Source organism: Lunatimonas sp., assembly GCF_020832325.1.
Classification (GTDB): Bacteria; Bacteroidota; Bacteroidia; order Cytophagales; family Cyclobacteriaceae; genus Lunatimonas.
This window is the reverse complement of the sequence record NZ_JAFIEU010000037.1, coordinates 57,672-101,184: the sequence shown is the minus strand read 5'-3', so window position 1 is coordinate 101,184 and position 43,513 is coordinate 57,672. Positions and strand designations below refer to the sequence as shown.

Sequence of the window (43,513 nt, the reverse complement as noted above, 5' to 3'; positions counted from 1 at the left end):
CATGCCCTCCGGTCTCGGGGGTGGGGAGCTAAGGACAAAGCAAACATGGAGCTCGTGTTTTGCCTAACTGCCCCGTGGAGGTTCGAATCCTTCTCCTACAGCAGGTTATTTTGGGTTTATTGTTAATTGACTAAAGCTATGAGACATTGTTTCATAGCTTTTTTTCGTTTTATCCCGATCGGTTTACCTTTCAAAAAGCTATAGATCCGCTTGGGTGGGTGATTTAGGCAAGGTGAAAAAAAAGGTACTTCCTTTCCCCGGCGCAGAGGTCACGCCAATGGTTCCTTTGTGGATTTCAACAATGCGCTTGCAGGTTGACAATCCTATGCCGGTTCCCGGGATACTGTCATGGCTGTGTAGCCGCTTCATAAATCCAAATACCTGTTCAGCATATTCCGGATCGAAGCCTGTCCCATTATCCCGGACAAATACTTTGATATCATTTTGTCGGTCTTCAAAATCAACTTGGATACAGGGATTTGATTCAGACCGATATTTGATAGCATTGCCAAAAAGGTTCTGAAAGAGACGGACTAGTTGGAGTTTATCGCCATTAACCATTGGTAATTCGGGTATCGCGAACGTCGCTTCGTTGTCTACAACTTGATCGTTGATAAGCTCTAGCGAAATCTCGCAAACTTCATTTAGCGAACATTTGGTAAACTCCACATCTTTTCCATCTATCTTGGCGTATTCAAGCAGATCATTGATCATTAATTTCATGCGCGAGGAATTTCTTTTGATCAAGGAAAAATAGCTATCCAGCTCACTTCCTTGTTGGATATGGCCTTTTGTTCCTATCAAGTTAATCAAACCAGAAATTGTATTCAAAGGTGCCTGAAGATCATGGGACGCGATGTACGCAAATTGCTCTAGGGCTTGGTTAACTTGCTTTAGCCGCTTGACAGTCTCCTCTGCTTCTTTTCTAGCCTTCATCAATTCTAATTCGTACTGTTTTCGCTGGGAAATATTCAGTAGTGAAAAACGGTATATCGGTTCAGATGCTGATTGCCCCATAACACGTCTGCCATTGATCAACACGGGAAGCTTTTTTCCATGTTTATCTACCAACTCCAGGTTGATTTCGGTAATCTCTCCCTGCATCTGCAGCAAAGGGAAAACATGAGTTTCTAGGTAGATTTTGCCGCCTATGGTCAATAAATCCTGAATAGATTTTTGGTGTATGATTTCAGCCCGGTCATAATCCAACCATTTCAACAAAGTGGTATTGCTATTCACGACAACCCCGCCTGTGCGGATTGATAGGTAACCAAAAGGTGCGTTTTGGTACAGGTCCTCGGCGTCTTCTTCAAATGTTATACCTGTTTTCACTGGGTTGATTTCAAGTAGGGTTGTAGGCAACGGATTACTTTGTCTGGTGCTGTGAGGTGCGGACAGTGCCCAGGAGAATCCAGCAACACATACTGACTGTTGGGGATTTGTTTATGCACATACTCACCCACCTGAACGGGAGCGATGATATCCGGGTGACATTGAATGACCAGCGTCGGAGCGGTAACACGAGGCAGATCTTTCCGGTTATCTCCCAAAAAAGTTACCTTGGCAAAATGCTTTGCAATTTCAGGGTTCATACTGCAAAAGCTGTTTTTGAGTTCTTCGGAAAACTCAGGCATTTCCGGGTTGCCTATAATTACGGGCGTAATAAAACTCGACCAGCCCAAATAGTTACTTTCAAGGGTATCAACCAATTCATCAATATCCTGCCGATTAAATCCTCCCACGTATCCCTCTTCATTGATGTAGCACGGTGAGGGGCCTACCAAAACCAATCGATCAAAAAGATCCGGCCTGGAAATTTGGGAGAGTACTCCTATCATGCTACTCACCGAATGTCCCACAAAAATCACGTTTTTAAGGCTCAAGTTATCGCAAATTTCAATAAGGTCATCCGCATATCCCTGGAGGGTGTTATACTTTTCAAAGTTGTAGGCACGTTGGTCGGAATTTCCCGATCCTACATGGTCGAATAAAATCACTTGGTACTCCTTCTCAAATTCCGGTGCCACAAAACGCCACATATTCTGATCGCATCCATACCCATGGGCAAACACCATGGGCTGTTTTCTATTGTTTGAGATTTTCACATTGTTCCTTACCGCAACTTCCATGCTTATAAAATTTAGACTTCAAAAACTACCTCGAGGTTTTTTTATTGCGAGCGCTTGGGGGTATAAACCGCTTAAATACTGCTCATTGGTTAAGTAATTGATATCCGATTTTGATTTTTATTGTGTCGATTGCCTACATCTTTTCATTTCTTATTGAATAGGTTTAGTGGTAAACATACTTAAAAAAGTTCACTTATCCGACTTCCAGCCCATTACAATGGTCTAATTCAATCCGTCTATGAATAAAAAATAGTACAACAATACGCACACCAAATGTCCAGCTACAGCTTGATGTTGGATGTCACCGCACTGAGTAGATTTTTTCTGCCTTTGAACGGATAAATTGGGAGCGTTGGCTATATGCCTTTCTGTAATATTTTTAATGCAACAATGTTGCGTTTAAGTATTATTAGGTATATTTGCATTTCATAAGGCGTTTGGGAATACGTCTGTTTTTAGCTTAAATGAAAGGATGATGTACGAAAGAAAACTACCCGTTACCGTGTTAAGTGGATTTTTGGGTGCAGGTAAAACCAGCCTCTTGAATCACGTGTTACACAATAAGGAGGGGCTGAAAGTTGCCGTAATCGTCAACGACATGAGTGAAGTAAACGTCGATGCCCGCTTGGTGGATAGTGATCTTCCGGGTGGTCTGCGGGAAAATGCGCTTTCCAGAACGGAAGAACGTTTGGTAGAGATGAGTAATGGCTGTATTTGCTGTACCCTAAGGGAAGACCTGATGGTAGAAGTGGAGAAGCTGGCAAAGGAAAGGCGTTTTGACTACCTTTTGATAGAGAGTACAGGTATCAGCGAACCGGTTCCTGTGGCCCAGACCTTTTCGTTCGTAGATGAGGAAAATGGGATAGATCTGTCTAGATTTAGCTACATCGATACGATGGTGACCGTAGTGGATTGTTTCAATTTTTTGCAGGACTTTGGCACAAATGAGCGGCTACAAGACCGAAATCTTACGGATATGGAGGGTGATGATCGGACAATCGTCAATCTGTTGACAGATCAGATTGAATTCGCCAATGTGATTATTCTCAATAAGACCGACCTGGTAGATAAGAAGACGCTGGGCATGCTGAAAGCAGCGATTCAAAAGCTAAACCCCGGAGCAAAGATTTTGCAAGCTGAATTTGGTAGGGTTGCTCCTTCGGAAATTTTACATACCGGACTCTTTGATTTTGATGAGGCGCAGAACTCGGCTGGCTGGCAAAGGGAGCTTCAAGCGGAGTTCCATACCCCCGAAACGGAGGAATATGGAATTGGGTCAATGGTGTTTCGTAACCCAAAGCCCTTTCATCCAGAGCGTTTTTGGAGGTATCTGAATCACGGTTATCCAAGCGGTATAATTCGTGCCAAGGGTCTTTTTTGGCTCGCTTCCCGACCCGATGATGCCCTTAGTTTTTCCCAGGCCGGAGGCTCCTCCCGCATGGAGCGGGCAGGAGTATGGTGGTGCAGCATGCCCTTTTCTCAACGGATGAAATATGCTTCTTTTCTAGAAAATCAGCAGGCAATTGAGAGCCGCTGGAGTAAGCAATGGGGAGACCGGATGAACGAGCTGGTATTTATCGGTCAGGATCTGGACAAAGAGCGCTTACTGTTAGAGTTGGAGGCCTGTCTGCTGCGGGATGAGGAGCAGTTGTTTTTTGACAAGAAAATTAGATTCAAGGATCCGTTCCCAAGAGAGATTTAGCGTTAAAAAATCAATAATCCGATTACCCGTAAGGTTCGGTACTTGGATAAAGTGGTCGATGAATTGGCTAAGGGTAAGAAGGTATACAAATTCATGCGTACCGGCTGATGGTGGAAAAAAATAGGCTCCAAATCGGCAACGAAGTGGAGCCGGTATGCTCAAAGCACCCCTTTGGTGCTGGGTAGTTGATTCAGGCGATGGATATCCCTAGCTACCGCCATTCGGATGGATTTAGCCAACGCCTTGAAGATTGCCTCGATTTTATGGTGTTCGTTGTCTCCTTCTACCTTGATGTTTAGGTTACATTTAGCGGTGTCGCTGAAGGATTTGAAGAAGTGGAAAAACATCTCCGTAGGTAGATCGCCTATCTTTTCCCTTTTGAACTCCGCGTCCCAAACAATCCAGGGACGCCCACCAAAGTCGATGGCCACTTGGGCCAGACTGTCGTCCATGGGGAGTAAAAAGCCATAGCGGGTGATGCCTTTTTTATCCCCAAGCGCTTTTAAGTAGGCCTCGCCTAGTGCCAGTGCCGTATCCTCGATCGTGTGATGTTCATCGATGTGCAGGTCTCCCTTTACGTTGATTTTAAGATCGGAGGAGCCGTGACGGGCTAATTGATCCAGCATGTGATCAAAAAAGGCCAAGCCGGTGGAAATCTCACTTTTTCCTGTTCCATCGAGGTTGAGTTCGATGTGGATTTGAGTTTCAGACGTATTTCGCGTTACGGTAGCCACCCGGGGAGGCATGCGCAGAAACCGGTAGATTTCATCCCAATCGGTCGTGGTCAGGGATGCACCCCCCACGGATTCCTCTCCGATGAAAATGGCTTTGGCTCCCAGGTTCTTCGCGAGTTGCACGTCAGTCTTCCGGTCTCCGATCACATAGGACTCGGCCAGGTTGTACTCCCCATTGAGGTATTCGCTAAGCATCCCTATCCCAGGCTTTCGGGTAGGAGCATTCTCATGTTCGAACGTTTTGTCTATGTGGATGGCTCGAAAGAATACATTCTCCTGCTCCAAGGTCTTCAGCATTTTATACTGTGCTGGCCAAAAATCCGATTCTGGAAAGGAGTCGGTACCCAGTCCATCTTGGTTGGTCACCATGACCAGTTCAAATTCAGTTTCCTCGGCGATTTTCCTCAGGTTGGAAATGGCCTTTGGCAAAAACTCCAATTTTTCCAGGCTATCCACCTGAAAGTCGGTGGGTGGTTCCTTGATGATGGTTCCGTCCCGGTCTATAAACAATATTTTCTTTCGCATTCGAACGTAGGTTTAGGAGGTGATCTGGGATAGGACTTCCAAGAGTTGCTTATTCTCGGTGGGGGTACCGACCGTTATCCGTAGGCACCCCTCACAAAGGGTGACCTTAGAGCGGTCCCGCACGATGATTTTATGCCGTACCAGTTCGTTGTAGATTTCTTTGGGTCGATTGATCTGTACTAGCAGAAAGTTGGCATGGGAAGGATGGATTTTATGAACTGCAGGCAGTTTTAGCAAGCCTGACTGCAATTGTTCCCTGGCATCCAGTATGTCGGCAGTCATGCGGTGCATGCTGCTTAAATCTTGCAATGCTGCCAATACTTTTGCTTGGGTAAGTCCGCTGATGTTATAGGGTGGTTTGATTTTGTTCAGAATGGAGATAATCTCTGCCGACGCGTAGGCCATTCCCAACCGTAAGGAGGCCAACCCCCAAGCTTTGGAGAATGTTTGCATAACCAACAGGTTGGGATGGTGGTCCAGGTCGCCGATAAAACTTGGCTCGTCACTGAAATCGATGTAGGCCTCGTCCACCACTACCAAACCTTCAAAGCTGCTGATCAGTGTCCGAATATCGGTGCGGTTCAGTTTGTTGCCTGAAGGATTGTTTGGCGAGCAGATAAACAATATTTTGGACTGTGGATTGAAGGCAGCCAGAATGGCTGGGACATCCAACTGGAAATCGGCAGTCAGCGGGACTTTAATGGTCGCCACGTCGTTGATGCCGGCACTTACCTCGTACATGCCATAGGTAGGAGGCAATAGAATAACATTGTCCACGCCGGGCCTGCAAAATGCCCGGAACAACAGGTCAATCGCCTCATCGCTGCCGTTTCCCAGAAAAAGGCGACTGGGGTCAATGCCTTTGATCTGTCCGATGCGTGCCTTTAGATCCTTCTGATAGGGGTCCGGGTAGCGGTTGAAGACCTCTTCGGTGATGGAACCAAATGGATTTTCGTTGGCGTCCAGAAAGATCCCTTCCTTGCCACTATACTCGTCTCTGGCCGAAGAATAGGGCTTGAGGGTGGCTATGTGGGGCCTTAACAGTCTATTCAGGTCAAATTCCATATTAATCCTTGCCGTTGATGTGGTTTATACGGATGGTCACTGCGTTTTTATGGGCATCTAGAGATTCGCTCGCAGCCATCACCTCCACAGTAGGTCCTAGGTTAAGCAGTCCTTTTTCGGTGATCTTTTGGTAGGTGATTTTCTTGACAAAACTGTCCAGGGACACGCCGCTGTGGTTTCTTGCGTAGCCGTTGGTGGGCAGGGTATGATTGGTACCGGAAGCATAGTCTCCCGCTGATTCCGGGGTATAATTACCCAAAAACACCGATCCGGCATTGACAATCCGAGCGGCAACTTCGTCTTCGTCGGCGACGGATAGAATAAGGTGTTCGGGGGCGTATTCGTTGATCAGCGCGATGGCTTTGTCCTGGTTTGACATCACGATAGCCACGCTATTGTCCAGGGCTTTTTGGGCGATTTTTTGACGGGGCAGCTTGGCTAGCTGGGCATCCACTTCTTTGAGGATTTTTTTGGTGATTTTTTCGGAGGAACACACCAACACCACCTGGGAGTCAATCCCATGCTCGGCCTGCGAGAGCAAATCAGCAGCTACAAAGGCCGGAATGGCGGTTTCGTCGGCATACACAAGTACCTCCGAAGGGCCGGCAGGCATGTCTATGGCCACGCCTTTTTTAATGGCCAGTTGTTTGGCTGCAGTCACGTACTGGTTACCCGGGCCAAAAATCTTATCTACCTTGGGCACGGACTGGGTACCGTACGTAAAAGCGGCAATGGCTTGTGCACCCCCTGCTTTCACGATGGTCGGAATGCCTACCAAGTCTGCTGTGTATAGGATAGCAGGGTGAATTTTACCTTCGGCGTTGGGGGGGGAGCAAAGCACTACTTCCTCGCATCCGGCCAGCTTGGCGGGTACTCCCAGCATGAGGACGGTAGAAAAAAGTGGCGCGGTACCACCTGGGATGTACAAGCCAACTTTTTGCACAGGAACGCTGCGGCGCATGCAGGTCACGCCCTCCATGACTTCCATCTCCAGATCGGGCGTTTTTTGGGCTTGGTGAAACTTCGTGATGTTTTCCAGGGCCTGTTGGATGGATTGTTTTAACTCTGCGGGCACCAGACCTTTTGCCTCTTCGATTTCCTCCTTCGTAACCAGCATCCGGTCGATTTCCACGTGATCGTACTCCAAAGCAAATTTGCGCAGGGCTTTGTCTCCCTGGCGTTTCACCTTTTGCATGATGGGCTTCACGATTTTTTCGATATCCTTTAGCTTGATGGCTGGCCTGGCCAGTTCTTTTTTCCAGCTATTTCGTGGGGGATTTACAAGGACTTTCATAGGATTAGTAGTGTCTTTTCAGCGTTGATACCTGCCATGTGATTGGAAAAACGTCGGATGGAAGGCGGATCCTCGTTTAAGAGGCTTGTTTATGTCATTACCGGTTTACTAGAGGACCATCTTTTCAATGGGAACCACTAGGATGCCCTCTGCACCTGCGGCCCGCAGTTCTTCGATGTTTTCCCAAAATTGGTCTTCGGCGATGACGGAATGTACCGAGGACCAACCCTCTTGGGCCAGCGGCAGGATGGTTGGGCTTCGCATTCCCGGAATCAGGGAGACGATACGGTCCAAGGAAGCATTTGGAGCGTTCAGTAATACATATTTGTTGCTCTTTCCCTTTTGCACGGCATTCATTCGGAAGAGCAGTTTATCCACAATGTCTTGCTTGGCAGGGGAGATTTTTGGATCCGCTATCAATACCGCCTCCGATCGGAATATCTCTTCTACTTCTTTCAGTCCGTTCATCATCAGGGTGGATCCGGAGCTTACAATATCACAGATCCCTTCTGCAAGGCCGATGCTGGGGGCAATCTCCACGGAGCCGCTGATTTCATGGATCTCAGCTTTTACGCGGTGTTTCTCCAGGTAGTCTCCCAGTATTTTGGGGTAGGACGTCGCAATGCTTTTGCCTTCAAAATGGCCGATACCGGCATATTCTTCCCCCTTTGGAATGGCTAGGGAAAGACGGCATTTGGAAAACCCCAGCTTCTTGACTACGGTAACTTCCTTGTTTTTTTCCACCAGCTCGTTTTCACCTACTATTCCCAAGTCTGCCACGCCATCGGAGACGTAACCCGGAATATCGTCATCCCGCAAGAACAAAAATTCAATCGGAAAATTGGTGGAGGTGGATTTGAGCTTGCCGGTACCGTTGTAAAACTTGATGCCACATTCCTTGATCAGGCTTAGGGAATCTTCGCTTAATCTACCACTTTTTTGTACGGCAATTCGTATGATGTTTTCCATGAAAGTATTTAGAGATTAAATGATAAGGGAATTTGGGTTAGTGGATTCAACGTATGATCCAAAATGAGTGCATGGGGATACGGGACGGCCGCTTAGTTGCCATGGTGGCAAAGCCGGTGGTGCCCATGCAAGGTAGGATGGGAAAAAATCGAATGAGAGACACTATGTTTGCGCACTGGCTTCATAACTTCCCGACAAATTTAGCGAGCGATTTCTAACATCCCAAATATCCCTACCATTTTGTGGGTTGGGTGCAAACAAAAAATCCTCCGGAATATGCTTCCGGAGGAATTAAGCCTTTAGCTGCGACTTTCTTTAAAAAATTGCCAGTTAAAAAAATAACCCAACTAACCACCTTCACATGCTACACAACCAACTACACCAGCCAACTGCACACCAACTTCACAAACTAACCACACAAACCAACTTCCATCAGCGGTGGATGATCTATTGATATCCGGCTGATTACGAAAATAAAGTTACCACTTGATGATTGGAATTTGAAAATTAATCGACTAACACGGGTATCCAGCAGGTGAACGGGTTGATTTGGTCGGTTAAAAAGACGTACGTGTTCATTGCGGTGATTTGTTTTTCCGTAATATACCGCAGCAATTGACGTGTACTATAGTAATGTTTGAACTTACTTTATAGAAACGTCTATGGAGACTAAATTGACACTAAGGTTTCATGATCAGTTTATCAAAAGAGCTAAGATTTATCATCATAAAAAAAAGACCAGTCTTTCAAAGATGATTCAATCTCACTTTGGCGCCATCACCCAACAAAGAAAAGATGCCGAAGAGACTGCGATTAGCCTTCTAGTGGAGAGTTTGATCGGTGTAATTGATTTGCCAGCTGCCTAACAAATAATTTTTTGCTAATGTTGGAGGCATCCCGGTCATGAAGTTATTTTTTTCAGGTGTCAGCTCGGATCGATTTCGCGGAATATGTTGGTTGTTTTGTGGATTTTTCATGCTTTTTCGTACCGGTATAGTAAGTAGAACGCTTGTATGTATAGGCTATATTTTGTTTAAATTAAATATACCGTTTGTAAAATTTTGCCAACTGCATTTTTTTTAAAATAATAATGGGGTCATTTTCGGTGGTTTGTTCCTCTTTAGGTTAGGAAGGCGAAATAACCCGCGCTCATGAGTATAAACCCGAAAAATAGAACCACCCTACCCGATATCCCTCTGCCGTACCGGCATGCGGCTACCATGGAGATTTTCAAAGACAAAGCAGATCTGGAAATTTGGAGAGCATTCGATGAAGGCGACGAAATGGCATTTAATTATATCTACCGGGTCCACGCACCGAACTTATTTCGCTTTGGCAGCCAAATCACTCAGGATCAGGCCATGGTCCAGGACTGCATACAGAACATCTTTATCGGGCTGAGAAAAAAGCGTGGGGGTTTGAGTGCCGTAGCGAGCATCAAGTCCTACCTGTACAAGTGCCTGCAACGGGATTTGATTCGGGAGCTCTCAAAGCAAAAAGGCAACAAAGTCAGTACGGAGACGCTGGGCGAAGGTTTTTTTGACATTGAAGTGTCCTTTGAGACAAAGCTCATACAGCAAGAGCGGGAAAGCGAGCAAAAAATCAAGATTCAGCAGGCATTGAGTCAGCTAACGAGCAGGCAACGGCAGGCGGTTTTATTGCTATATGAGGAAGGGATGAGCTACAAGGAAATAGCGGAGGTGATGGAATTAAACGAGGTAAAGTCGGCGCGGAAAATCATCTACAGGGCATTGGACAGCCTCAAGGCGCTGTTAAAAAGGAGCGAATCATAGAAGCGAGCAAACTTATGGAATATCCGACCGATATGAGGTATAAAGAGTACGAACTAGAGCATTTCCTGGTGGATGAGTTTTTCATTCAGTGGGTCAAGTTCCCCGATGAAAACAATCGCCATTTTTGGGAAAAGTGGTTGCAGGAGCATCCGGAGAAGCGGACTATCGTTCAGGAGGCTGCCCAGCTAATACGTGCGGTGCGGTACCGAAGTACTATTCCTGTCACCGATACGGTGTATGTAGAGACCTTTGAAAATATCGTGCGGTTTACAGGACCCATGGAGTATATGAAACCCCATGGACGAGGGGTTGGGCACCTATTAGGTTTTCTGACATTGCGAAAGGTAGTCGCAGTATTGGTACTTGGCTTCTGCGGATGGATGAGTGTTGCCCTGATGTTTCAGACAGCCGAAGAGGTAGCCGACGTGGCGGAGGAGATCCCTCTGGTGACCAAGGAAAATCCGGCCGGAGTAAAGTCACTCATTACCTTGACGGATGGAAGCAAAGTGTACCTGAATGCAGGCAGCTCCATTCAATACCCAAAGGAATTTGACTCCAATCTCCGGGAAGTTTCCCTAACCGGGGAGGCGTTCTTTGATATTCAGCCGGAATCCGATAGACCCTTTGTGGTCCGGACAGGCAATGCACGGGTAGAGGTATTGGGCACGAGCTTTAATGTGAATCAGCAGGAGGGAGGCAAACTGGCGGTAGCCTTGGTGACCGGTAAAGTTCGGGTCAAGGATGATAAGGGGAGTCAGGTGCAATTAGTGCCGAGTGAGATGTTGGTGATGAAAGAAGGAGGGGAGTTTTACAAAACTGCCTTTGATCCCTTGGAGGTGCTGGGTTGGAAAGAAAAGCAATTGGTGTTCAAGAAAGATACCTTCGAGTCCGTAAAGCAAAAAATTGAAAATTGGTATGGTGTAGAGGTGCAGGTTAATGGCAGAGTACCCCGGGGATGGGCCTATACCGGTGTGTACCAAGACGAGATGCTGGATAATGTGCTGGCAGGGATTTTTTATACTTCTGGTACTACCTATAAAATAGAAGGTAAAAAAGTAACGATCAACAATCCAAAGTAAACCCTATGGACTATTTCGAAGACAGCAGTTAATCATCAAAGGCAGCATCCGTTCTGGGGGGAACGGGACGCTGCCTTCTACCGCCTTGTGTCCGTGGAAAGAAGACAAGGCATGGTTCAAGCACAATTCTTAAACAATTCAATATTATGAAAAAAAATATACTTAGGCAATTGCTTATGCTGTCTAAACGATTATTGTATGGCTTTCTGATTCAAGTGTTCTTCTGCACCATACTCTTGGCTAATACAGGAAATGCACAGCGGAAGACCCTGGAGGAAGTGAAAATTTCGGTAAACCTATCCGAGAAGTCATTGAGCCAGTTTTTCAAGCTGGTGGAGTCGAAGACGGATTTTAGGTTTACGTATTCCAATAGTTTGGTAGATCTGAAAAAGACAGTTTCGGTGGAGTCGAACAACGGCTCACTTTACGATATTTTGGTTGATGTCTCCAAACAAACGGACCTGAATTTTGTGCAAGTGAATAGTAATATTCATGTTAGGGTGGATGGTGATAAAAATCACAGAATTGAGGTCGTAGAACAGGAATATGCTCTAATAAAAGGGCGAGTGACAGATGAACGAGGGGAGCCTATTCCGGGGGCTACAATTGTTGTTGAGGGAACTAATATTGGGGCCGTAACAAATATAAATGGGGAGTTTAGTCTTGAAGCATCTGAGGGATCGGTTTTAGTTATTTCATTTATCGGTTATAGATCGCAAAGAATAACTGTTGGAAATCAATCCATCATTAATATTACATTGGCGGAGGATCAGTCTTCGCTGGAAGAAGTGGTAGTTGTAGGGTATGGGACCCAAAGAAAGGCTGATATTACCGGCTCAGTCTCAACATTATCTGAAGATTTGATTCAGTCAAGACCCCTTGCCAATTTTGAAGATGCTCTCCAAGGAAGAGCAAGTGGTGTACAAGTAAGACAAACCGGTGGTGATTTGGAGGGAAGGTTTTCGATAAATATACGAGGAGTTGGTTCAGTAACAGGTAGTAATGATCCATTAATAGTGGTTGATGGTGTTCCTCTTTTCAGTTCTGATTTTTCGACCATTAATCCGAAAGATATCGTTTCAATGGATATTTTGAAGGATGCTTCTGCTACAGCTATATATGGTGCAAGGGCAGCAAATGGCGTTGTAATAATTACTACTAAGAAAGGGAAAGCAGGAAAAACCCAATTTACGCTTAGTACCGATATAGGGTTTGAGGAAATTTTTAATCGGTTCGATGTAATGAGTACTGAGGAACAAAGGTTATTATTCGTAGAGGCTTTCCGGAATTCAAACAGAAGTATTGCTACCTACGATGACCCATCTCATCCTGCATGGCAAGTCGATACAGACTGGCAAGATCTTGGTACAAGAACTGCTTTAAGACAAAACTACAATTTAGGATTTAGCGGAGGTACTGATAATACGCAGTTTTCTGGTTCTCTATCTTATTTAGATAGGCAGGGAACAATTGTAAATAGTGATCTTAAAAACTGGTTTTTGAGATTGAATCTCAATACCAAGATCAACGAGAAGTTTTCTGTTTCCACTAACTTGACGGGTAGTCACCAGATGCAAAATACTGTACCTGCCGACGACTGGAATTCATCCGGATACAGAAGTTTTATTTTTGAGCACTCGTACACAGAGCCGTTTGATGAGGCCGGTAATTTAACTGCCATAAATACCGTAGCAGCACCTTATTTTGGAGCGAATGCAAATCCGTTAATCGACATAATGCTCCCAACTAGAGAGAGAAATGTCACTAGACTATTGGGTAATGTGAAATTTGACTTCAAACCTACTAATGATTTAACAGTTTCTGCGAATTTAGGTGGAGATATTGTCAATGGAAAGGGATACACCTTTTTACCAGTCTATCAGATCGGACTTTTCGGAAGACCAGAGGGACAGGTTACCGTTCCAAATAGACAAGAGCTAAATTGGGTCACTGATTTAACGGCAAATTATGTGAAAAGATTTAACGAACATGATGTTAAGTTGCTCGGTGGATTTTCAGCTCAGCAATTTATTTTCGAAAACAGTTCAGTGACAGGTGCGGGTACAATTAATAACTCTTTGAACCAATTAGCTAATCAAATCAACTTCAATGCGAGTGGTTCTAGGGTTAGCTCTGGATTGGTCTCCACTTTTTTGAGAGCAAATTATTCTTATAGTGATAAATATTTATTTACGGCCACAGTTAGAAGAGACGGATCCTCAAAGTTTGGTCCGGAGAGTAGGTATGGTGTATTTCCTTCTGGATCGGTTGCTTGGAGAATTTCAGAAGAAGAATTTATTAAAAATTCGAAAGTTATTGATGATTTTAAATTGCGTACTAGTTATGGGCTTACGGGTAACCAGGAGATTGGCAATTTTGCCTTCCTAACCCGAGCTACTGGAACTCCTTATGTTTTCGGGAATAATTTAGTGGTAGGTAATTCGCCCCAAAATTTAGGTGATCCTAATCTCAAATGGGAATCCACTAAGCAATTTGATATCGGAACAGATATTTCTTTATTTGAGGGAAGGGTTTATTTAACTGCAGATTATTACAATAGGACCTCTCAAGACTTGCTTATTCAAACCCCAGTGGCATTGACGGCTGGTGTAACTGAGGATCCTACTGTAAATTTGGGATCCGTATTGAATAAGGGCTTTGAATTTTCTATTAACTCACGGAACACCGTAGGGAAGTTAGGTTGGAGTACCAACTTCAACATTTCATTTAATAGAAATGAGATTTTGGATATTGGAACCAACTCAATAGGTGAATCATTGGAAATTCCCGGGCAGTTGATCCCTCTTTCAAATCAACCGGCTAATCTATCTAGGGCGGGCCATCCAGTTGGGTCTTTCTATATGTGGCAATTTGATGGTGTTTGGCAACTTGGTGAAGAGGATGCTGCTAGAGCTTGGGCAGGGGCTGTACCAGGTGATCCAAAATATAAGGACTTGAATGGTAATGGGGTATTTGACGCTGGTGATAAAACCATAGTAGGCAATCCCCACCCCAGGTTTTTTGGAGGAATTGACAATTCATTTGATTACAAAAACTTCAGTTTGTCCGTGTTTTTTGACTTTTCCGGAGGTTTTCAGGTATATAATACCGCAAGAAACCTATTTGCGAGAGGAGTTCCATTTGTCCAGAACCTTGCGGAGGTTAATGATTTCTGGACTCCTGAAAACCCCAGTAATGCTGTCCCCAGACCTTCACAGGGAGGAAACACCACGACTTTGGTGACCATGGTTTCTGATAGGTTTTTGGAAAATGGAGATTTCATAAGACTAAAAAATTTAAGCTTAAGCTATAACTTTCCCTCCTACCTTTTTAATGATAAATCTGTTGAAGCCTTAAAATTGTCCCTTACAGGGACCAATTTGATCATGTTTACCAATTATACAGGACTTGATCCTGAAGCTTCAAGTAGGGCAAGCCTATTATCTGCAGGCATAGATTATACCCCATACCCACAAACTAGACTAGTTTCACTTTCAGCCCAAATTATTTTCTGATAGTTAAATCTCTTTAATCATGAAATCGTATAAATATATAACAAATTTTGCCCTCGCAATAAGTATATTTCTCAATTCGAATTGCACTTCAATTTTAGAGCCTATTCCAGAAGGGATTGTCCCAATGGCAGAACTGTACACAAGTGAAAGTAATATTATCACAGCTGTAAATGGGATATATAATCCATTACTAGGGCTATACCAACAAAACATGTTAAGGTTGACAGAACTTGCAGGTGATGACGGATGGACCTGGCGATTTGAAACCCAACCTGACCTATTTGAAGTGGACCCGACTTCTGGGCCTGTTCAGCAAGTTTGGACCTCCCATTACTTTGGGATTACCAGGGCCAATGGGGTATTGGACAATCTGTCCCAAGTACAGGATTTTTCAAGTGAAGAAATGAGAAGATCCATTGAAGGCCAGGCAAAATTCATGCGTGCCTTTTATTATTTTAACCTTGTGCGGTTTTTCGGAGCTGTCCCATTAATTGTTGAGGAAATTGTTGATAGAAATGATGCTGAAAAGCCGAGGAGCGGAATAATAGAGGTGTATGCCCAAATTAAAGTGGACATAAATGATGCTATACAATTGTTACCTCCGTCCTATAGTGGTGGGGTGGGCAGAGAAGTGGGCAGGCCTACTTCTAATGCTGCTAAGGCCTTATTGTCAATAGTGCATTTGGAATTGGAAGAATGGTCAGAAGCTGTCACTCTTTCCCAAGATTTACATGGGGCAGGGGTTCTATTGGCGAATTATAGTAACAATTTTAATGGCTCCCAGGAAAATAGTTCTGCATCTTTTTTTGAGGTGCAATATGGTGGGGTAATAGCCCAAACTACAACAAATAAAAGCATTGCCTTTGCTCCTGCTGATTTTGAAAACGGGTCCGCCTTCATTTTACCTACCGATGATGGACTGGAAGGTGAAGGGGGTGGTTTGTCATCTGGAAACGGTTTGATACAGGCCTTTGAGGATGGAGATCTCCGGAAGAACGTCATAGTGGATACTTATGGACTTTCAAATTTTATTGATCCTTCCAAACCTGATGGGAGCCTTTATTATGTCAATAAGTATTTCAATACTAGTGACCCCAGAGGATTGAGCACATGGAACTTCCCATTAATTAGGTATGTGGAGATACTATTGAATTTTGCCGAAGCATTAAATGAACTTGGATTTCAGGCAGATGGAGAAGCATTCGGCTTGTTAAATGAAGTAAGGGAAAATGCTGGTTTGATGCCTTTGACTTCTAGAGATCTTTCTAATCAAGATGAGTTCAGGGAAGCGGTGAGGAGGGAAAGGAGGATTGAGCTTGCCTTCGAAGCGAAGCGGTATTTTGATTTGAACAGATGGGGTATATTAGCCGATGTTATTCAAGTTCAAATGGATTATACTAATTTGAATTTCCCAAGGCAAAGACTAATATCCCATCCGATTACAGGGAAAGATTATCATTTGTATCCACTACCGGCTATTGAATTTGTCAATAATGTGCAGTTAGGAGAGCAAAACCCGGGATATTGAGAAGCTGTTGTATGAAAAAATTCATTTATGCGTTGGGGTTATGGGCTTTAATGGTTTGGGGATGTAATTCCCAACCCAACAAAGTGGCAAATTCAAATTCCGAAAGTACCGCACCCAATGTAGTGCTTATTATGGCCGATGATTTGGGATTCAATGACTTGGGCTGTTATGGCAGTATTTCGATAAAAACGCCAACTATTGACCGGCTTGCAGCGTCAGGTTTCAGGTTTACCGACTACCATTCCAATGGTGCGGTTTGCAGTCCAACCCGTGCTTCTCTGCTAACAGGGCTTTACCCTCAGGAAGCAGGAGTGGAAGGGGTTATTACTGCTAAAAGTCATAGAGACAAGGGAATGTCTTTAGACAAATTTACACTGGCAAAATTTTTAAAGGAGTCAGGTTATGCAACAGCCATATTTGGAAAGTGGCATCTGGGGTATAAACCGGAATTTGGCCCTAATGTGCAAGGATTTGACCAATTTGTGGGATTTGTAAGCGGAAATGTTGATTATTTCAGCCATATCGATCAGGAAGGATATGAGGACTGGTGGAATAATCAAGATCTTGAAAATGAAGTCGGCTATTTGACTGATTTGATCACGGATAAGGCACTTGATTACTTGGAAGATAGAAATATGGACAAACCATTTTTCCTGTATTTGGCCCATGGTGCCCCCCATTCCCCCTATCAGGGACCCAGTGATAATGCGGATAGGACAGTCGGCGGTGATTTTCCGATACAGGGAAGTCGTGAAGATAAGGAAACTGCCTACAAGGAAATGATAGAATCTCTGGATGGTAATGTTGGCAGGGTAATGGACTACCTCGAAAAAAACCAGCTTTCAGAAAACACGCTGGTTATTTTCTGTTCAGACAATGGAGGCACCAAAAACGTTGGATCAAATGCACCGTTCAGTGGATTCAAAGGACAACTTTACGAAGGAGGGCATAGGGTCCCGGCTATTTTCTACTGGAAAAACAGGATTCCCCAGAAAGTGTCTGAAGAGTTGGTATTATCCATGGATTTGTTCCCAACTATTGCCGGCTTTTTGGGTTTAGAGGTGCCAAAGGGTTTGTCGGGGAAGAATCTTTCAGAATTATTTTTTGAGGACAGCCCTACTAACTTGGAAGAGGAAAGGATCGTATTCTGGAGATTTGGAAATCAAATTGCTGCCCGGAAAGGTAATTGGAAATTGTTGAAAATTGGTGAATCATCAAGTTTATATGATCTGTCCACTGATATTCAGGAATCAACTGATATCAAGGAAGCCTATCCGGATGTTTTCCAAGAATTAAATAAAGCCTATAAGGAATGGGAGTCTGGTTTAACTGAAGAAATAATCGCCTCCTGATCGCTATCATAGGACCAAGCACTTGCGCAAATGATTAAAGCCTAAAAGTACATTACCAATAAATAAAGATTAGCTATGTCTAAAATAATAGAAATTCGAACTTTATTTTTTATAGTCCTAATTGGCATCTCTATTCAATCAAAGGGACAGTCGACCAGTTCACCTAAGAATCCGAATATTGTATACATCTTAGCAGATGATTTGGGGATTGGAGATGTTTCTGGGTATAATCCCGATTCCAAAATCAATACCAAAAATTTAGATCGATTGATTAATCATGGGTTGAAATTTTCCGACGCGCATACCAGTTCGGCGGTATGTACTCCAACCCGATACGGCATCATCACCGGGAGGTATAACTGGCGGTCTACCTTAAAAAGCGGTGTATTGGGAGGTTATTCCAAACCCCTAATAGACAGTGGTAGGTTGACCGTAGGTGATCTTCTCCAACAAAAGGGGTATCATACCGCTTTTGTTGGAAAATGGCATCTCGGCTGGGACTGGGCATTTAAGGAAAATACCTCTGATATCGATAACCTCGCCAATAATTTCGATATTGATTTTTCTAAGCCCATTACAAATGGCCCCAAAGATCTGGGGTTTTCTTATTCCTATGGATTCAGCGGTTCATTGGATATGCCCCCTTATGTATATGTGGAAGATAATAAGGTCACGGCTTCACCTGACAGGGTTACTGTCAATGTAGACGATAAGGGATTTTGGAGGGAGGGTCCCACCGGAAGTGATTTTGACCATGTTCAGGTATTGCCTCACCTTACCGATAAAGCGGTGGAATACATCCATCGGCAATCCGATACAGGGAAACCGTTTTTTCTTTATTTTGCCTTGCCAGCACCCCATACCCCGATTTTGCCGACTACAGAGTATATGGGAAAAAGCAATACCAATATGTATGGGGATTTTATGTTACAGGTAGATGATGTGGTTGGGCAAATAATCCAAGCATTGGAAGACAAGGAACAACTTGAAAACACGATTTTAATTTTTGTCAGTGACAATGGCTGCTCTCCTAAGGCAAGTTTTCCTGAACTTGAAAGGGTAAATCATAATCCCAGTTTTATTTATAGAGGCCATAAGGCTGATATTTATGAAGGTGGGCATAGGGTGCCTTTTATTGTTCATTGGCCGGAAAAAATACAGCAAGCCAGAACTGTCTCTTCAACAATATGCACCACAGATTTAATAGCCACCCTGGCAGATTTGGTAAGTTTTGAATTGCCAGCACAGGCGGGAGAAGATAGTTTTAGCTTCTTACCTCTAGTGTTGCAAGGAAATGAAACCACATTTTTGAGGGAGGCAACGGTACATCATTCGATTGATGGGAGTTTTGCCATAAGAAAAGAGGAATGGAAACTTATTTTGTGTCCGGGGTCTGGAGGTTGGAGTTTTCCCAGGACACCGGAAGAGTTAAAAGGGTTGCCGCCAATGCAGCTTTTCAATCTCGATAAGGATCCGGCTGAAACGCAAAATATAATCGAAAGCCATCCTGACAAAGTTCATGAATTGAAATCTCTCCTGACAGAATACATACAAAATGGCCGAAGTACGCCTGGAATACCGCAGAAAAATGATGGACCGGAAAATTGGAAACAACTTTACTGGATGTACGAGTGAGCAGCTAGCATGTTGAAAAATAGGATGAAATCGAGCATGACGCGAGCGACACACACTGGGATGCCTATCAACCATGCGAGATTCCATGTGACCATTGAAAAATCAATTATAGACACATGAAATCAGTAGGATGATGATACCGGTTAAAAATTCTAAAATGCATGTAAACATGATAGTTATTTTATTTTTATCGATTTTATTCTCATGTACCCCTGAAAGTAAGAAAAAGGCGCGTCCAAATATTGTGATTATTTATGCCGATGACCTAGGGTATGGGGACGTTCAATCCTATAATCCGAAGAGGGGTAAAATTTTAACTCCTCATATTGACCGGTTGGCAGCGGAAGGTATGTCGTTTACAGATGCGCATTCCTCATCGGGAGTTTGTTCTCCTTCGCGGTATACCCTGCTTACCGGCCGGTATCACTGGCGCAGTAGGCTCCAAAAGGGAATTGTTGAATTATATGGAAAACCGCTAATCACCCAGGAAAGGCTAACCCTAGCTGGTCTGGTAAAACAGCATGGTTACCAGACCAGTTGTATTGGTAAATGGCATTTGGGGTGGGATTGGCCGATTCCTGATGATCAAATGAATTTATTCCGATCAGAAGAAAAAGATGTTGTTGCCACTATGGAACATAAAAAAGTATGGAGAGAGGTGTTTTCTCTTCCGATTCCGGGCGGTCCGACATCTGTTGGTTTTGATGAATACTTTGGTACGGATGTGCCTAACCATCCCCCTTTTTGTTTTATAGAGAACGACAGGACGGTGGGCATTCCCACGGAATTCGGAGCACCCCGTCTATTTGGGCGGAATCAGGCCAGCCTCCAAGGGCCGGCGAGGGAGTTTTGGGCATTGGAAGATATTTTACCTACTTTAGCCGCCCGTTCGACGGCATTCATTGAACGGGAGGCGGCGGCTTCTCGGCCTTTTTTTCTTTACCTATCCCTGACGTCGCCACATACACCTCTTTCCGTAAATGACGAGTGGTTTGGTGAAAGCAAACTATCACTCTACGCAGATTTGGTCATGGAGACTGATGCGGTCGTGGGAAGGGTGCTCGAGGCAATAGAAAGAAGCGGGGTAATGGAGAACACCTTGGTAATATTCACTAGTGATAATGGGTGTGCACCCTATGTGGGCAATACAACTACCGATGAAGCTCACGACCTTAATATGAAGGTGTGGAGCTGGGATAGAAATGCCCCCCCTGTTGCGTCCATGGAAGAGAAAGGCCATTATCCAAGTGGACCTTTTCGGGGATATAAATCGGACGTTTGGGAAGGGGGGCACCGTGTTCCGTTTATTGTACGGTGGCCCGGCAAAGTAAAATCCGGGAGTTCATGTGACCAGTTGGTTCATCAGGCAGACCTTATAGCCACCATTGCTGATATCCTAAAGACACCTTTGCCGGCCAATGCTGGTGAAGACAGTTATAGCCTGACTCCTTTGCTACGGGGAAGCAATAAGCCTGTCCGGGAACATGCAGTAAGCACGTCAATAAATGGCTTACCCGGTTTGCGCCAAGGGAATTGGAAATACATAGCAGGTCCCGGGTCAGGTGGTTGGACACCCGGGGAAAGCGACCTTCCGGTACAACTCTACAACCTGGCAGCTGACCCCGGTGAAACCCAAAATCTGGCCAGCCAGGAACCCGATCGGGTAAAACAGATGGAGGAACTTCTGGAAAAGCTTATCTCAGAAGGCAGAAGCACTCCCGGCCCAATCCAGCAAAATGATGTTGAAGTGATCCGATATCCTAGCAAATAATAACCGATGTTCGAGAAGACCGGTGAGATCAGATATGAGCTGCTTACGGGATTCATCCATGCATACGACGCACATTTTTCATCATATTGCCTTTTGTACACGTCAAGTACTTCCTCCATGCTTGCGACAAATGAGCTGCTCTGACCGAGAGGGTTCACCCAACCTTTTACTTTTTAAGGTTTAAGTTAATTTTTTTTAACGTGTTATACCTACTTCTACATAGGGTCTGCTTAACAAGCAAGAAATAACATCAGTAATCGGAATTGAGCGGATGTTTTCTTATTTTTTGGACTACTAAGTGCAAGGTTTTATGAGAAAGAACGTCAAATTGCGCGCGCCCAGGATCGAATTTTCCAGTCCGAGATAGCTTAGTCTAGCGGGTTCCGACACTCCTTTATTCAACCAGCTTGACCCATCCAACCGTCGGGTTGTTCTAAGGTCCTTGGTACCCTTGTATGAGCGGGTCGGGCTGTTCACCAGTCATATAGCCGACTGGCTCAGAGTTTTTTCCCTGAGGCCGAAAAAAGTGGCAAACCTTCTTTCTGGGCGACTTGACAACCACAATTTTTCAAAAAAGGGTTATCTTAATGGGGATTTTGCGTTAGATTGAATTTTTCACCCCAAATACCACAAGCATTATGATCGAACTAAAATACAAGAGCAGCTCCATCTGGTACGCCTTCTTCATTACTACTTGTTTGTTTTCCATCAATCTTCCTGCCCAACAAAAGCCTATCAAAAAACCAAATGTCATCCTGATCATCACAGACGACCAAGGCATTGGGGACTTAGGCGCTATAGGGAACCCCATCATAAAAACGCCAAATCTGGATGCATTTTATGGTGATGCGGTTAGGTTCACTAACTATCACGTTTCTACGACCTGTGCCCCGACAAGGGGCGCACTGATGACCGGAAGGCATACCAATCGGCTAAATGTTTTCCATACCATCACCGGGCGATCGTTGCTTTTCGAAGAAGAAGTTATATTACCGCAGATTTTTGCCCAAAATGGCTATACCAATGGGATGTTTGGCAAATGGCATCTGGGTGATAATTTTCCGCTTCGCCCGGAAGACAGGGGATTTCATGAAGTGGTTCGGCATGGGGGAGGGGGCATTGGCCAAGGTCCGGACTATTGGGATAATGATTACTTCGATGATACCTATTGGCATAATGGCGAGCTTGAAAAATACGAAGGCTATTGTACGGATGTGTTCTTTTCAGAAGCGATGGCATTTATAGAAGCGAACAAGCATAGCCCATTTTTCGCATACATTTCCACAAATGCACCACATGGTCCGCTAAACGTGCCAGAAGAATATATTGACCTCTATAAAGAGTACAGCGATGAGGAGCTTCCTGAGCGATTCAAAAGATTTTATGGGATGATTACCAACATCGATGACAACTTTAAGCGACTGGAGCAGAAACTGGATGAGTTGGGTTTGACGGATAATACCATCCTGGTCTTTACTACGGACAATGGCACTGCGGGTGGAAATACTATCTACGACGGTGGCTTAAGGGGTGCCAAAGGATCCGTATACGAAGGTGGCCACCGGGTGCCCCTGTTTATCCGTTGGCCAGACGGACAGCTGACAGGTGGTAAAGACATTGATAATTTGGTGGCACACTACGATTTGCTTCCCACCTTTGTGGATCTTCTTGGGTTAGATTTTAATCCCGTGAAGCCGCTTGATGGTATCAGTCTTAATCCCCTGCTTACAGAAAGCACCACGTCTTGGCCAAATAGAGTCCTGTATGTAGATACCCAGCGACTACAGAATTTGGTGAAGTACAAAGATTATTCCATCATGGATGATCGATGGAGACTAGTCAACGGGACGGAACTCTATGACATGACGAATGATAAAATCCAGTCTAATAATGTCATTGACCAGCATCCGTTGGTGGTGGAAAAATTAGCATTGGGGTATGAAAAATGGTGGCAGTCTATCATGGATGAAGGGCCTAACGAGCGCTATGCCTATATAAAGGTAGGTGCTGGGAAGGAGAACCCCAGCCGAATTAATGCCCACGATATGTTGACTGGGAAGCATGGGTCAGCATGGCATCAGAATGGTGCCACTGCTGCGGCACAGGCTACCGGGCGATGGAAAATCGAATTTGTTGCCGATGGAGAGTATGCTGTTTCCTTACGCCGGTTTCCAAGGGAAAGTGGTCTGCCAATTAATGCGGTTTTCCCTGCCCAGGAGAAAATTGTGCGGCTTGAAAGGGCGAAGATGGGCAGTGAAAAAGAAGATTTTGAACAAGCCTATGTGTATGTAGCCAACTTGGAAGGAACCAAAAATATCGAAGCGGGGCAGGAAGAAGTCACGTTTACGGGGTATGTTTCCGCAGGCAAGTACGATATGGAAGCCCAACTCATTGACTCCGCAAAACGGGTGTTTCCTGCCTATTACGTGTATATCGAAAAATTGCCCTGATAAAATAAATAGGTGATCATTTATGAACTATAGGAATATAAAATACTACCTGGTACGGCCGTTGTTAATGGGGTTGATATTCCTTTTGACTAATTGCAAAGAGTATGAGCGGCAGGTCAAAAAACCAAACATCGTTTTTGTGTTAGCAGACGATATGAGGTGGGATTACCTGGGGGCGATAGGCGCTAACAAAATTGTTCAAACTCCCAACTTAGATAAGCTCGCTGCTAAGGGGACACTTTTCAGCAATGCATTTGTCACGTCCGCCATTTGTACGCCAAGCAGAACGTCTATTTTAACAGGAATGTACGAAAGAAAGCATGGCGTCACCTTTGGCTCCAATTCTGTCATGACTGAAGAAGCTTTTGCCCAAACCTACCCCATGCTCCTTCGTGAAAACGGTTACTACACGGGTTGGGTGGGCAAGAATCACACGCCTGTCGGGAAAAGCGAAAAGGGACTGGGGTATAAAAGTGGCGTGATGGAGGAATCGTTTGACTACTGGAGGGCGGGTCATGGGCATCTTTCCTTTTATCCCAAAAATGTGCACGATATTTTCAAAGATGCCAAAGCAGACAATCAGATAGATATCATTCAAGAGGCGGTAGATGAATTTTTAAGTATTGATGAGGCACTGGAGACCTATCAAAGCTTCCTACGTACCCGTCCAACAGACCAGCCATTTTGCCTGATGATCAACTTTAATGTTCCTCACAGCAACGGTACCAACTCGATGAAACAGTTGCCGGATGACCCGGAGCTGTATCGATCAGCCTACCGGGATCAGATCGATCAAATTCCCTTGCCTGCTGATTATGTTGCCTATGATTCCATCCAAACGCCCAAGCTGCCTCCGCATGTGTATAACGGGCAATACCTGCCAAGTTATAACTGGACGAAAACGGCAAAATCACTCAAGGAGAATCAGATTAGAACGATCCAAACCGTGACAGGCATAGATCAGGTCGTGGGGAAAATCGTGGAGGAACTTTCAAGACAGGGAATCCTTGACAATACCATCATTGTTTTTACCTCGGATCATGGTCTCTTTCATGGGGAATATGGCCTGGCCGGCAAGACCTTCCTCTACGACATAGATTTGAAAATCCCCATGATTATATATGCTCCTGGGTTGTCTAATGGTAGGGTTGTGGACGAAATAGCGCTCAACATCGATATTGCCCCTACACTTCTTGATTTTGCGGGCATCGAAATGCACTCAGATATGCAAGGGAAAAGCCTAAAACCTATCCTTGAAAATGCCAACAAAGATTGGAGAAAGGATTTTTGTAGCGAAAACCTGTTTATGGAGCAAAACTATCCAAGAATGGAGGCCGTCCGATCTAAGGACTGGAAGTATATTCGGTATTATAGCAAGGAAAAAGATCAGCGGCATGTTCTATCCTTAATTGCACCTTTTATGGGCGAGGAACCTATTTATGAAGAGCTTTTTGATTTGCAGCAGGACCCCTATGAACGCATTAATCTTGCGGATCATGAAGATAAGCAAGTGGTACTGGAAAAGCTTAGAAGAAGATGTGCAGAATTGCTGATCGAGGCCAAAGGGGATAACCAATTACCCAAAACGTATATATCGGATTTTGAGGACAGGGGATTCAAAGATAGTGTGGAATTGATTTATGCTAGATTGGATTTTGATTGAGGTAAGGATAGCGGATAAAGTAGAAATAGTGTGTATATGAATGAGCATGAATTGCTGAGGTCATAGAGGCTTAATTCAATTTGGAAGAAGCGAATATAAAGACCTGATAGACAAAAATTTTGGCAAATTAGTTTTCTTATACGTAATTAAAATTTATCTTTGTCGTATAAATAAAAATAGAACTACTATGGACGCCAAAATCACACTTTCCTTCGATAGGCAGGTCATCGAAAAGGCCAAAGAGTTCGCTGCATCCCAGCAAATAAGTTTATCCAGACTTACAGAATTTTTATACGCTCAGATAACGTCTGGGGACTATAAATCTCTGGAAGAGTTGCCAATTTCTGATTGGGTGCATATGGTGGCGGAGGGCCCTGCCGAATATAAAAAGTCAACTTCCAGAAAATCATTGAAAAATGACTATTTTGAATCCAAGAAATGAAGCTGTTTCTGGATGCAAATATCTTGATTTCTGTGCTCAATCAGGAATATCCCGTTTTCAACTATACTTCTAGGATCTTAAGTTTGTCTGATCGAACTCCCTATCAGATGTTTACGTCCCCTATATGTTTGGCGATCTCATTTTATTTTTCTGAGAAAAAAAGTGGATCGAAGGTGGCGAAGAAGAAAATACAGGTTTTGACTTCAAAAATAGGAAGCACCTGTGTGGATCACGGAGTGGTGATCCAAGCCATCAATGACAAGCGTGTAATTGATTTTGAGGATGGCCTGGAGTATTATTCAGCGATTAAGGAAGGTTGTCAACTGATTATTACAGAGAATGTATCCGATTTTTTCTACGCTGAGATTCCTGTAATGGACAGCCGACAGTTTATAAGGGAGTTTTTCTGATTTGCCTCCGCTGATCTAAAGACAGGTTCTAGGCGAGGCCTCTAGAAGGGTGATTTCTGACGCTATTTCCAATTCAACTATTGGATCAGGATGTATTCAGGTAGATGCTCCTCAGTGGCTAGCACTAAATAGCTTTGACCGAGCGCATGTATCCGGTCTTTCGTACCGTCACAGTGAATAAATGCATCCTTCAGATAATCTGCTTCAACAACAGATGAAGAAGGTAAAGATTCCGGATAACATTCTTTTTGGATAAATCGAAATCCACTTTTTTTAATAAATGGGATTACTTAATGAGAGTATTAAGTTAAATTGAAAACTCCACCCAAAATACTAATACTCCTAAGCAGTATGATTGAACTAAAATACAAGAGCAGGCCTATTTGGTGTGCTATACTCAATAGCACCTTTTTGGTTTCCGTACTTTTTGTACCGGTTTACGGTCAAAGCAGACCCGATAAGCCCAACATCATCCTAATCATGGCGGACGACCTTGGTTGGGGGGATGTCGGGTTTAATGGGAATCATTATATCAAGACCCCCACATTGGACGAAATGGCTCAAAATGGAATCCAATTTAATCGTTTTTATGCTGCCTCCGCGGTTTGCTCGCCAACCCGGGGGAGTGCCATGACCGGGAGGCATCCTGAACGGTATGGAATTACCCATGCCAATGTTGGGCACATGAGAAAAGAAGAGATCACTCTCGCTGAAGCATTGAAGGGGCAAGGCTATCGTACCGGACATTTTGGGAAGTGGCATTTGGGAACTTTGACCCTCAAAGAAAAAGACGCCAACAGAGGTGGACCGGAAGGGGCAAAGGATTATTCCCCACCATGGGAAAATGGGTTCGATGTCTGCTTTTCCACGGAGTCCAAAGTGCCTACCTGGAATCCGATGATAACTCCAGACAAAAGTGCAGGGGATATCGGCAACCGGACACCCGGGGAGCATTTTGGCACCTACTATTGGACAGGAGAAGACCTCAAGGTGGCAGACAATCTTGATGGGGATGATTCCCGGGTTATCATGGACAGGGTTATTCCCTTTATCAAAGACGCGGCAGCAAATGAAACTCCCTTTTTCACGGTGGTCTGGTTTCATACCCCACACCTTCCCGTGCTGGCCGGGCCTGAATACATGGCGCTTTATCCAGAATTATCCGAAGACAAGCAACATTATTTCGGAAGTATATCTGCCATGGACGAACAGATAGGAAGATTGAGGGAAACCCTCCGGGAATTGGGTGTGGCAGATGACACGATGATATGGTTTTGCAGTGACAATGGTCCGGAAGGTAACGAGCAGGCCAACCGGACCCAAGGTTCCGCAGGTCCTTATAAAGGCCGAAAACGAAGTCTCTATGAAGGGGGGATACGGGTTCCCGCCGTGTTGGAGTGGCCGGCAAACATACCGGAAGGAAGGAAAACGAACCTCCCTGTGTCAACCAACGATTACTTTCCCAGCATTTTGGGAATCTTGGGCTTTGAAAATGAAGGTCAAGTCCACCCGCTGGACGGTGCGAATATCTTTCCCTATCTAGCGGATCGTTTAGAGAAAAGATCCAACCCGATTTTCTTTAAGTTTCAAAAGCAGGAAGCTATTATGGATAATCAGTTTAAGCTTTATTCTCCGGATGGGGGCCAAACCTATGAATTGTATGATTTAATGAACGATCCTGGAGAGAAGAACAATATTTCAGCCAATCATCCTGATAAAGTCAATGACCTTTCCGAGCAATTAAAAAAATGGTTGTTATCCTGTCAGGAAAGCGATGGTGGTCGTGACTACCTTAAATAAATGAGATTTGATGATTGGGAGTGAGTGGGTGGTTTCTCACCGAAGAACTGACCTCGTCAGCTTTACATTGGCAGTTGATCAGGCAAAATCACATTGTGGGAAGGACGTAGAGAAAAGCATGGCGGACACCTGATTTACTATCAATTTGCCCACTGTATACAGTCGACCTTTCTTCCATCAGGGCTACAATTGGGAACACGGGATCTCTGTTTAAAGGATTTGACCAAAAGCGGGATGCGGCAGTCGGATCAAGTGATAGTCATGAACGTCCGTAAAAGCGTGAAGTCAATGAATCCAAAAGTAGCATCGTATGTTTCGAAAAAAATTTCGATATTTACCTGTACCACAACATGTTATCAATGCCTCCCCAGAATTTTCTCAAAACCCAGGTTATTGAAACATTAAGAGTTTAGTTCGTAACCGTTAAAATAATCCCAATGAAAAAAACATTGATTATTGCCATATTATTGCTGAGTACAATAACGCTGTCAGTTACTGGTCAAAACAGGGCATCCTGGATGAGAGATGCAAAATGGGGCGTGATGTTACATTACAGTGCCGCAATCTTAGCATCGGAAAATAAACTGGATAAGGACTCAATCAACATTGACAAATGGAATGAACTTATTGATAATTTTGATTGTGAGGGACTTGCAAAGCAATTGTCGGATGTAGGTGCCGGATATCTGATCATTACCATTCGACATGTAGGAGGGTTTTTTATGGCGCCCAATGCAATGTATGCCCATTATATGGGGCAAGCGCCCGGTATTAGCAGCAACCGCGATCTAATAGTTGATTTACATCATGCATTAGATCAATACGGAATTAAGCTAATTACCTACGTATCTTCTAAGTTTCGCTTCAATCCGGCGGAAATAAAAGCATTTGCATACGATAGTGATGATCCAAGAAAGGCAGAAATGTATTTGCGCTGGCAGGAAGTTATCAGGGAATTTTCTATCCGATGGGGAGACAAGGTCTCTGGATGGTGGGTAGATGGCTGTTATACACCCAACATGCATTTCAGACACCCGGATATTCCAAATTTTGCTTCTATGGCTGCTGCCACTCGCGCGGGTAATCCAAATGGCATTGTAGCATTTAACCCGGGTGTTTTTCCCAGAGTCATGTCTTTGACACCTTATGAGGACTATACCGCAGGCGAAATTAATGATCCGGCAGGCATTCGTTGGAAGTTTAATGAAGATGGGATGATTGATGGAAGCCAAATTCAAATTTTAAGCTATTTAGGCAAAACATGGGGAGAAGGAGACCCTAGGTTTACCGAAGAACAAATTATAACGTATAGCCTGAATGTTAATGAAAAAGGCGGTGCAGTAACCTGGGATGTTCCACCATTGCGAAATGGGACCATATCCGACGATTTTATGAAACAGTTGGGTAGGATTGGTGATGCGCTGGGTACCCATAAAAAATTACTGTCGTCCGACTAAATTACGAAAATTGATAAAAAAGTCCTTGGATTCATTTCCTGAGGGCTTTTTTATCGAAGTTCAAAAAGCACCCCCTATCCGGAGAGGAATAGCTCTGTTTGCACCTTTTGAAGGTCCTTTTGAAATATAGTTTTAAAATATGCCTCGGAATAAAGTAGAAACTTTTCCAGACTGACATAAGAGCTCAGATTTTTTGCCGCTACCATCACCATGGTGGAAAAATCCTCTGCTTCCCTTATCCGCTTATGCAGTACCGTAAACAGCAGGTTAAGGATCAGGGCAACCCAAATCTGGATTTTGATTCCGTTCTCGCTGTCCGACAAAAAGTATTTGAGCTCGAAGTTCTGCTTTATTTGCTTGAAAAGCACTTCAATAACCCATCGGTTTTTATACAACAGGGCTATGGTCAAGGCGTCTAGTCCCTTCAGGTTGGTGATAAATTCCAATACTTCACCACTTTCCGGATCTATATAGGTTACCAACCTCACTTCAACTGTCCGAGAACCGCATTTATCCCTGTAGCCCAGTGAGATAAGCTGATCCTTTACGATGTCTTCCGAATGGGAACAGTCAAAGTCCCGCACCACTGCATATCTGGCGTTGTCCTTTTTCCTGGTAACGAAATACCTGTTGGAACTGTCCCACTTTTCGAAGCTTGCATAGCGGTTATACCCTTTATCGAATACGGCGATTCCGTATTCGGGGAGTTCCATAACCTTTAGAAACATGTTTTCATTGGTTGCCGCCGGCCGGATGCAGATAAAGTTGGGAACCCCCTCTGCCAGGTTCATCTTGGCAAAAATCTTGACACCACCTTTTTTGTCCCCCTCTATCGGATTCCTTCCGGCTCCCTTGAGAATGTCCTTGAAAAGCGTCACCGTGGTAGAGTCGAAAACCTCCACCCGCCCCGGGTCAACCTCGCCACCGATGTCCAGCCAATTGCTCCCCAGGCTGGTTTTATAATACATAAAGAGTCTGAAATAAAGGGTGGAAAAAATCCTATGGTCACGTCTACGGTTGGCATCGGAGAGTGGGCTTCTGGCAGGCAACTGTTTCATTCCTAGAGGAATAAGTTTTAGGATAATAAGACCAATGTTTTTACACACCTCCCTAAGACTACCGTTTCTGGTCAGCACGGCATAAAACATGCAGATGAAATGGTCCTTCATTTTGAGTTTCTTGTAATAGCGGTCAGCACCTTGCTGTTCGACCACATCATCAAAAATCTCCTTGGGGATGAGAGATAAAAGTTGGGCTATAATAGGATGTCCGGACAAAAAATTATGCTTACCTTGCTTCATATTGTTATTTCTTGGTCGAAACAACAATACAGAAAAGATGGGAAAGCTCCAAGGGGCTTCCCATCTTTGATTTTTGTGATATTCTTAGATCAAATTATTCCGATCATTTTTCATCTCGGACGACAGTAATAAAAAATAGTGGCCTAAATTTAGGACACTAACAAAAATATCAGCGTCAGATTAGCTATCTAATCGATCAAAAACACGTTTTAACCCTATGGATACCACTTGAATGGTACTATTTTACGTGTAGATTACCAGTTGATACGGTTTTAGGACCTTTTTCTATACTTACTTTGAAAACCTTGAAAATATTTCTTACTTTTTAAAGTTACCTAATCCTCGTTTGGTGTTTATTGTAAAGGGGGCTAAAATTTCATACATTCATATAAGAGAAGGCAGACCATAAACGCTATGAGAAAACATCAATGCTTAAAACTTTGTAGGCCCTATACCAAATGGATTTTTTTAGGTGTTTGCTTTCTTGGAGCCATTGCGGAATCGATCGGTCAAAACACTATATCCTATAAAACTGCGAGGGATGGAAAGCTATTCAAGGTTTTTCAGTTCCCCCGAAACCACATGCCAAGAATCGATGGAGATTTTAGTGACTGGGACATCGTTCCGACGGCGTATACCTATGGGACAGATCAGTTAAACGATACCGAAGATGGAATAGGGACCGATATTTCTCCCGAGGATCTTGACGTAAAAGTGACCATAGGTTGGGTTAATGGAATGAATCGGATTTATTTTAAGTATGAGGCCTACGATGATTTTTGGGATTTTGAGCGTTTTAATCCGGAGGGGTATTTAAACGATATATTTGAGATCGTGGTAGATGGTGACCTTTCAGGAGGGCCATTTATCTATAATCCCCTGTACGATCGCAATGATCTGAAATGGGAGCCCCAATCTGATGCCTACATCGAAAATCATCTGAATTTCAGCGGCGTTCATGCCCAAAACTACCACATATTCACCCCACCCGTGAACAATGCCTGGGTACTGGTGTGGGGCAGCCAACCTTGGATTGCCGAGTTTCCCAGGGCAAATTACGCCTACGACTTTGATTTTAGACATGGAGAGAGTGGCATATTGCGGTTGGAAGGGTGGATAACACCCTACGATTATGCACCTCACGACGGGCCTGAAGGTGCGATCGAATCCAAGTTATGGGAAAACAAGGTTATCGGGCTTTCCTGGTCGATATTGGATTTTGATGGGGGAAAAAGGAAAGGCCACTTTAATCTTTCCCACGACGTTAGGATGGTCAGCAATGCATCTTATCTGTGCGCCTTTAAATTGATGCCCTTGGAAAGTCAGTTTATAGAGCCAATAAAAGCGGAATGGACCTTTGAAGTGATCGATAAAGAAAGGGGGATAGTGGCCTTTAAGGACAAATCGGTTGGGTCAATTGAGAAATGGACCTGGGATTTTGGAGACGATGAAAGATCCAGCGAGCAAAATCCGATTCATAGGTTTGAAAAAAAAGGGGTTAGAAAAGTTATCACCCTGGAAGTCGAAGGCGAACATGGCAGTTCCAAACGGACACGGTATTGGGAAGTGATGATACCGTAAGTACCGGGAATTCTCCGAATTTATAAAAACCTAGTATTGCAATAGGTAAATGGGGTACGAAAACCGGTATAACCATGCGATGATAAGGTAAATTCATTATCTTAACAGGCCGCATGCTGGACATCCTAAATCAATCGCTCTTCATGCTTTGCACTTAAAACCTCCAAATTGGTTAGCCAAGGATCTGAGCGATATTTTGGAGCCTTGGCAGGTTGAATTAATGGAGCGTTTCCACTAATTGGCATATATGCCTCTAAAAATAGTGGTACCATAAAATAGAGATAAACCCAAAAATCAAAAAAAGATATGGCCAGATTAGCTGCCCTTTCACAAGCCTACTTGCAGGCCCTATGCAACGATTTTCCAGCTTGCTTTTCGCGCTTGCCCCTTCTGTTTGCGGTATTTTTCTATATCAGCTGTTCGGTCAGCCTGTTTGCCCAGTCAGAACCCATCCGTGTACTCGTTTGGGACGAACAGCAGCCAGAACAAAAGAAGTTGTATCCGGATTTTCTGGGCAACCACCTGGCGCAACACCTACAGCAAAACCCCGCCCTGCGCGTAACCTCAGCCAACATCAATCAGCCCGGGCAAGGCCTCTCCAAGGAGGTGCTCGACGAGACAGATGTCCTGATCTGGTGGGGTCATGTGCGGCATAAGGAGATACCCCTAGAAATGGCCCAGGGGATCGTAGACCGGGTAAAGGAGGGACGGCTTTCGCTGATTGCGCTGCACTCGGCGCATTGGTCCCTTCCGTTCCATATGGCAATGGAGGAGCGCGCGGTACAGGATGTTGTGAATATGCTGCCCATTCAGGAACGGAGTAAGGCGGTACCTGAATTCATTCAGTGGCGCAGCAACGTGATGCCGAGCCGCCGCGAGAGTCCCCGGTTTGATACTCGCCTTGAAAAGCTGCCAAACGGCGATTGGCATGTGTTGTTGGAGCGGCCTACCAGCATTTTTCCAGCTTGTTGCACACCGGTGCAGCCGAGCATGGTGCGGGTGCTGCTTCCCGAACATCCGATTGCTCAGGGACTGCCGTCCACCTTTACGATACCCGAAACAGAGATGTACGACGAGCCCTTCCACGTTCCGGAGCCCGATGAGGTGATTTTGCGCGAATCCTGGGCAGGGGGAGAGTACTTCCGCAGCGGCATGACTTGGAGGTTGGGTCGAGGACAGGTTTTTTATTTCCGGCCAGGTCACGAAACGTACCGCGTATTTACCGAACCCGAACCGCTGAAGATCTTAGAGAATGCTTGCCTTTATCTGGGGGGACAAATTCAGGCCGAGGCTGAAATCAAGGCCTTGAAAGGTCTACCAAAAAAGATGCTGGTGTTCTCCAAAACGTCCTGGTACAGGCACCCGGCCATCCCCATGATAAATGACCACCTGGTACATTTGGGTGGGGTTTATGGCTTTGAGGTGGATGTCACCGAAGATTCAGAAGTGTTTACTTCCGCCAAACTCGCTGAATACGATGTGGTGCTGCTGATCAGCACCACCGATATCGGCAAGTCCCTGAATACAGCGCAGCAGGAGGCGTTTATCCAGTGGTACCGAGCGGGCAATGGTTTGGTGGCCATGCATGCAGCCGGTGTTCATCACGACACCTGGGATTGGTACAGTGAGCTTTTCGGAACCGATTTTGACAGTGACTCGGAGTATGTGCCTGCTCGTGTGGCGGTCGATCCGGGCGCCAAAAGCCATTGGCTGGTGCAAGGGCTGCCGGATACTTTTACGTTGGATGGGGATTGGCTGAACTTCAAACGAAGCGTGAGAGATCTTTCTGGAGTGACCGTGCTGCTTACCTTGGATGAAACGACGTATGACCCGGTCCGCCCTCAGTTCAAAAAAAGCGGTGGAAAGCCAATGGGTAAGGACCACCCCATGGCCTGGGTGCGGGAATTTGAAGGCGGGCGCTTTGCCTATACCATGATTGGGCATGACTTGCGTCCCTTGGTAACACCCTTTGGGGAGCAGCACCTGATGCGGATGATCCGTTGGGCAGCAGGGGCGAAGGAATAGATTTGTGTTCCTTTATCTTCCCTAAATAGAATCCTACGTACTTAGCTTCCTTAGCGGGTACAGCAAATGTAACCGCAAAGCCCGCCAAGTATCCGCAGAGGCCCCAAAGAAGGAAGTTGGAAAAGACGTTTTGCGTCCTTAGCGCTAACCTTAGCGTCCTTAGCGGTTAAAATATTACTATTGCCAAGCCCGTTAAGTATCCGCAGAGGCCCCAAAGAAGGAAGTTGGAAAAGACCTTTTGCGTTCTTAGCGCCAACCTTCGTGTCCTTAGCGGTTAAAATAATTACTACTGCCAAGTCCGCTAAGTATCCGCGGAGGCCTCAAAGAAGGAAGTTGGAAAAGACCTTTTGCGTCCTTAGCGGTTAAAGCAATTGTAACCGATCCCTTGGAAAATCCTCCTAAAAGTACTACTATCATACCAAATTCTCTATACATCGTAGTAATCAGCCTTATGAGTATAATACTGTTGCTCTGTTCTGTATTCCTTTCCTGCGAAACTGACACCAAACCCAATATCATCCTAATCAATGTGGATGATTTGGGCTGGAGGGATGTGGGTTTTATGGGCAGTGACTACTATGAAACCCCTAATTTGGATAAACTGGCCGGAGAGGGGATGGTGTTTTACCATGCCTATGCTGCGGCGGCCAACTGTGCTCCGAGCAGGGCATCCATGATGAGTGGGATGAACACTCCTAAACATCAGGTATATACCGTTGGCAACTCGGAGAGGGGAGACGCAAGAACCCGTAAAATCATCCCCACACCCAACAACGATTTTTTAGCGGATTCCATCTATACCTTGGCCGAGATGCTTCGGGATAACGGGTACACCAACGGCACATTTGGAAAATGGCACATCCATGAAAATCCCTTGCACCACGGCTTCCACGTAAACGTAGGTGGTAGCCATCGGGGAAATCCGGGGAATGGAGGGTATTTCAGCCCGTATAAGATCGATTTTATTGAGGATGGGCCGGAGGGCGAATACCTGACAGACCGACTGACCAGTGAAGCCATTGCTTTCTTAAGGGAAAACAAGGAAAACCGTTTTTTTCTATACCTCCCGTTTTATTCGGTGCATACGCCCATCATGGGAAAGAAAAAACTGATGGAAAAATTTGAAAATAAACCCGGACAGGAAGGACAGGACAGGGCAGATTACGCCGCCATGGTGGCTTCCGTAGATGAAAATGTGGGAAGACTTTTGGCAGTATTGGATGAATTGGCACTAACAGATAATACCCTATTGATTTTTACTTCCGACAACGGGGGTATCCGGGATATCTCTTATCAAAACCCATTGAGAGCAGGTAAAGGGTCTTATTATGAAGGGGGTATCCGGGTCCCCTTGGTAATCCGTTGGCCGGGGAAGATTCAACCTGGCAGCAAATCCGATGTGCCGGTTACCCACATGGATTTTTTTCCGACGATCAGAAATATCGTCAGCGGAAAAGTTAGCTCGGTCAATGATACATTGGATGGGATGGACTTAACACCGCTCTTTGGTCAAAAGGAGATACAGGAAAGAGCGCTCTTTTGGCATTTCCCCATATACCTTGAGGCCTATAACCCCAAAGAAGATGGGGGCAGAGACCCGCTGTTTCGAACACGTCCCGGATCGGCCGTCAGGATGGGCAAATGGAAGCTGCACCATTATTTTGAAGATGATGGATACGAACTCTATGACCTGGAACAGGACCCTGGAGAATCCCAAAACTTGATGGATCTATATCCTGAACCAGGGAAAAAACTGAAGAATGAACTCAATTCCTGGAGAAAGGAAGTCAACGCACCAATTCCAGACCAGCCTAACCCGCTTTACGACTCTGAATTTCTACGAAATAGGATAGAGGAACTTGATGAATTGTAGAGGTGTCTGCCCAGCCCTATATAGTGGAAATAGGTTTCATGAAGCGATCATCGGAAGCGTTGGAATGATATCCGCTTGTACCTTTGATTTACCGGTAAAATGGTTGATTGATGATTTGACTTCGGGCTCCATAAGTGGGTTCCGGTAATCCCACTTCGAGCGCGCCCAAATCCGGCGCTTTACCGGTAAAGTGGTCATTGACGTTTGGAATAGGAACCGCTGCATCTACTGCCTCCCCTTTCGGATTAAGTCTAAAACTGAAGTCTACTGCGTGGTATACAGGACCGGGTATATCTTCTCCAGGGGCTTTGACCGGCATTTTAAGATCCTCAAAAATATCGTAATCGACTGTTATACCGTTTGCTTCTAGACCACTCGCCCGGTGCAAGTCCCCCAATGTCTTAAATCCTACCCGCTCTCCTGTGGGAGAGAGCCACACATACTGGTTTTCAGGGCTATTAGGGCCTCGATTGGGCCGGTACCCGTTATAATCTGCTGCCGAATAAGCAGTTGTATAAGGGAAAGCGGCAATGATCGTCGGACCATCCGCACCGAGAAATAAATTATTCCGGTAGTTCGAATTTGGATGGCCGCCACCGGCGTTGTTTTCGGCAATGAAAGTATTATGATAGGCAATCAGACCTGGCACTCCTCCGTGAATTTTGAGTGCCCCCCGAACTATATGGTAGAGCACATTGCGAATATAGTAGGCAGGTCCGCCAAATACCGGTTGCGCACTTATTCCACTCCCCGCAGAGTTTACACCCCTGTTTCGCATGACGCGAATATTGTGTACCCCTCCATCGGCTTCAATAAAATCGTCGACCAAGAGGTGTAAGTCATTGTTGTAAATATCGATGGATACCGTTTTTAACTCCTGCTCTTTTTCTGGGGTACCGTAGGTTGATATACCAATGGCATCGTGGAAGAATGCAATCGAATTATAGGCAATGACATGTCCAGAGCCATAGACTTTGATACCGTAGTAAGAATCAAGCAAATGTGTCCCGTAGGGAATCAACCCCTCCCGGTGGGCTTGCCAGCCGTAGAGTCGATATCGGTCATCGCGGCCAATGAGAATGTTGTCTTGAATTAGGAAGTTTTTTGATCCGGCGTATTCGGTCACAATGCCTTCCCCCACATTTTCAAAACGACAATTCCGCACAGTTAAATCACTTGCCCCTGCTAGATGTTTTCTTCCGGCTTCGAAGACTCTCCCCACATTTCGAAAAGTAAGTCCTTGAAAAATATGGTGTTCGGTGGCCATGACATTAAAAAGAATTGCGGCCCCTGCGCCATCAAAGATAACCTCCCCATCCCCGGCTGCCTCGATGACTATAGGCCGCTCGGCAGTGCCTTTTGCAGTGAAAAAATAAGTTCCGTCAAAGGGTATATTATGCCAATCGGGATAGTTAAGCAGATTCCCTTGATAGAGTCCGCCATGTATTTTTATGATATCCCCAGGTTGCACCACATCCTCGGCTACCACATTCCAATCTCCCTTGGTATTGATAGATCCGCCATAGGCAGACACCAGGCCCGGGTAATTTGGCTCTTCTTTTTCGCCCGTGTAGTATTGGGAATACACATGCCTTATCCTGCCTCCTTCGGCAGCCTTTGGTTCGGCGCGCGTGGAAACAGTCACTACCTTAACTGCTTCTCCTTCAACCCCATCAGGATCTTTCAGCGTAAAGCGGGCCTCATAGGCTGTGTTTTCAGCAACATCCAAAATGCTTCCCACAAACATATCGGGAACGGTATAATCAATTCCGGCTCTTTCTATGAGTTCTCCCCCAATTCGAAGGAGGGGCATTCCGTTTCTCCATTCGCTACCCGATCCAGCGATTCGATACGCAACTTCTACCGACGCGTTACGGTTATCGTCACCATGGATATACCATTCAAATCCAAGATTGGTCAATGTGGGTGGCTCCACAATAAATTCCCCTGGATTTACTGCGTTTTGGGCATGTAGAAAAAGTGGAAAGCAGAAAATCAAGATGAATGCTAGTACCGACCAAGCCGATTGATCGTTCGTAGCATTCAAATCAACTAGTCGCGAATCATTAGAGACAGCACACCGCTTTTGGCATACGACGGGTATATCAAACGTTGCTGAGTACTTCATCTTGTTAGGGTTTATGTTGCAGGTGTCCGAGTATGGATTGAAAGTAAGAAAAATACCTCTTGTAACATTGTTCGATCTAGAAAAATACTCAAAATGAACGGTAGACGTCCCTATAGGGTCAGCCTAGGGGTCATATTTTTGCTTTATGGGGATTATTTCCGATCTTGTTGGAAGGGTTACAGCGTAGTACTTGGTTGAATGAGATCATCTCTCTAACCCATAGTCATCATTGGGACCAAGATTGAAAAAGGGTATCCTTTCGTCGAGATTTCCTGCTTTCTGCCGATTACGTAGCGTTTTGAAAACTTACAACCCTCACGCTAGTTGACCGCTTTACTATTTTGACAAATTTCAAGAAAACCCAATGATATATATGACCTATCTCAAGACCAGCATTAGACTTTTCTTTTTTTTCTGTGTGTGTTTTCACGGGGCTTTTGCCCAAAGCAACTTTGCAGAATTGAATCCACCAAAGCTCATCGAAGAAGCAGAGATTTCCAAAGCTCACGCCCTAGGTAGTCGTAAGTTTTCCGGTATCCCAAGTATTGCCGTGAGTCCCAAGGGGCGTATGTGGGCGGTTTGGTATACGGGTATTACACCCGGTGAAGACTTAAATAACTATGTGGTATTGGCGACAAGCACTGACCAAGGCAAAACCTGGAAAGAGGTGTTGGTTATCGATCCGGATGGTCCAGGACCTGTACGCGCCTATGACCCGGAGATTTGGCTGGCACCGGATGGGAAAATAAAGGTCTTTTGGGCACAGGCTGCTGCTAAAAGAGGGGGAACCTGGACGTTGGTGACAGAGGGAACAGCCGCAGGTGTTTGGGCGTTGGATATCGCAGATCCTGAAACGGACATTCCCACCTGGGGCGAACCAAAACGCCTGGCGGATGGTGTGATGATGTGTAAGCCAATCGTTCTGTCTACTGGCGAGTGGGTGCTGCCCGTTTCATTTTGGAAATTGGAAAAAGAAAACGCCAGGATGGTGGTCTCCTCTGACGGAGGGCAATCCTGGCAGGTGCGGGGTGGAGCTTCCGTCCCAGACAAGTTTCGGTCCTACGACGAACACATGATTGTGGAACGCAAAGACAGGTCCTTGTGGATGTTGATACGAACCAAACATGGAATCGGAGAAGCTACCTCCTTGGATCGTGGAGTAACCTGGACGCCAGTGGTACCCTCAAGGATTCAGCATCCATCCGCCAGGTTTTTTATATACAGGCTCCATTCCGGCAATCTTATGCTTGTAAAGCACGGTCCCGTCGACCAGAAAATAGGCCGTTCCCACTTAATGGCGTTTATTTCCAAGGATGATGGACATTCCTGGTCAGATGGCTTATTGCTTGATGAACGGCCTGGAGTATCGTATCCGGATGGTCAACAGGTCAGTGACGGAACCATTTTTATTATTTATGATTTCAACCGAACAGGGAATCAGGATATTCTGATGACGCATTTTTCTGAAAGCGATATCCTTTCGGGACGAAATAGCGAGATGATTCTCAAGGTTTTTACTAACAGAAAATTGATTAGTACGGGCGTAAAATAGTCTGAAAAAAGATTATTTTGATTATTTGATGCCCGGTTTAGCGATAATGCTCCTTCTTCTTTAATTTGCTCGTAGTCTTAAGGATGATAGAGAGTTTTTCTATACCTACCCAAAAGTAACAAAAAGTGAAAAGAAGAGAAATGATTGCCAAAATGGGAGCCTTGTCTGTCGGACTTGCCGCCCCACAAGTGTCCAAAGGGGATGTGCTGGCCTCCCCCTTTCAGGTGGATAAAAAAAGAATTGAAACCGATATTTTGATTGTGGGCGGGGGTACTGCCGGAGTGGTCGCGGCCATACAGGCTGCCAGGGCCGGTGTACGTACCACCCTGATAGAAAGCGGTAGTCAACTGGGCGGGACCACTACCACCGGTGGCGTATCGTTTCCAGGTATATTCCATGCCTGGGGCAAGCAAATCGTAGGGGGAATAGGCTGGGAACTGGTGATGGAAGCGGTGAAACTCAACGACGATATTCTCCCAAATTTCTCCATCATACCTAATAACACCACGATTAGACACTGGAGGCATCAGGTAACCGTAAATGGAGCCCTCTATGCACTGATTGCCGAGGAGAAATGTGTGGAATCAGGCTTAAGGATACATTACTATGAGTCACCCACTGCAATCACCTTTGAAAAAGGGAAATGGACGGTGACCACTGTCGGAAAGGGCATCAGCCGTGAGATTATTTGCAATCAGCTTATTGATTGTTCCGGAAATGCGGCAGCCGCGTCGATCGCGGGGTTTCCATTGTTGAGAGAAGAAGATACTCAGCCGGGATCTTTCATCTTTCGGCTGGGAGGGTATAATTTCGATTCTCTGGACTTGACAAAAATTCCCCGAGAGTACCACAACAGACTCAGGCAAAACATGCTAATTGGAGATGAAGTAAAGGTGGAATCATCTGTCAACAATTTCCCACCCACAGTTCCCTATAATTACGTGTATGTGCACGGGGCCGACTCATCGACTGCTGAGTTGCACACCGAAGCCAACCTTACCGGTCGATCCGAGCTACTGAGTTTGATCAGGAAGCTCAGGACCTTCCCCGGCTGTGAAAAGCTGAAGCTGATCCATGCACAGCCGGAGACGGCTGTTCGTGAAACCTTCCGAATAGACGGCTTGTATCAGTTAACCCACGAGGATTATGTGTCTGGAAAGGTATTTGAGGACTCCTTGTCCTACTCGTTTTATCCCATAGATCTGCACAGAAATGGGGAATCCATTTACCAGGAATTTCTGAAGGAAGGCGTGGTGGCTACCATTCCACTCAGGGCGCTGATACCCAAAAACAGCCGAAATTTCCTAGTTGCCGGACGTTGTCTAAGCAGTGATAGATTGGCTAACTCAGCACTCAGGGTACAGGCTTCCTGTATGGGAATGGGGCAAGCCGCCGCTGCAGCCGCGGTATTGGCTGTCAGGCATCAAGTTACCCCGGCAGATGTTCCACTGAAGGAATTGAAAAGCCTGTTGCGGGAACATGGTGGTATCGTCCCGGGGGCATAACGAGTCGGGCAAACTACACGTACATGGTACATTGGATAAAAGGCTTTTGGATTTGGGGTTTTCTACTCCTGTTTTCATCCGAAAATAGGGGAGATATCCGGTATTTTCAACCGTCTACCATACCTATTGCAGACTCCGTCGATTTACAAGTTCACCTGATCGATGCTTCGCTAGACGAGGGGGAGATTTTCATGGCAAGTACCTGCGACGGAAAACCTCTTTATTATTTTATGGAGCTGCATACCGGCGTTTGCTTTGACAATAAATGCCGCCCCTTGTTCATAATGGTCTACTGGAACATCACCGGCAGGTATTTGGGCTTTGAGCTGTTGGATGGGGAATTTTTGAGTAAATACGAACACGAGCCATTTTCTCCGACGGAATATGAGCAGCTACATGGTTTGTTGGCGGATCCCTTTCTGCCCTTGGGCAACTATTCCTTTGAGGAATTAGTTGCTATCCCGGATGTGGGAGATCCCTCCGTGGATGGTGTCTCGGGTGCCACCTCCAAGGATGTGCTCGATTACGTGGTCCCCGGTGCGGCGTACACGACCCACAAGCTATGGAAGGTAGTTCATGGGCCTATTCAGCAGCAGCTTATCCGACTGACCGAACAGCGATTGGATACTGGCTTATTCAGCGAAATTTTCCACAGTCCGGATCAAAGTGATCAAATCTGGGCATTGGAGCGGGTGTCTAGGCTGCCGGAGTTGGATCATGCTCTACTGGAATCCATGGTGCAACTATTGAAAGACGATGAATACTTCCAGGCCTATTTACTATTAAAATCGCTTTCCAGCGATCAATTAAGTATGGAAGGTTTGCAAGTCAGGTTTTTCCAGCTTTTGGGCCAGGTAGCTCCCGGAACAGCGGACCTGATCATCGATCGATTCGCCGATGCACCGCGGTTGACCCCGGTGGTTGTGGATCAATTGAGTTCGGTGGTGGGGCAACTAAGTGGTGGGCAGCTGGTCAAGCTGCTGAAGTTGCTTTCCCACCACGACGTAAGAGACGCAGGGTTAAACGCGGCGTTGGGTAGGCTGATTCCTCATGACAACTCCTTCGTGCAGCATCAGGTTGTACACTTTTTGGACAAACAAGCATCGATATCGGAGTAGCGGGGTTGGTGTTCTTTCTGTGCCGCTAGGGCTATCAATCACTACGCTTATGTATTCCCAACTTGTTAATTGGTCTTTTTACGTTTACCTTTCTCTGATAAATTAGTTGAAACATAACTTTTATGAAGCTACCTATTCCCAAGAACGAGTTCCAAAGACTGGTCCAATTGGCCGGATACGACCTGGATCAAAGCGACTTGGAAAAACACTTAAAAGACTTGACCAGACTGGCTGCAAAGGTGGCCGGCGCGGATATTTCGTTGGTTAATTTGATCGACACCTACACCCAATGGAGTGTCGCTACAGAGGGGATTCCTGTAATGCAAATGCCCCGGGAGGATTCGGTGTGCCAATACACGATCCTTGGAGACGAGCCGTTTGAGGTCAAGGATCTCCGGGGCGATGAACGGTTCAAGGAAAAATTCTATGTGACGGACGATCCCAGCCTCCGATATTACTGGGGTATACCGCTAAAAACCGAAGAGGGCTATAACCTGGGAGCCTTATGTGTCATGGACAAGGAGACCAAGCAAATTAGTCCTGAAAAAGTAGAGTTGCTGGAAATAATCGCCGATGAAATCGTCAACCGCCTCAATATCATCAAATCCGTTGGCATGCTGCAATCTGAAGTAAAAAACGCCAAGGAAAAGCAATTGCGGGTGGCACACGACATTAGAGGGCCGATCGGAGGAATCATCGGGTTGGCTCAAATCATCAAAGAACAGGGCGATAATAACAAATTGACGGATGTGCTTGAGTTTATCAAGATCATTCAAAACAGTGGAAAATCCTTATTGGACTTGGCCGACGAAATCCTTTCTTCCCGGGATGGAGAGCAAATAAAGTCGGTACTGAATGCGGAAAATGAATACAACCTGTTGATATTGAAGGATAAATTATTGACACTGTATGGGGTACAGGCCAAGCAGAAGCAGGTGCATCTTAAGGTGGACTTAAACGATGAGCATGCCGAAGCTCCATTCCCAAAGGTCAAGTTGTTGCAGATACTGGGAAATTTGATCTCCAATGCCATCAAATTTACGCCGCCTGAAGGCAGCGTTACCGTGCGTCTAGGATTGAAGGAGAAAGCAAATTCAAAGGAATTGGCCGTAACAGT

The 43,513-nt window shown here is 45.2% G+C and carries 31 protein-coding genes and 2 pseudogenes (1 of these 33 running past the window's edge); 24 read left to right on the top strand and 9 right to left on the bottom strand.

The genetic code is table 11. The annotated features are described in order from the left end of the window. Positions 1-198: 198 nt before the first annotated feature. Positions 199-1,332, bottom strand: coding sequence for an ATP-binding protein (locus JJU34_RS13440; RefSeq protein ID WP_228692895.1), 1,134 nt, complete (start codon positions 1,330-1,332; stop codon positions 199-201). Then, positions 1,329-2,129: an alpha/beta hydrolase gene (locus tag JJU34_RS13435; RefSeq protein WP_228692894.1), complete on the bottom strand. Its 801-nt coding sequence runs from the start codon at positions 2,127-2,129 to the stop codon at positions 1,329-1,331. The genes JJU34_RS13440 and JJU34_RS13435 overlap by 4 nt, the downstream gene beginning before the upstream one ends. A 472-nt stretch (positions 2,130-2,601) precedes the next feature. On the opposite strand from JJU34_RS13435, the gene JJU34_RS13430 reads away from it, so the two are divergent. Then, positions 2,602-3,831 (top strand): GTP-binding protein, encoded by a 1,230-nt coding sequence (locus JJU34_RS13430; RefSeq protein WP_228692893.1) that lies wholly within the window; start codon positions 2,602-2,604, stop codon positions 3,829-3,831. A 6-nt stretch (positions 3,832-3,837) separates the two neighbouring features. Next, a pseudogene (locus tag JJU34_RS13425) lies at positions 3,838-3,939 on the top strand (DUF2200 family protein); the annotation flags it as partial. 50 nt (positions 3,940-3,989) lie between these two features. Here the strand turns inward: JJU34_RS13425 and hisB are convergent. The 4 genes from hisB to hisG form a co-directional block, all read right to left on the bottom strand. Then, positions 3,990-5,090 (bottom strand): bifunctional histidinol-phosphatase/imidazoleglycerol-phosphate dehydratase HisB, encoded by a 1,101-nt coding sequence (hisB, locus tag JJU34_RS13420; RefSeq protein ID WP_228692892.1) that lies wholly within the window; start codon positions 5,088-5,090, stop codon positions 3,990-3,992. A 12-nt stretch (positions 5,091-5,102) separates the two neighbouring features. Continuing rightward, positions 5,103-6,155: a histidinol-phosphate transaminase gene (gene hisC / locus JJU34_RS13415; RefSeq protein ID WP_228692891.1), complete on the bottom strand. Its 1,053-nt coding sequence runs from the start codon at positions 6,153-6,155 to the stop codon at positions 5,103-5,105. A gap of 1 nt (position 6,156) precedes the next feature. Beyond that, positions 6,157-7,449 carry a histidinol dehydrogenase gene (gene hisD, locus JJU34_RS13410; protein WP_228692890.1) on the bottom strand — a complete coding sequence of 431 codons (1,293 nt, stop codon included), beginning with the start codon at positions 7,447-7,449 and terminating at the stop codon, positions 6,157-6,159. A gap of 108 nt (positions 7,450-7,557) precedes the next feature. Next, on the bottom strand, positions 7,558-8,418 hold the full coding sequence (gene hisG / locus JJU34_RS13405; protein ID WP_228692889.1) for an ATP phosphoribosyltransferase: 861 nt from the start codon (positions 8,416-8,418) through the stop codon (positions 7,558-7,560). 662 nt (positions 8,419-9,080) lie between these two features. Between hisG and JJU34_RS13400 the strand changes: the two genes are divergently transcribed. The 8 genes from JJU34_RS13400 to JJU34_RS13365 all read left to right on the top strand — a co-directional run bounded on the left by JJU34_RS13400 (position 9,081) and on the right by JJU34_RS13365 (position 21,091). Continuing rightward, the gene (locus tag JJU34_RS13400; RefSeq protein WP_228692888.1) at positions 9,081-9,284 is read left to right on the top strand and encodes a DUF6364 family protein; all 204 of its coding nucleotides are present in this window, start codon (positions 9,081-9,083) and stop codon (positions 9,282-9,284) included. A 285-nt stretch (positions 9,285-9,569) separates the two neighbouring features. Continuing rightward, positions 9,570-10,211: an RNA polymerase sigma factor gene (locus tag JJU34_RS13395; RefSeq protein ID WP_228692887.1), complete on the top strand. Its 642-nt coding sequence runs from the start codon at positions 9,570-9,572 to the stop codon at positions 10,209-10,211. Positions 10,212-10,225: 14 nt separating this feature from the next. Next, positions 10,226-11,290 (top strand): FecR family protein, encoded by a 1,065-nt coding sequence (locus tag JJU34_RS13390; protein WP_228692886.1) that lies wholly within the window; start codon positions 10,226-10,228, stop codon positions 11,288-11,290. Positions 11,291-11,436: 146 nt separating this feature from the next. Beyond that, the gene (locus JJU34_RS13385; protein WP_228692885.1) at positions 11,437-14,805 is read left to right on the top strand and encodes a TonB-dependent receptor; all 3,369 of its coding nucleotides are present in this window, start codon (positions 11,437-11,439) and stop codon (positions 14,803-14,805) included. A 19-nt stretch (positions 14,806-14,824) separates the two neighbouring features. Continuing rightward, positions 14,825-16,333, top strand: a complete 1,509-nt coding sequence (locus JJU34_RS13380) for a RagB/SusD family nutrient uptake outer membrane protein (RefSeq protein WP_228692884.1) — start codon at positions 14,825-14,827, stop codon at positions 16,331-16,333. An 11-nt stretch (positions 16,334-16,344) separates the two neighbouring features. Then, entirely contained in the window at positions 16,345-17,685 is a 1,341-nt protein-coding gene (locus JJU34_RS13375) for a sulfatase-like hydrolase/transferase (RefSeq protein WP_228692883.1), read from the top strand. A 75-nt stretch (positions 17,686-17,760) separates the two neighbouring features. Next, positions 17,761-19,320 (top strand): arylsulfatase, encoded by a 1,560-nt coding sequence (locus JJU34_RS13370; RefSeq protein WP_228692882.1) that lies wholly within the window; start codon positions 17,761-17,763, stop codon positions 19,318-19,320. 169 nt (positions 19,321-19,489) lie between these two features. Then, entirely contained in the window at positions 19,490-21,091 is a 1,602-nt protein-coding gene (locus tag JJU34_RS13365; RefSeq protein ID WP_228692881.1) for an arylsulfatase, read from the top strand. Between the two features lie 27 nt (positions 21,092-21,118). On the opposite strand, the pseudogene JJU34_RS13360 reads toward JJU34_RS13365, so the two are convergent. Continuing rightward, a pseudogene (locus tag JJU34_RS13360) lies at positions 21,119-21,291 on the bottom strand (IS630 family transposase); the annotation flags it as partial. A gap of 438 nt (positions 21,292-21,729) precedes the next feature. Between JJU34_RS13360 and JJU34_RS13355 the strand changes: the two are divergent. From JJU34_RS13355 to JJU34_RS13330, 7 genes are all read left to right on the top strand, one after another. After that, a complete protein-coding gene (locus JJU34_RS13355; protein ID WP_228692880.1) occupies positions 21,730-23,541 on the top strand; it encodes an arylsulfatase in 1,812 nt (603 codons plus the stop codon). Between the two features lie 22 nt (positions 23,542-23,563). Next, positions 23,564-25,204, top strand: coding sequence for a sulfatase-like hydrolase/transferase (locus tag JJU34_RS13350; RefSeq protein WP_228692879.1), 1,641 nt, complete (start codon positions 23,564-23,566; stop codon positions 25,202-25,204). A 187-nt stretch (positions 25,205-25,391) separates the two neighbouring features. Then, on the top strand, positions 25,392-25,646 hold the full coding sequence (locus JJU34_RS13345; RefSeq protein ID WP_228692878.1) for a DUF6364 family protein: 255 nt from the start codon (positions 25,392-25,394) through the stop codon (positions 25,644-25,646). Next, positions 25,643-26,056 (top strand): PIN domain-containing protein, encoded by a 414-nt coding sequence (locus JJU34_RS13340; RefSeq protein ID WP_228692877.1) that lies wholly within the window; start codon positions 25,643-25,645, stop codon positions 26,054-26,056. The genes JJU34_RS13345 and JJU34_RS13340 overlap by 4 nt, the downstream gene beginning before the upstream one ends. A 351-nt stretch (positions 26,057-26,407) precedes the next feature. Further along, the gene (locus JJU34_RS13335; protein ID WP_228692876.1) at positions 26,408-27,856 is read left to right on the top strand and encodes a sulfatase-like hydrolase/transferase; all 1,449 of its coding nucleotides are present in this window, start codon (positions 26,408-26,410) and stop codon (positions 27,854-27,856) included. A 310-nt stretch (positions 27,857-28,166) separates the two neighbouring features. After that, positions 28,167-28,253 (top strand): hypothetical protein, encoded by an 87-nt coding sequence (locus JJU34_RS21855; RefSeq protein ID WP_366512707.1) that lies wholly within the window; start codon positions 28,167-28,169, stop codon positions 28,251-28,253. A 40-nt stretch (positions 28,254-28,293) separates the two neighbouring features. Further along, the gene (locus JJU34_RS13330) at positions 28,294-29,313 is read left to right on the top strand and encodes an alpha-L-fucosidase (RefSeq protein WP_228692875.1); all 1,020 of its coding nucleotides are present in this window, start codon (positions 28,294-28,296) and stop codon (positions 29,311-29,313) included. 74 nt (positions 29,314-29,387) lie between these two features. Here JJU34_RS13330 and JJU34_RS13325 read toward each other — a convergent pair whose 3' ends face one another. Continuing rightward, entirely contained in the window at positions 29,388-30,614 is a 1,227-nt protein-coding gene (locus tag JJU34_RS13325; protein ID WP_228692874.1) for an IS4 family transposase, read from the bottom strand. A gap of 582 nt (positions 30,615-31,196) precedes the next feature. Here JJU34_RS13325 and JJU34_RS13320 point away from each other — a divergent pair. The 3 genes from JJU34_RS13320 (at position 31,197) to JJU34_RS13310 (ending at position 36,093) form a co-directional block, all read left to right on the top strand. Further along, positions 31,197-32,195 (top strand): PKD domain-containing protein, encoded by a 999-nt coding sequence (locus JJU34_RS13320; RefSeq protein ID WP_228692873.1) that lies wholly within the window; start codon positions 31,197-31,199, stop codon positions 32,193-32,195. 306 nt (positions 32,196-32,501) lie between these two features. Then, positions 32,502-34,220: a ThuA domain-containing protein gene (locus JJU34_RS13315; protein WP_228692872.1), complete on the top strand. Its 1,719-nt coding sequence runs from the start codon at positions 32,502-32,504 to the stop codon at positions 34,218-34,220. Between the two features lie 451 nt (positions 34,221-34,671). Beyond that, positions 34,672-36,093, top strand: coding sequence for a sulfatase (locus JJU34_RS13310; protein ID WP_228692871.1), 1,422 nt, complete (start codon positions 34,672-34,674; stop codon positions 36,091-36,093). 88 nt (positions 36,094-36,181) lie between these two features. On the opposite strand, the gene JJU34_RS13305 is transcribed toward JJU34_RS13310, so the two are convergent. Beyond that, on the bottom strand, positions 36,182-38,221 hold the full coding sequence (locus tag JJU34_RS13305) for a hypothetical protein (protein WP_228692870.1): 2,040 nt from the start codon (positions 38,219-38,221) through the stop codon (positions 36,182-36,184). A gap of 373 nt (positions 38,222-38,594) precedes the next feature. On the opposite strand from JJU34_RS13305, the gene JJU34_RS13300 reads away from it, so the two are divergent. The 4 genes from JJU34_RS13300 to JJU34_RS13285 all read left to right on the top strand — a co-directional run. Continuing rightward, positions 38,595-39,773 (top strand): sialidase family protein, encoded by a 1,179-nt coding sequence (locus JJU34_RS13300; RefSeq protein ID WP_228692869.1) that lies wholly within the window; start codon positions 38,595-38,597, stop codon positions 39,771-39,773. 125 nt (positions 39,774-39,898) lie between these two features. Further along, complete coding sequence (locus JJU34_RS13295; protein WP_228692868.1) at positions 39,899-41,278, top strand: FAD-dependent oxidoreductase; 1,380 nt, start codon at positions 39,899-39,901, stop codon at positions 41,276-41,278. Between the two features lie 23 nt (positions 41,279-41,301). Continuing rightward, positions 41,302-42,396, top strand: a complete 1,095-nt coding sequence (locus JJU34_RS13290; protein ID WP_228692867.1) for a hypothetical protein — start codon at positions 41,302-41,304, stop codon at positions 42,394-42,396. Positions 42,397-42,518: 122 nt separating this feature from the next. After that, positions 42,519-43,513, top strand: the 5' portion of a protein-coding gene (locus JJU34_RS13285; RefSeq protein WP_228692866.1) for a GAF domain-containing sensor histidine kinase. 208 nt of this gene lie beyond the right edge of the window; only the first 995 of its 1,203 coding nucleotides appear in the window; its start codon is at positions 42,519-42,521; its stop codon lies off the right edge, out of view.

What these genes read in the sequence shown, in the direction of transcription:
- JJU34_RS13435 (WP_228692894.1), bottom strand. Translation starts at nt 2,129, where the DNA reads ATGGAAGTTGCGGTAAGGAACAATGTGAAAATCTCAAACAATAGAAAA.
- JJU34_RS13430 (WP_228692893.1), top strand. Translation starts at nt 2,602, where the DNA reads ATGATGTACGAAAGAAAACTACCCGTTACCGTGTTAAGTGGATTTTTG.
- hisB (WP_228692892.1), bottom strand. Translation starts at nt 5,090, where the DNA reads ATGCGAAAGAAAATATTGTTTATAGACCGGGACGGAACCATCATCAAG.
- hisC (WP_228692891.1), bottom strand. Translation starts at nt 6,155, where the DNA reads ATGGAATTTGACCTGAATAGACTGTTAAGGCCCCACATAGCCACCCTC.
- hisD (WP_228692890.1), bottom strand. Translation starts at nt 7,449, where the DNA reads ATGAAAGTCCTTGTAAATCCCCCACGAAATAGCTGGAAAAAAGAACTG.
- hisG (WP_228692889.1), bottom strand. Translation starts at nt 8,418, where the DNA reads ATGGAAAACATCATACGAATTGCCGTACAAAAAAGTGGTAGATTAAGC.
- JJU34_RS13400 (WP_228692888.1), top strand. Translation starts at nt 9,081, where the DNA reads ATGGAGACTAAATTGACACTAAGGTTTCATGATCAGTTTATCAAAAGA.
- JJU34_RS13395 (WP_228692887.1), top strand. Translation starts at nt 9,570, where the DNA reads ATGAGTATAAACCCGAAAAATAGAACCACCCTACCCGATATCCCTCTG.
- JJU34_RS13390 (WP_228692886.1), top strand. Translation starts at nt 10,226, where the DNA reads ATGGAATATCCGACCGATATGAGGTATAAAGAGTACGAACTAGAGCAT.
- JJU34_RS13385 (WP_228692885.1), top strand. Translation starts at nt 11,437, where the DNA reads ATGAAAAAAAATATACTTAGGCAATTGCTTATGCTGTCTAAACGATTA.
- JJU34_RS13380 (WP_228692884.1), top strand. Translation starts at nt 14,825, where the DNA reads ATGAAATCGTATAAATATATAACAAATTTTGCCCTCGCAATAAGTATA.
- JJU34_RS13375 (WP_228692883.1), top strand. Translation starts at nt 16,345, where the DNA reads ATGAAAAAATTCATTTATGCGTTGGGGTTATGGGCTTTAATGGTTTGG.
- JJU34_RS13370 (WP_228692882.1), top strand. Translation starts at nt 17,761, where the DNA reads ATGTCTAAAATAATAGAAATTCGAACTTTATTTTTTATAGTCCTAATT.
- JJU34_RS13365 (WP_228692881.1), top strand. Translation starts at nt 19,490, where the DNA reads ATGATAGTTATTTTATTTTTATCGATTTTATTCTCATGTACCCCTGAA.
- JJU34_RS13355 (WP_228692880.1), top strand. Translation starts at nt 21,730, where the DNA reads ATGATCGAACTAAAATACAAGAGCAGCTCCATCTGGTACGCCTTCTTC.
- JJU34_RS13350 (WP_228692879.1), top strand. Translation starts at nt 23,564, where the DNA reads ATGAACTATAGGAATATAAAATACTACCTGGTACGGCCGTTGTTAATG.
- JJU34_RS13345 (WP_228692878.1), top strand. Translation starts at nt 25,392, where the DNA reads ATGGACGCCAAAATCACACTTTCCTTCGATAGGCAGGTCATCGAAAAG.
- JJU34_RS13340 (WP_228692877.1), top strand. Translation starts at nt 25,643, where the DNA reads ATGAAGCTGTTTCTGGATGCAAATATCTTGATTTCTGTGCTCAATCAG.
- JJU34_RS13335 (WP_228692876.1), top strand. Translation starts at nt 26,408, where the DNA reads ATGATTGAACTAAAATACAAGAGCAGGCCTATTTGGTGTGCTATACTC.
- JJU34_RS21855 (WP_366512707.1), top strand. Translation starts at nt 28,167, where the DNA reads ATGTTTCGAAAAAAATTTCGATATTTACCTGTACCACAACATGTTATC.
- JJU34_RS13330 (WP_228692875.1), top strand. Translation starts at nt 28,294, where the DNA reads ATGAAAAAAACATTGATTATTGCCATATTATTGCTGAGTACAATAACG.
- JJU34_RS13325 (WP_228692874.1), bottom strand. Translation starts at nt 30,614, where the DNA reads ATGAAGCAAGGTAAGCATAATTTTTTGTCCGGACATCCTATTATAGCC.
- JJU34_RS13320 (WP_228692873.1), top strand. Translation starts at nt 31,197, where the DNA reads ATGCCAAGAATCGATGGAGATTTTAGTGACTGGGACATCGTTCCGACG.
- JJU34_RS13315 (WP_228692872.1), top strand. Translation starts at nt 32,502, where the DNA reads ATGGCCAGATTAGCTGCCCTTTCACAAGCCTACTTGCAGGCCCTATGC.
- JJU34_RS13310 (WP_228692871.1), top strand. Translation starts at nt 34,672, where the DNA reads ATGAGTATAATACTGTTGCTCTGTTCTGTATTCCTTTCCTGCGAAACT.
- JJU34_RS13305 (WP_228692870.1), bottom strand. Translation starts at nt 38,221, where the DNA reads ATGAAGTACTCAGCAACGTTTGATATACCCGTCGTATGCCAAAAGCGG.
- JJU34_RS13300 (WP_228692869.1), top strand. Translation starts at nt 38,595, where the DNA reads ATGACCTATCTCAAGACCAGCATTAGACTTTTCTTTTTTTTCTGTGTG.
- JJU34_RS13290 (WP_228692867.1), top strand. Translation starts at nt 41,302, where the DNA reads ATGGTACATTGGATAAAAGGCTTTTGGATTTGGGGTTTTCTACTCCTG.